The 56,201-nt window shown below is 66.4% G+C and carries 56 protein-coding genes and 3 tRNA genes (2 of these 59 only partly in view); 26 read left to right on the forward strand and 33 right to left on the reverse strand.

Annotated elements, in window-relative coordinates; all coding sequences use genetic code 11:
- Positions 1–372, reverse strand: partial view of an ABC transporter permease gene (locus ASC66_RS14880; protein ID WP_055841181.1) — the 5' end (the start) only. The gene continues 1,353 nt to the left of window position 1, outside the view; the window shows 372 of its 1,725 coding nt (coding positions 1–372); the start codon lies at positions 370–372; its stop codon lies beyond the left edge, outside the window.
- Positions 369–1,361, reverse strand: coding sequence for an ABC transporter ATP-binding protein (locus tag ASC66_RS14885; RefSeq protein ID WP_055841184.1), 993 nt, complete (start codon positions 1,359–1,361; stop codon positions 369–371). The genes ASC66_RS14880 and ASC66_RS14885 overlap by 4 nt, the downstream gene beginning before the upstream one ends.
- Before the next feature lie 326 nt (positions 1,362–1,687).
- On the opposite strand from ASC66_RS14885, the gene ASC66_RS14890 reads away from it, so the two are divergent.
- Entirely contained in the window at positions 1,688–3,025 is a 1,338-nt protein-coding gene (locus ASC66_RS14890; protein ID WP_082492370.1) for an MATE family efflux transporter, read from the forward strand.
- 9 nt (positions 3,026–3,034) lie between these two features.
- Here ASC66_RS14890 and ASC66_RS14895 read toward each other — a convergent pair whose 3' ends face one another.
- Positions 3,035–3,658 carry a superoxide dismutase gene (locus tag ASC66_RS14895; protein ID WP_055841200.1) on the reverse strand — a complete coding sequence of 208 codons (624 nt, stop codon included), beginning with the start codon at positions 3,656–3,658 and terminating at the stop codon, positions 3,035–3,037.
- 90 nt (positions 3,659–3,748) lie between these two features.
- Positions 3,749–4,258, reverse strand: coding sequence for a flavin reductase family protein (locus ASC66_RS14900; protein ID WP_055841203.1), 510 nt, complete (start codon positions 4,256–4,258; stop codon positions 3,749–3,751).
- Between the two features lie 91 nt (positions 4,259–4,349).
- Between ASC66_RS14900 and soxR the strand changes: the two genes are divergently transcribed.
- Positions 4,350–4,814, forward strand: a complete 465-nt coding sequence (gene soxR, locus ASC66_RS14905; RefSeq protein ID WP_055841206.1) for a redox-sensitive transcriptional activator SoxR — start codon at positions 4,350–4,352, stop codon at positions 4,812–4,814.
- Here the strand turns inward: soxR and ASC66_RS14910 are convergent.
- Both ASC66_RS14910 and ASC66_RS14915 read right to left on the reverse strand, forming a co-directional pair.
- The gene (locus ASC66_RS14910) at positions 4,811–6,064 is read right to left on the reverse strand and encodes an amidohydrolase (protein ID WP_055841207.1); all 1,254 of its coding nucleotides are present in this window, start codon (positions 6,062–6,064) and stop codon (positions 4,811–4,813) included. The genes soxR and ASC66_RS14910 overlap by 4 nt on opposite strands.
- Before the next feature lie 185 nt (positions 6,065–6,249).
- Positions 6,250–7,317 carry a LacI family DNA-binding transcriptional regulator gene (locus ASC66_RS14915; protein WP_055841212.1) on the reverse strand — a complete coding sequence of 356 codons (1,068 nt, stop codon included), beginning with the start codon at positions 7,315–7,317 and terminating at the stop codon, positions 6,250–6,252.
- A gap of 165 nt (positions 7,318–7,482) precedes the next feature.
- Here ASC66_RS14915 and ASC66_RS14920 point away from each other — a divergent pair, with 165 nt between their 5' ends.
- The 4 genes from ASC66_RS14920 (at position 7,483) to ASC66_RS14935 (ending at position 11,356) form a co-directional block, all read left to right on the forward strand.
- Complete coding sequence (locus tag ASC66_RS14920) at positions 7,483–8,751, forward strand: MFS transporter (RefSeq protein WP_055841215.1); 1,269 nt, start codon at positions 7,483–7,485, stop codon at positions 8,749–8,751.
- Between the two features lie 83 nt (positions 8,752–8,834).
- Positions 8,835–9,530, forward strand: coding sequence for an endonuclease NucS (gene nucS / locus ASC66_RS14925; RefSeq protein ID WP_055841218.1), 696 nt, complete (start codon positions 8,835–8,837; stop codon positions 9,528–9,530).
- Between the two features lie 77 nt (positions 9,531–9,607).
- Positions 9,608–10,285 carry an HAD hydrolase-like protein gene (locus ASC66_RS14930; RefSeq protein ID WP_055841219.1) on the forward strand — a complete coding sequence of 226 codons (678 nt, stop codon included), beginning with the start codon at positions 9,608–9,610 and terminating at the stop codon, positions 10,283–10,285.
- A gap of 33 nt (positions 10,286–10,318) precedes the next feature.
- Entirely contained in the window at positions 10,319–11,356 is a 1,038-nt protein-coding gene (locus tag ASC66_RS14935) for a DUF2804 domain-containing protein (RefSeq protein WP_055841222.1), read from the forward strand.
- A 68-nt stretch (positions 11,357–11,424) separates the two neighbouring features.
- On the opposite strand, the gene ASC66_RS14940 is transcribed toward ASC66_RS14935, so the two are convergent.
- A complete protein-coding gene (locus ASC66_RS14940) occupies positions 11,425–12,000 on the reverse strand; it encodes a TetR/AcrR family transcriptional regulator (RefSeq protein WP_055841765.1) in 576 nt (191 codons plus the stop codon).
- 134 nt (positions 12,001–12,134) lie between these two features.
- On the opposite strand from ASC66_RS14940, the gene ASC66_RS14945 reads away from it, so the two are divergent.
- Positions 12,135–12,521, forward strand: coding sequence for a DUF1304 domain-containing protein (locus ASC66_RS14945; RefSeq protein ID WP_055841225.1), 387 nt, complete (start codon positions 12,135–12,137; stop codon positions 12,519–12,521).
- 36 nt (positions 12,522–12,557) lie between these two features.
- Here ASC66_RS14945 and ASC66_RS14950 read toward each other — a convergent pair whose 3' ends face one another.
- The 3 genes from ASC66_RS14950 to ASC66_RS14960 form a co-directional block, all read right to left on the reverse strand.
- A complete protein-coding gene (locus ASC66_RS14950) occupies positions 12,558–13,427 on the reverse strand; it encodes a DUF2510 domain-containing protein (protein WP_055841228.1) in 870 nt (289 codons plus the stop codon).
- Entirely contained in the window at positions 13,424–14,323 is a 900-nt protein-coding gene (locus tag ASC66_RS14955; protein ID WP_055841231.1) for a hypothetical protein, read from the reverse strand. Before ASC66_RS14955 ends, ASC66_RS14950 begins: the two co-directional genes overlap by 4 nt.
- 63 nt (positions 14,324–14,386) lie before the next feature.
- Entirely contained in the window at positions 14,387–15,004 is a 618-nt protein-coding gene (locus ASC66_RS14960) for an NAD(P)H-dependent oxidoreductase (RefSeq protein WP_055841234.1), read from the reverse strand.
- 83 nt (positions 15,005–15,087) lie between these two features.
- Between ASC66_RS14960 and ASC66_RS14965 the strand changes: the two genes are divergently transcribed.
- Complete coding sequence (locus tag ASC66_RS14965; RefSeq protein WP_055841237.1) at positions 15,088–15,564, forward strand: MarR family winged helix-turn-helix transcriptional regulator; 477 nt, start codon at positions 15,088–15,090, stop codon at positions 15,562–15,564.
- The gene (locus ASC66_RS14970) at positions 15,564–16,271 is read left to right on the forward strand and encodes an esterase/lipase family protein (RefSeq protein ID WP_055841240.1); all 708 of its coding nucleotides are present in this window, start codon (positions 15,564–15,566) and stop codon (positions 16,269–16,271) included. Before ASC66_RS14965 ends, ASC66_RS14970 begins: the two co-directional genes overlap by 1 nt.
- Before the next feature lie 72 nt (positions 16,272–16,343).
- On the opposite strand, the gene ASC66_RS14975 is transcribed toward ASC66_RS14970, so the two are convergent.
- Positions 16,344–16,427 (reverse strand) — tRNA-Leu (locus tag ASC66_RS14975).
- 239 nt (positions 16,428–16,666) lie between these two features.
- On the opposite strand from ASC66_RS14975, the gene ASC66_RS14980 reads away from it, so the two are divergent.
- The 7 genes from ASC66_RS14980 (at position 16,667) to pknB (ending at position 25,671) form a co-directional block, all read left to right on the forward strand.
- Entirely contained in the window at positions 16,667–17,416 is a 750-nt protein-coding gene (locus tag ASC66_RS14980) for an FHA domain-containing protein (protein WP_055841242.1), read from the forward strand.
- Positions 17,406–18,050, forward strand: a complete 645-nt coding sequence (locus tag ASC66_RS14985; RefSeq protein WP_502691622.1) for an FHA domain-containing protein FhaB/FipA — start codon at positions 17,406–17,408, stop codon at positions 18,048–18,050. The genes ASC66_RS14980 and ASC66_RS14985 overlap by 11 nt, the downstream gene beginning before the upstream one ends.
- 4 nt (positions 18,051–18,054) lie before the next feature.
- Positions 18,055–19,290 (forward strand): PP2C family protein-serine/threonine phosphatase, encoded by a 1,236-nt coding sequence (locus tag ASC66_RS14990; RefSeq protein WP_055841247.1) that lies wholly within the window; start codon positions 18,055–18,057, stop codon positions 19,288–19,290.
- Positions 19,291–19,393: 103 nt separating this feature from the next.
- On the forward strand, positions 19,394–20,695 hold the full coding sequence (locus ASC66_RS14995; RefSeq protein ID WP_082492415.1) for an FtsW/RodA/SpoVE family cell cycle protein: 1,302 nt from the start codon (positions 19,394–19,396) through the stop codon (positions 20,693–20,695).
- Positions 20,692–22,146 (forward strand): peptidoglycan D,D-transpeptidase FtsI family protein, encoded by a 1,455-nt coding sequence (locus ASC66_RS15000; protein ID WP_055841252.1) that lies wholly within the window; start codon positions 20,692–20,694, stop codon positions 22,144–22,146. Before ASC66_RS14995 ends, ASC66_RS15000 begins: the two co-directional genes overlap by 4 nt.
- The gene (locus ASC66_RS15005; protein ID WP_055841255.1) at positions 22,143–23,909 is read left to right on the forward strand and encodes a protein kinase domain-containing protein; all 1,767 of its coding nucleotides are present in this window, start codon (positions 22,143–22,145) and stop codon (positions 23,907–23,909) included. Before ASC66_RS15000 ends, ASC66_RS15005 begins: the two co-directional genes overlap by 4 nt.
- Positions 23,910–23,973: 64 nt before the next feature.
- Positions 23,974–25,671: a Stk1 family PASTA domain-containing Ser/Thr kinase gene (pknB, locus tag ASC66_RS15010; RefSeq protein WP_055841258.1), complete on the forward strand. Its 1,698-nt coding sequence runs from the start codon at positions 23,974–23,976 to the stop codon at positions 25,669–25,671.
- A 64-nt stretch (positions 25,672–25,735) separates the two neighbouring features.
- Here the strand turns inward: pknB and ASC66_RS15015 are convergent, their stop codons facing one another.
- Genes ASC66_RS15015 through ASC66_RS15020 form a run of 3 tightly spaced genes read right to left on the reverse strand, consistent with a single transcriptional unit; the run spans position 25,736 to position 27,327 of the window.
- Positions 25,736–26,374, reverse strand: a complete 639-nt coding sequence (locus ASC66_RS15015; protein WP_055841261.1) for an anthranilate synthase component II — start codon at positions 26,372–26,374, stop codon at positions 25,736–25,738.
- The gene (locus ASC66_RS18355; protein WP_200944834.1) at positions 26,371–26,529 is read right to left on the reverse strand and encodes a hypothetical protein; all 159 of its coding nucleotides are present in this window, start codon (positions 26,527–26,529) and stop codon (positions 26,371–26,373) included. The genes ASC66_RS15015 and ASC66_RS18355 overlap by 4 nt, the downstream gene beginning before the upstream one ends.
- A 3-nt stretch (positions 26,530–26,532) precedes the next feature.
- Positions 26,533–27,327, reverse strand: a complete 795-nt coding sequence (locus tag ASC66_RS15020; protein ID WP_055841264.1) for a class E sortase — start codon at positions 27,325–27,327, stop codon at positions 26,533–26,535.
- 78 nt (positions 27,328–27,405) lie between these two features.
- On the opposite strand from ASC66_RS15020, the gene ASC66_RS15025 reads away from it, so the two are divergent.
- Positions 27,406–27,648, forward strand: coding sequence for a cell division protein CrgA (locus tag ASC66_RS15025; protein ID WP_055841269.1), 243 nt, complete (start codon positions 27,406–27,408; stop codon positions 27,646–27,648).
- A gap of 213 nt (positions 27,649–27,861) precedes the next feature.
- On the opposite strand, the gene ASC66_RS15030 is transcribed toward ASC66_RS15025, so the two are convergent.
- Positions 27,862–28,572 carry a rhomboid family intramembrane serine protease gene (locus ASC66_RS15030; RefSeq protein WP_235496948.1) on the reverse strand — a complete coding sequence of 237 codons (711 nt, stop codon included), beginning with the start codon at positions 28,570–28,572 and terminating at the stop codon, positions 27,862–27,864.
- A gap of 151 nt (positions 28,573–28,723) precedes the next feature.
- On the reverse strand, positions 28,724–29,263 hold the full coding sequence (locus ASC66_RS15035; RefSeq protein WP_055841276.1) for a peptidylprolyl isomerase: 540 nt from the start codon (positions 29,261–29,263) through the stop codon (positions 28,724–28,726).
- 134 nt (positions 29,264–29,397) lie between these two features.
- Between ASC66_RS15035 and ASC66_RS15040 the strand changes: the two genes are divergently transcribed.
- Complete coding sequence (locus tag ASC66_RS15040; protein ID WP_055841279.1) at positions 29,398–29,922, forward strand: hypothetical protein; 525 nt, start codon at positions 29,398–29,400, stop codon at positions 29,920–29,922.
- Between the two features lie 111 nt (positions 29,923–30,033).
- Here ASC66_RS15040 and ASC66_RS15045 read toward each other — a convergent pair whose 3' ends face one another.
- From ASC66_RS15045 to dnaA, 11 genes are all read right to left on the reverse strand, one after another.
- Positions 30,034–30,492 (reverse strand): NUDIX hydrolase, encoded by a 459-nt coding sequence (locus ASC66_RS15045; protein WP_055841282.1) that lies wholly within the window; start codon positions 30,490–30,492, stop codon positions 30,034–30,036.
- 91 nt (positions 30,493–30,583) lie between these two features.
- Positions 30,584–30,656 (reverse strand) — tRNA-Ala (locus ASC66_RS15050).
- 67 nt (positions 30,657–30,723) lie between these two features.
- Positions 30,724–30,797: transfer RNA gene (locus ASC66_RS15055), tRNA-Ile, on the reverse strand.
- Positions 30,798–30,867: 70 nt separating this feature from the next.
- Positions 30,868–31,272, reverse strand: coding sequence for a DUF3566 domain-containing protein (locus ASC66_RS15060; protein ID WP_055841285.1), 405 nt, complete (start codon positions 31,270–31,272; stop codon positions 30,868–30,870).
- Positions 31,265–33,847 (reverse strand): DNA gyrase subunit A, encoded by a 2,583-nt coding sequence (gyrA, locus tag ASC66_RS15065; protein WP_055841288.1) that lies wholly within the window; start codon positions 33,845–33,847, stop codon positions 31,265–31,267. Before gyrA ends, ASC66_RS15060 begins: the two co-directional genes overlap by 8 nt.
- 117 nt (positions 33,848–33,964) lie before the next feature.
- Positions 33,965–35,944, reverse strand: a complete 1,980-nt coding sequence (gene gyrB / locus ASC66_RS15070) for a DNA topoisomerase (ATP-hydrolyzing) subunit B (protein ID WP_055841291.1) — start codon at positions 35,942–35,944, stop codon at positions 33,965–33,967.
- A 121-nt stretch (positions 35,945–36,065) separates the two neighbouring features.
- Positions 36,066–36,659: a DciA family protein gene (locus tag ASC66_RS15075; protein WP_082492371.1), complete on the reverse strand. Its 594-nt coding sequence runs from the start codon at positions 36,657–36,659 to the stop codon at positions 36,066–36,068.
- Positions 36,652–37,833: a DNA replication/repair protein RecF gene (gene recF, locus ASC66_RS15080; RefSeq protein ID WP_055841294.1), complete on the reverse strand. Its 1,182-nt coding sequence runs from the start codon at positions 37,831–37,833 to the stop codon at positions 36,652–36,654. Before recF ends, ASC66_RS15075 begins: the two co-directional genes overlap by 8 nt.
- 44 nt (positions 37,834–37,877) lie before the next feature.
- Positions 37,878–38,768, reverse strand: coding sequence for a phosphogluconate dehydrogenase (NAD(+)-dependent, decarboxylating) (gnd, locus tag ASC66_RS15085; protein WP_055841297.1), 891 nt, complete (start codon positions 38,766–38,768; stop codon positions 37,878–37,880).
- A gap of 96 nt (positions 38,769–38,864) precedes the next feature.
- Positions 38,865–40,013, reverse strand: a complete 1,149-nt coding sequence (gene dnaN, locus ASC66_RS15090; RefSeq protein WP_055841300.1) for a DNA polymerase III subunit beta — start codon at positions 40,011–40,013, stop codon at positions 38,865–38,867.
- 437 nt (positions 40,014–40,450) lie between these two features.
- A complete protein-coding gene (dnaA, locus tag ASC66_RS15095) occupies positions 40,451–41,929 on the reverse strand; it encodes a chromosomal replication initiator protein DnaA (RefSeq protein ID WP_055841303.1) in 1,479 nt (492 codons plus the stop codon).
- A gap of 423 nt (positions 41,930–42,352) precedes the next feature.
- Here dnaA and rpmH point away from each other — a divergent pair, with 423 nt between their 5' ends.
- The 8 genes from rpmH (at position 42,353) to ASC66_RS15130 (ending at position 47,831) form a co-directional block, all read left to right on the forward strand.
- Positions 42,353–42,490, forward strand: coding sequence for a 50S ribosomal protein L34 (rpmH, locus tag ASC66_RS15100; RefSeq protein WP_047408363.1), 138 nt, complete (start codon positions 42,353–42,355; stop codon positions 42,488–42,490).
- Positions 42,491–42,516: 26 nt separating this feature from the next.
- Complete coding sequence (gene rnpA, locus ASC66_RS17895; protein ID WP_082492372.1) at positions 42,517–42,900, forward strand: ribonuclease P protein component; 384 nt, start codon at positions 42,517–42,519, stop codon at positions 42,898–42,900.
- Positions 42,897–43,205, forward strand: a complete 309-nt coding sequence (gene yidD, locus ASC66_RS15105) for a membrane protein insertion efficiency factor YidD (protein ID WP_055841305.1) — start codon at positions 42,897–42,899, stop codon at positions 43,203–43,205. The genes rnpA and yidD overlap by 4 nt, the downstream gene beginning before the upstream one ends.
- 8 nt (positions 43,206–43,213) lie before the next feature.
- Complete coding sequence (gene yidC / locus ASC66_RS15110) at positions 43,214–44,197, forward strand: membrane protein insertase YidC (RefSeq protein WP_055841307.1); 984 nt, start codon at positions 43,214–43,216, stop codon at positions 44,195–44,197.
- Positions 44,198–44,204: 7 nt separating this feature from the next.
- Entirely contained in the window at positions 44,205–44,792 is a 588-nt protein-coding gene (locus ASC66_RS15115) for a Jag family protein (protein ID WP_082492373.1), read from the forward strand.
- Between the two features lie 14 nt (positions 44,793–44,806).
- The gene (rsmG, locus tag ASC66_RS15120) at positions 44,807–45,436 is read left to right on the forward strand and encodes a 16S rRNA (guanine(527)-N(7))-methyltransferase RsmG (RefSeq protein WP_055841310.1); all 630 of its coding nucleotides are present in this window, start codon (positions 44,807–44,809) and stop codon (positions 45,434–45,436) included.
- A gap of 503 nt (positions 45,437–45,939) precedes the next feature.
- Positions 45,940–46,866, forward strand: a complete 927-nt coding sequence (locus ASC66_RS15125) for a ParA family protein (RefSeq protein WP_055841770.1) — start codon at positions 45,940–45,942, stop codon at positions 46,864–46,866.
- 2 nt (positions 46,867–46,868) lie between these two features.
- Complete coding sequence (locus tag ASC66_RS15130; RefSeq protein WP_055841313.1) at positions 46,869–47,831, forward strand: ParB/RepB/Spo0J family partition protein; 963 nt, start codon at positions 46,869–46,871, stop codon at positions 47,829–47,831.
- Positions 47,832–49,322: 1,491 nt separating this feature from the next.
- Here ASC66_RS15130 and ASC66_RS15135 read toward each other — a convergent pair.
- The 6 genes from ASC66_RS15135 to ASC66_RS15160 all read right to left on the reverse strand — a co-directional run.
- Positions 49,323–50,321 carry a D-alanine--D-alanine ligase family protein gene (locus ASC66_RS15135; RefSeq protein ID WP_055841316.1) on the reverse strand — a complete coding sequence of 333 codons (999 nt, stop codon included), beginning with the start codon at positions 50,319–50,321 and terminating at the stop codon, positions 49,323–49,325.
- Positions 50,322–50,394: 73 nt separating this feature from the next.
- A complete protein-coding gene (locus ASC66_RS15140) occupies positions 50,395–51,708 on the reverse strand; it encodes an aminotransferase-like domain-containing protein (RefSeq protein ID WP_055841323.1) in 1,314 nt (437 codons plus the stop codon).
- 116 nt (positions 51,709–51,824) lie between these two features.
- Positions 51,825–52,148 carry a thioredoxin gene (gene trxA / locus ASC66_RS15145; protein WP_047408337.1) on the reverse strand — a complete coding sequence of 108 codons (324 nt, stop codon included), beginning with the start codon at positions 52,146–52,148 and terminating at the stop codon, positions 51,825–51,827.
- A 70-nt stretch (positions 52,149–52,218) separates the two neighbouring features.
- Positions 52,219–53,196 carry a thioredoxin-disulfide reductase gene (gene trxB, locus ASC66_RS15150; protein ID WP_055841327.1) on the reverse strand — a complete coding sequence of 326 codons (978 nt, stop codon included), beginning with the start codon at positions 53,194–53,196 and terminating at the stop codon, positions 52,219–52,221.
- A gap of 155 nt (positions 53,197–53,351) precedes the next feature.
- The gene (gene murJ / locus ASC66_RS15155) at positions 53,352–54,974 is read right to left on the reverse strand and encodes a murein biosynthesis integral membrane protein MurJ (protein WP_235496949.1); all 1,623 of its coding nucleotides are present in this window, start codon (positions 54,972–54,974) and stop codon (positions 53,352–53,354) included.
- Positions 54,967–56,201, reverse strand: the 3' portion of a protein-coding gene (locus tag ASC66_RS15160; RefSeq protein ID WP_055841333.1) for a DUF6049 family protein. 1,030 nt of this gene lie beyond the right edge of the window; only the last 1,235 of its 2,265 coding nucleotides appear in the window; its start codon lies beyond the right edge, outside the window; the stop codon is at positions 54,967–54,969. The genes murJ and ASC66_RS15160 overlap by 8 nt, the downstream gene beginning before the upstream one ends.

The following is a 56,201-nucleotide window of genomic DNA, read 5'->3' on the forward strand; positions in this document are numbered from 1 at the left end:
GGACTCCTCCTCTGCGCGACTGTGCCGCACGGCGAGGAATGTCGACATGAGCCCGATCAGCACACCGAGGAAGGCGAAGAGGAGGAAGTACTGGAAGGCGTCGGCGGCCGGGCCCTGCGGGGTGCCGCGCAGCATCAACACGGCGGGGGTCTGCCCCGCGAGCCTGAGCACCTCGACGCGCTGCGACTCGGTTCCGTAGGTGCTCTCGATCGCGGAGTTGCCGACGACGGCGAGCAGGGCGAATCCGGCGATCCAGGCCAGCAGCTGCACGCGGTCGCGGCGGAAGCGCTGGTGGAGGAGCGGCAGCAGCGTGCGCGGGGTGTGCGCCTCGGCCGGTACGCGCACCGTCGTCGGCGCGAGCGTGGCGGTCATCGCCCGGCCTCCCCCCGCGATCCGCTCGTCGGGGCGTCGGCGAGTGGCTGCTGGGCGGGCGTCGCGGCATCCGACTGCCCACCGTAGTGGCGGAGGAACAGCTCCTCGAGCGACGGCGGGTTCACCGTGAGCCCGCTCACCCGCAGCGCGGAGAGCGCAGCGAGCACGGCGGGCATCTCGTCGCTGTCGACGGTGAAGCGCACGCGGGCGGCATCGCGCAGCAGATCGTGGGCGCCGGGGATCATCGCGAGCTGAGCATCGACGAACTCGCCGCCGCCCGGCGCCTCCGCCGCGAAGGACACCTCTGTGCGGGTGAGGTGGCGGAGGGCGGCGAGCGTTCCGCTCTCGACGGTTCTGCCCGCGCGGATGATGCTCACCCGGTCGCAGAGGTGCTCAACCTCGCTGAGGATGTGGCTGCTCAGCAGCACGCTCGTCCCCTCGTGGACCCGCTGCCCGATCTGCTCGCGGAACACCGCCTCCATCAGCGGGTCGAGGCCGGATGTCGGCTCGTCGAAGATGTACAGCTCCGCCGGTGTGGCCAGGGCTGCGATGAGGGCGACCTTCTGCCTGTTGCCCTTGGAGTAGGTGCGGGCCCTCTTGCTCGGGTCGAACTGGAACGCTTCGATCAGCGCGGCCCGCCTGCTCGCGTATGCGCGTTTGTCGGCGTCGCCGCCGCGCAGCCGGGTGAGCAGATCGATCGCCTCGCCGCCGGCGAGGTTCGGCCAGAGGCTCACATCGCCCGGAACGTAGGCAATGCGGGCATGGAGCGCCGCGGCATCCGCCCAGGGATCCCTGCCGAAGACGGATGCCGAGCCACCCGTCGCGCGCATCAGACCGAGCAGCACCCGGATGGTCGTGGACTTGCCCGCACCATTGGGGCCGAGGAAGCCGTGCACCTCGCCGCGGGCGACGCTGAGGTCGAGCCCGTCGAGCGCAACCACCCGGCCGAAGTGCTTCTGCAAGCCCCGTGTTTCAATCACCGTGCTCATGGTCGTGACGCTACGCCGATGCGGCGCCACGTGCGTGATTTCTCACGGTTTCCTAACGGCGCGTCGTTTCGGGTCGATTCAGGGCTTCGGGGGCTGCCTCGTTCCTCGGCTGCTCCCTCTAGCCAGCGCGGGACGCGGCGTGTGGAAGCACGCTGGCTCGAGCGAACGTGGGATGCACGAACACGCCGACGCCGGGACGCACGCCGGCGTGTGGATGCACGCAGACTCGAGCGAACGAGCCGACGAGGAACGAGGAGGCATGCTCGCGAAGCCCTGAGCGGATCCGCCGGGGCTGCTGCACCAACGGCCATCGCTAGGCTTGAGCCATCAACGTCTTCCGCCGCCGCCCCATCGATCGCGAGATCCTGCGCCTCGCGGTACCCGCGCTCGGTGCGTTGATCGCCGAACCGCTGTTCCTGCTGGCCGACTCCGCCATGATCGGTCACCTCGGCGCGATTCCGCTGGCCGGGCTCGGCATCGCCAGCGCCGTGCTGCAGACGATCATCGGCCTGATGGTCTTCCTCGCCTACAGCACCACCCCTGCCGTGGCGCGCCGACTCGGCGCCGGCGACGAACGCGGTGCCGTGGCATCCGGCATCGACGGCATCTGGTTGGCCACCGGCCTCGGCGTGCTGCTGGCCATCGGCGGCTGGTTCGCCGCGCCCTGGCTGGCCGGCTTGTTCGGCGCGGAGGCCGCCGTGACCGAGCAGGCCGTGATCTACCTCGGCATCTCGATGTTCGGCCTGCCGGCGATGCTGCTCGTCTTCGCCGCGACCGGCCTGCTGCGTGGGCTGCAGGACACCCGCACCCCGCTCTACGTGGCCGGGATCGGCTTCGCGGTGAATATCGCGCTCAACTACCTGTTCATCTACGTGCTCGGCCTCGGCATCGCCGGCTCCGCCATCGGAACCGTGCTCGCGCAGTGGGGCATGGTCGCCGTCTACCTCGTCGTCGTGGCCGGGCACGCCCGCCGCGTCGGGGCCGGCCTGTTGCCCCACCACGCCGGTGTGCTCGGCGGTGCGACGTCTGGCGGCTGGCTGTTCCTGCGCACGGTGAGCCTGCGCGCCGCGATGCTGCTCGCCGTCTTCGTGGCGACCGGGCTGGGTTCGGCACCGCTCGCGGCATTCCAGATCGCGATGACGCTGTTCGCCACGATCGCCTTCGCCCTCGACGCCCTCGCGATCGCCGCCCAGGCGCTCGTCGGCAAGGGCCTCGGCGGCGGCGACGTCGCGAGCGTGCGCGCCGTGCTCGCCCGTTGCCTGCAGTGGGGAATCGGCGGGGGTGCGCTGATCGGCCTGCTCGTGATGAGCGCCGCCGGCGTGCTCGGCTGGCTCTTCACGAGTGACCCGGATGTCGCCGCGCTGCTGCCGCCCGCGCTGCTCGTGCTCGGCCTCTCGGTTCCGCTCGGCGGACTCGTCTTCGTGCTCGACGGCGTGCTGATCGGCGCGGGCGACGCCCGCTACCTCGCGCTCACCGGCATCCTGAACTTCGCCGCCTTCGTGCCGCTCGCCCTCGCGGTCGGTGCGTGGGCCGCCCCGGACGCCGCAGGGCTCGCCTGGCTGATGGCGGCATTCGCGCTCGGCTACCTGGGGGCCAGGGCGATCACCCTCGGGCTGCGCGCCCGGGGTGATCGCTGGATGGTGGTCGGCACGACGCGTGCCTGACCGCGGCCGCTAGAGCGTGATCAGCCCGCTCGTGTTGTCTCGGGCACGCTCGAAGCGCGCGGCGACGTTCTGCCAGTCGACGATGCTCCAGAAGGCGTTCACGTAGCTCGCCCGCACGTTCTGGTAGTCGAGGTAGTACGCATGCTCCCAGACGTCGAGCATGAGCAGCGGGATGAGCCCGGCCGGCAGATTGCCCTGCTGGTCGTAGAGCTGCACGATGATGGGCTGCGCGCCGAGGATGTCCCAGGCGAGGATCGCCCAGCCGGAGCCCTGCACGCCGAGCGCGGTCGCCGTGAAGTGCGCCTGGAACTTCTCGAAGGATCCGAAGGCGTCATCGATGGCCGCTGCAAGTTCGCCCTCCGGCCGGTCGCCGCCACCCGGTGCGAGGTTGGTCCAGAAGATGGAGTGGTTGATGTGCCCGCCGAGGTTGAAGGCGAGATCCTTCTGCAGCTTGTTCACGGTGCCGAACTCGCCGGCGTCACGCGCCTCGGCCAGCTGGGCGAGCGCCGTGTTGGCGCCCGTGACGTAGGCCTGGTGGTGCTTGCTGTGGTGCAGCTCCATGATCCGGCCGCTGATGGCCGGCTCGAGTGCCGCGTAGTCGTAGCCGAGTTCCGGCAGTGTGTAGAGAGACATTGCTTCCTTTCGATGGGTGTTGCTCGCCCCGTGGGTGGGTCAACGCGCTCTGGCCGGCGCGGTCGAGTGCCAGCGATGGGCCACGGTGGATCAGTTCAGGATGCTGTGCTGCTGCAGCCCGTGGAACGCTCGGTCGTGGTAGACCAACGGGCTGCCGTCAACGCCCTCGTCGATCTCGAGCACCTCGGCGATCACGAGCGTCGAGGCACCGACCGCGACCGTGTCCGCGATCCGACAGCGCAGCATCATCGCCGCGTCCGGGAGCAGCGGCTCCCCCGTCGCCCTGGTGGTCCAGCCCTGTTCGCTGACGAAGCGCGGCGCACCGCTCTGTGCGAATGAGCGCGCGATGTCGACGTTCTCGGAGCGCAGCAGGTGCACGACGCACGTTGCCGCCGCCAACACCTGGCCGGCGGAGCCCGCCGTCGTCGTCACGGAGAACACGAGGACCGGCGGTTCGGCCGAGACGGAGGAGACGCTCGATGCGGTCAGACCGACCGGCCCGTTCGGACCCTCCGCGGTGATCACCGCGACACCGGCCGGATGCCGGCGGAACGCCGCCTTGAACTGATCGATCATCGCGGCGGCTGGGTCCTCTGACATTGTTCTCCTGTTCGCGCGCCGCGCAGCGTTTCGCCCGGCGCCTTCGCAACGCTAACATCTCAAGTGAACTTGAGATCAAGGAGCCCCTGCCGTGACGGACACCCCCACCTCAGCCGACCTCCTGCCCATCGGGCAGATCGCACGACGGGCCGGGGTTCCGGTGTCAACGGTGCGCTACTACGAGTCGATCGGACTCCTGCCCGCGGTGCGCTCGGCCGGCAACACACGCCAGTTCCCGCGGCACGTGCTGCGCCGCATCGCCTTCATCCAGGTGTCGGTGCGCTACGGGGTCACACTCGGCGAGGTCGCCGAACTCCTCGCGACGCTGCCGAGCGACCACCCGCCGACCCGGGCCGACTGGGCGCGCATCTCGGCTGCGTGGTCTGAGCACCTCGCCCGCCAGCAGGCGATTCTGGCGCGCATGCAGGAGGAGCTGACCGGCTGCATCGGATGCGGCTGCCTCTCGCAGACGCGCTGCGCCGTCGTCAATTCCCGCGACAGGCTCGGCGACGACGGCCCGGGGCCCCGGCGCGTGCTCGGCGGCGCCGAGGCCTAGGCCACCGGCCCTCCGCCGAACCACTCCAGTGCGGCAGCGGTCAGCGCGGTCACACCGGTGGAGAGCGTCGGTTCGATCACCGGCCCGAACAGCGGCGAGTGATTCGACGGCACGTCTTCCGGCATCCGCCCCGTACGCATGAAGTCGGCGAAGAGGGCCGGCTCGAATCCACCGAGGAACCAGTAGACGAGCGGCACCCCCGCCGCGCTCGCGAGCACGCCGACGTCTTCGCTGCCGGAGACCATGCCCGGGTCGATCACGCGATCCTCTCCGAGGGCGCGGCGGAGGGCGGCCGCGGTGCGCTCGGTCGCCTGCGCGTCGTTGACGGTCAACGGGAAGTGCTCCTCGAACAGGATCTCGGGCTCGCGGGTGGCGCCGGATGCCGCGGCTTCCGCCTTCGCCATCCTCTCGATCGCGGTGATCACCTTCCCGCGCACGGCGTCGTCGAAGGTGCGCACGCTGAGACCGAGGCTCGCCTCGGACGGGATGATGTTGTTCTTGGTTCCGGCGTGCAGCTGGCCGACGGTCAGCACGGCGGCATCGTTCGGTGCGATCTCGCGCGAGACCACGCTCTGCAGGCGCACGGTCAGCGACGCGGCCATGAGAACGGGGTCGATCGTGGTCTCCGGCCGGGAGCCGTGGCCGCCCTCGCCGTGCAGGCGCACGGTGATCGAGTCGGCCGCAGCCATCGCCACGCCGGCATGGACGCCGACCCAGCCGGCTGGGAACGGCGCGACGTGCTGGCCGAGCACCACGTCCGGGCGCGGGATGCGCTCGAACAGGGGGTCGTCGACCATGGCCTGGGCGCCGCCGCCCCACTCCTCTGCCGGCTGGAACACGGCCACGAGCGTTCCGCTCCACTCCGCGCGCCGGGCGACGAGCTGCTCGACCGCTCCGAGCAGACAGGTGACGTGGACGTCGTGCCCGCAGGCGTGCATGACCGGGACGTCGTTGCCGTCGGCATCCGTGCCGCGCGCCGTGCTGGCGTAGTCGAGGCCGGTCTGTTCGAGCACGGGCAGGCCATCCATGTCGGCCCGCACCAGCACGGTGCTGCCGACGCCGTTCTCGAGCACGCCGACGACGCCGGTCTGGCCGATGCCCGTGGTCACGGCGAGGCCGAGGGAGCCGAGGCGCTCGGCGACGATGCCTGCCGTGCGGTGCTCCTGGAAGGAGAGCTCGGGGTTCGCGTGCAGATCGCGGTAGATCGCGGCGAGGTCGAGGGGGCTGGCGGCTGCGGCGTCGGTGCTCATGCCCGTCAGCCTATTGGGCAGAGCTCACCCTCGTGCCACCGCCGATCGTGTGCCCGTCACGGCCCGGTCGCCGTGCGCTCGGCCGGAGTTTCGGGCGCCGCGCCGGTGCGGGCGGTCGCGTCGGCGGCGTGTCGACCGGATCTCCGGCCGACGGTACACAGCCCGGGCCGGGTCCCGGCCGGGTCTCAGTCGGAGTGAGGGGGCGCGGCGGTGGTGTTGCCCTGGTGGAACACGCTGCTGAAGCAGCGACCGTGCGGGTGCTCACCGGCCAGCATCTGCACCAGCGCCTCGCCGGCCGCGCGCCCCTTGGCCGCTGACGGCTGCACGAGGGTCGTCAGGTCGTATGGCGCGAGGCCGTCGACCTGCACGCCGTCGAAGCCGAGCACGCTGACGTCGCCGGGAACGCTGAGGCCGAGTTCCTCCGCCGCCCTGATCACTCCGGCCGCGAGTAGATCACTCTGGGCGATCACCGCGGTCGGCCGCGTCTCGGGGTCGGCCAGGAGGCTGAGCGCAGCCAGCCGCCCCGCCTCGACGTCGCTCGCGGTCGCAACCACTCCCCCGATTTCGGGGAAGACGGCTCGCGCACCAGCGATGCGCTCGCTCGTCGTGGCTGAGGTGCTCGCGGCCTCCCGCTCCGGGGTGAGGGGCCCGCCGAGACGGTCGGGGTCCAGGGGCAGCGTCACCAGCGCGACCCGGCTGTGGCCGAGGGCGCGCAGGTGCTCTGCGCCGCGGCGCGTTGCATCTTCGTTGTCGATCGAGATCTCGATGATGTCCTCGCCTGCGTGCCCCTCGATGGCGACCATCGGGATGCCGCGCTGGCGCAGTTGCGCGACGGAGTGGGCGAGCCGCGGGCTGCAACCGATCAGCGCGACCGCGTCGACGGGGGCGTTGCCGACGTTCACGGCACCGTCGCCGGTGTCGGTCAGCAGCAGCAGGCCGGCGCCGATCGACGCGATGCCGTCGGAGATGCCGTCGAGCATCTGGATCTTCACCGGGTCGAGGAAGGCCGCGCGCACCCGCTCCTCGAGCACGACGCCGACGATGCCGGAGCGGCCGCGGCGCAGCGACTGGGCGCGGGGATCCGGGCCGGCGTAGTTGAGTTGGCGTGCAGATTCCAGCACGCGTTCCCGTGTGGACTCCGACACCGGGCCGGAGCCGCTGAAGGCGAGCGATGCGGTCGACGGCGAGACGCCGGCGTGGGCCGCGACGTCGGCGAGGGTCGGCCGGGGATGGGGTGCCGCGGCATCCGTCATCTCGTCGCTCCTCCGCGCTCTGTGCCAACAAGACGTGGCCGCACCGGGCAAGACGCGCTTGACCGGCTTCCGCCCACCTCGGTAGTTTAGACGGATCGAATCGATTCGATACGATGGATCTCAGGCGCGAACGACACCGCCTCCACCACCGAGCATCGGGAACGCATGTCAGAGTCGACCTCACCATCCACCACGACACCGTCGGCGGTCGTGCCCGCGACTCAGCGCCGCGGCCTCGGGGCCTGGCGCAACGCCGTGTTCACGATCTTCTTCCTCAGCGGCCTCAGCGTCGCCAGCTGGGTCGCCCGCATCCCCGCCGTGCGCGACGATCTGGAGATCTCGCTCGACACCGTCGGTCTCGTGATCCTCGGCATGTCGGTCGGCTCGATCATCGGCCTCACCTGCTCCGCTGCCATCCTGGCCCGCTTCGGTGCGCGCATCGGCATGATCTTCAGCCTCTGCCTCGTCGCCGGTGGCCTCGTCTTCATCGGGCTCGGCAGCAGCGTGTTCGGTGTGCTGCCGGTGATCGTGATCGGCATGGCGATCTTCGGATTCGGCAACGGCGCCGTCGACGTGATGATGAACGTCGAGGGCGCGGCAGCCGAGCGTGAGATCGGCAAGACGCTGATGCCGCTCATGCACGCCTTCTTCAGCTTCGGAACCATGGCGGGCGCGGCGCTCGGCGCCGGCGCATCGGCCATGCACCTGCCGGTCGCGGCCCACCTTGCCGCCATCGCGCTGCTCATCGTCGTCGCGGTGTTCATCACCGTGCGCTTCATCCCGATCCGCGAGTCGGTCGGCGACGACCCGCACACGGCGGCGCCGCGCCAGCCATGGGTCGCCCGCCTCCGCGAGAACCTCGCCGTCTTCGCCGACACCCGTCTGCTCCTCATCGGCGTCATCGTGCTCGGCACCTCCTTCGCCGAGGGCTCAGCAAACGACTGGATCGCCCTCGCCGTCGTCGACGGCCACGGCTTCGACAACACGACGGGCGCCATCGTCTTCGGTGTGTTCGTGACCGCGATGACCGTCGCCCGCGTCGCCGGCGGCCCAATCCTCGACCGCTTCAGCCGGGTTCCCGTGTTGCGCGTCTGCGCCGCGCTCGGCATCGCCGGCCTCTCGCTGTTCATCTTCGGCGGCGGCAGCCTGCCCGTCGTCATCGTCGCCACCGTGTTGTGGGGGCTCGGCTGTGCGCTCGGCTTCCCCGTCGGCATGTCGGCGGCCGCGGATGACGAGAAGCACGCCGCGGCCCGCGTGAGCGCCGTCGCGATCATCGGCTACTGCGCGTTCCTGGCCGGCCCGCCGCTGCTCGGCTTCCTCGGCCAGCAGTTCGGCATCCTGAACGCCCTGATCGTGCTGCTCGGCCTGCTCGTGCTCGCCGGGCTCTGCGCTCCGGCGGCCCGCGAGACGTCGCGCCGCATTCCCGCCAACTAACGGCAACCCGAGCGGATCCCATGCAGCCAGTGCACGGTCGGCGCACAGCCGGGGCGGCATCCGCCAGCGTCTAAACTCGTACGGTGCGCCTTGTCATTGCTACCTGTTCCGTCGATTACGCCGGCCGCCTCGCCGCCCACCTGCCGCTGGCGAAGCGCCTGCTGATGGTCAAGGCCGACGGCAGCCTGCTCGTGCACTCCGACGGGGGCAGCTACAAGCCGCTCAACTGGATGAGCCCGCCGTGCACCCTCGCGGTCGGCGAGCCGAGCGCGGAGCAGGCCGAGGCCGGCATCACCGAGCTCTGGACCGTGACGCACACGAAGACGGCGGACAAGCTCGTCGTGAGTATCTATGAGGTCGAGCACGACAGTGCCCACCCACTCGGCATCGACCCCGGCCTGCAGAAGGACGGCGTCGAGGCCCACCTGCAGAAGCTCCTGGCCGAGCAGATCGAGTTGCTCGGCGACGGCCACACCCTCGTGCGGCGCGAGTACATGACGGCGATCGGGCCGGTCGACATCCTGGCGAAGGATGCCGCGGGCGGCTCCGTCGCCGTCGAGCTCAAGCGCCGCGGCGACATCGACGGCGTCGAACAGCTCACCCGCTACCTCGAGCTGATGAACCGCGACCCGCACCTCGCGCCGGTGCACGGGGTGTTCGCGGCGCAGGAGATCAAGCCGCAGGCACGCACCCTGGCCGAGGACCGCGGCATCCGCTGCCTGGTGCTCGACTACGACGCGATGCGCGGCCTCGACGACGGCCACCACCGCCTGTTCTGAGTGCACTCCGGGCGACACCCCGGCGCGAAACCCAAGCGAAAGCGGAGTTTCACAGGCGGGGAACCTAGGATGGCTCGGTGAGTACCCCGACTTTGACCACCGCGACCGCGCTGTGGTCCGCCATTCTCTTCGACCTTGACGGCACCATCACCGACTCGGCTCCCGGCATCACAGCATCCCTCGCGCGCACCTTTGAGACGCTCGGACGCCCCGTCCCAGATGCCGCAGAACTGCTGGCATACGTCGGCCCGCCCCTGCTCGACTCCTTCCGTGAGCGCGCCGGCATGAGCGAGGAGCAGGCCTGGGAGGCGATCAACGCCTACCGCGCCGACTACAACGGCTCCGCCATCGACACCGCGGTCTACCCCGGCGTCGCCGGCCTGCTCGAGCGCATCCACGCTGCCGGCGTTCCGTTGGCGCTGGCCACGAGCAAGCCGGAGTCCGTTGCCGTGCGCATCCTCGAGAACTTCGGCCTCGACCGCTACTTCACCGTGATCTGCGGCGCGACCGACGACGAGAGCCGCAGCGCGAAGGCCGACGTCGTCGCCGAGGCGATCCGTCGCCTCAGCGCGCAGGGTGTCGACGTCAGCCGCACCGTCATGATCGGCGACCGCAGTTACGACGCCGTCGGCGCCGCGGCCAACGGCATTCCCACGATCCTCGTCGAGTGGGGCTACGGCTCCCCCGCCGAGGCCGTCGACGCCATCGGTACCGTGTACTCGACCGACCAACTCGCGAAGAAGCTCCTCGGCTGACCACGCCCCACCCCGACGACGGAGTTCCCGACGATGCGAACCCAGACGACCCATGAGCGCGAGCTCACCGCGCCCGTCGCGCTCTGCCTGCCGAACGGCCGCCTGAACCCCGCGGCGGTCGGCTGGGCGCGGCATCCGCTGGTCGGCACCGACGGCATCGGCCACGGCGGCTTCGGCTGGGGGCGTAACAAGCGCTGGGAGTACTGGGCGGTCACCACGCCGACGCACATCGTCGGCATCACGGTGTCAAGCCTCGACTACGCGAGCCTGCACCAGCTCTGGGTCAAGGATCGCCGAAGCGGCGAGGAGATCGACCTCGTCGCGATCAGCCCGCTGAGCGGCAGCGCGACCCTGCCCGGCACCCTCGGCGCCGGCTCCGCCCGCACCCGCACGAAGAATCTGAACATCGACATCGACGAGCTCGGCGGGGCGGATGCCGGCTCCCCCGGCACCCGACTGCGCGCCGTCTCGCCCCGGGTCACCATCGACGTGCTCGCCGAGCGACCTCCCGGCCACGAGGCCATGGGCGTCGTCGTGCCGTGGAACGACCGCCTGTTCCAGTACACGGTCAAGGACGTCGCCCGGCCGGCCGGGGGCACGATCACGATCGACGGCGTGAGCCACCGACTGCCGCGTGGCCAATCCTGGGCGGTGCTCGATCACGGCCGAGGACGCTGGCCGTATTCGATGACGTGGAACTGGGGAGCGGCATCCGGCATCGTCGACGGACGCACGATCGGGCTGCAGCTCGGCGGCAAGTGGACGGCGGGAACGGGCTCGACCGAAAACGCGCTCTCGGTCGACGGGCGCATCACCAAGTACGGAGACGAGCTGGACTGGGAGTACGTGCAGGGCGACTTCCTCGCGCCGTGGCGGATCCGCGGCGAATGTCTCGACCTCGTCTTCACGCCGGAGTTCGACCGCTCCTCGCAGACGAACATGCTCGTGATCGGCTCGGAGACGCACCAGTGCTTCGGCACATACTCGGGCACCGCGATCGATGAGAACGGGACGACGCTGCGGATCGACGGCCTCTTCGGCTGGGCCGAGCACGTGCACAACCGCTGGTAGGCGCAACGGCCGCGTGATCGGTCGCGACGGTGTGCGTGCGCACCCACCGCGAGACGACCGCGGACCGCTCAGCCGACTGCGGCGGTCGCCGTCTCAATCAGCGCGGCGGCCTCGCGGGGGTTCACCCGGCTGAGCAGGAGTGAACTCGCGGTGATCGCGACGAAGAGCCGGGCGCGCCGCTCGACCTCGTGCGCGGGTGCGCCGGCATCCGCCCGCCCCAGCACCGTCTCGAACGTCTGCTGAAGCGCCGCCCGATAGTCGTCGACCACCGCGCGCTGCCGCTCGTCCCGCCCGGCGATCCCGCTGGCACTGTTCAGCAACAGACAGCCGCGGCGGGGCGAGCTCGCCGGGGTCGTCGTGATGAACGCCGACAGCGTCGCCCAGTAGTCACGCAGCGCGGCCACGGGGTCGTCAGCGCCACGCAGCCGGGCGAGCCGCGGGGCGATGACGGTGTCGAGATAGTCTGCGACCGCGGCGTCGTAGAGCCCGCGCTTGCTCTCGAAGGTGCGATAGAGGCTGGACCGGTTGAGCCCGGTCGCCTGCTCCAGGTCGGCCAGCGAGGCGGCCTCGAAGCCCTTGTCCCAGAAGACATCGCGTGCGGCGGCGACGGCCGTCGCGGTGTCAAAGGCCTGTGTGCGCCCCATGCGCCCTCCCGTGTTCACGATCGACAGTTGCGAACCGATCGTTTCCATTCTATAGTGAACCGATCGGTACACAATAATACCAGCCGACGCCCGGGCGGTGATCCCGCCCGCTTCCGTCAGAAAGCAGTTGAGCCATGCTCGCCCTGAGCCTCGTCTTCCTCGGCATCGCGGCCGTTATCCACGTCTACATCTTCGTTCTCGAATCCCTGCGCTGGACGGCGCCATCGACGCGCAAGACCTTCGGAACGAGTGAGGCGGATGCCGAGACGACCAAGCCCCTCGCCTTCAACCAGGGCTTCTACAACCTGTTCCTGGCGATCACCGTCGGCGTGGGCATCGCGATGGCCGGAAACGGCGCGCTCGCGCCCGGAGCCGCCCTCCTGTTCGCGGGAGCCGGATCGATGGTCGCAGCCGGACTCGTCTTGCTGATCTCGGATCGCCGCAAGGCGCGTGCGGCGATCGTGCAGCTGGCCGCCCCGGCCATCGGCCTGATCCTGTTGCTGATCACGCTGCTCGGCTGACGCGCACCAGCCGCCAAGGCTGCCCTGCTGCTGCCGCTAGGAGACGATGCCGGGCGTCGTCGAGACCACGGCCATGATCACGTTCATCATCTGCGCGAACCAGACGATCACCAGAACGAGCGAGAGCACGCTGACCGCGAGCGTCGCCCACATCGGGGCGAAACCCCTGCCGGCCTGGCGCTTGACGACAATGGAGCGCCCGATCACGTAGACCAGATTGCTCAGAATCGCCCACGCCCAGTGGAAGCGCCGCGGGTAGCCCTGCTGGCCGAGCCAGCGCCAGTCGAGCACGGCGAGCACGATCATCGCCGCCGCGATCACCCAGCTGCCGACGCTGAGCAGCAGGTAGCCGGGGTCGAGCAACATCGAGTTGGCTGCGAGCGGGTCGGTCACCGAGGCGATCATGAAGCCCTCGAAGTCCCAGGCGAAGAGCGTGAACACCGACAGCAGCGGAAGCAGCGTGTACGCCCAGATCAACCAGTTCGCCGTCGGCGTGCCCTCCGGCACCCGACCCTGCGTCATCGTCATGCCGTATGGCTGCGCCGCATACTGCTGCCCGGTGTACGACTGGGCAGCGTAGGGCTGGGCCGCGTAGGACGGCGCAGGCGTCTGTGCCGAGTAGGGCTCCGCGGATGACTGGCCCGTGTAGGACGGAGCGACGAACGGCTGGGCCGCGACCGGCTGCACGGCGGTTGACTGAACAGGGGCCGGCTGAACGGCTGGTGCCATCTCGCCGTACTTCGGCACCGTCGGCATCGCCGCGGCCACCGCGGGGACCGCCGGAGCGACCGGCTGCGGCACGGGAGTGGTGTGATCACTCCACCGGGCGCCATCCCACCAGCGCAACTGCGCGGCATCCTGCGGGTCGGCGTACCAGCCGGCGCTCGGCAAGCCATTCGTGGTCATCGCACGTCTCCGTCCTGCGTGGCTGTGCCGCGCACCATCTCGACCCAGCGGGCGAGGAACGCCGCTCCGGCTTCATCATGAATCAGCTCGCCGGCCGTGAGCACCGGGTATGGCTTCTCGGGCACGCCGTCGGCCGGGCGCACATCGACATGGGCAACAGTATGCCCCTGCTCGTGCAGCCAGTCGGCCATTGCGTAGTCGGTGCGCGAGTCGCCGACCGTGCGCCACTCCACGGGGAGGGCGCCGCCGGGCAGCAGCATCTCGATCGCGCGCATCGCCCCGAGATCCTTGCCGAGTTGAATCGACTCAATGTCCGTGGAGATGATCGTGGAGTCCACGCGGTATCCGACGGTTCCATCGGATGCCGCCGCGTTCACTCCGTTGTGCTCGATGCCGAGATCGTGCAGCCCCATCTCGGCGAACGCGGCCGCGTCGAACTCCTTCTGCTGCTGCAGGTAGTCGGCGCTCTGAACGTGCTTGTGCTGCTCGACCGAGACCATGGCCCGCTTGGTCTGGTCGAAGAACATGTAGTCGGCGAAACGCTCGGCGACGAGCTTCTCGATCGCCTCGCCGTATGCGGTCGGCACGGCGAGCTCGCCCGAGACCTCGATCTCACCGGCGCCGGCAGGCGTGATCGGGAACCACACGGCGCCCTTCTCGCAGACCGCGAAGACGCGGGCGTGCGCGGGAAGCCCCGCGGCGACGAGCGGCGCGACGACCTCCTCGCGCAGGAAGGCGTCGGAACGGCCCGTGTTGAACACGATCGGGATGCCGGCATCCGCCAGCGTCACGAGGTCGCGCGTCACGGACTCGATCGCGATCGAACGCGTGACGGGGCTGGCGATCGGGCCGTCAACGTCGAGGAGCAGGCCGAGCATCGGTACAGAATCACTCATACCTCGACGGTACCGGGCGCCGGGAGCCACCGCGGACAACGCATCCGGACACTGCCCATCCACTCAGAGTGCGGCGAATCGCCGCCGCACTGCGGCGAGGGCCCGCACACGACCGGCAGCGCCGCGCTGGGTCGAGCGTCCGATCGAGAGGTGCCGGAAGCGTCGGATGCCGATGAGCCGGAAGGTACCGCGGCCGAGTATCGCGGTGGCCGGTCGGCCGAACCACCAGCGGTAGAGGGCGTCATCCGTCGTCATCACCGAAACCACGCTCACCCCGCGCAGCCGCGTCAGTCTGCCGTGGAGCGCTCCGCCCAGCCGTGGCTCATCAAAGGCGAAGCCCTTGGAGAGCACGCGGTCGAGAAAGCCCTTGGTGCCCGCCGGCATGGCCATCCACCAGACAGGGAAGACGAAGACGAGGTGGTCTGCGGCGCTCAGCCGCTGCTGCAGGGCCGTCGCGTCCTGGCGCATCTCGCCGCCGGTGCGCCAGGCCCGCAGCTCCGCGGCGGTCATCACCGGGTCGAAGCCCTCTGCGGCAAGGTCGGCGACATCGACGCTGTGGCCGGCGTCGGCGAGCCCGGCGCGCACCTCGGCGAGGGCGGCCGCGGCGAGACTGCGCTGGTGCGGAACGTTGGCGTGCGCTTCCGCGCCGTAGGGGTGGTCGAAGACAACGAGAACGTGCATGATGGCCTTTCAATCGGGTGCGCTCGCGCATCAGTTTCATAAACAACAGTTGCACATGCAACCATACTCGCTAGAATGAGGTCATGGCAGACACACTCGGCAGGATCGGTGATCCGGCGGCGGAGCTCGAGGCCGAAGATCGCGTGATTGCGCTCTGGCTGCAGGCTCGGCACACCGCGGCCGCGATGGAGTCTGCCCTCGACGCCGAGCTGCAACGGGAGCTCGGCGTCCCCCTGACCCGTTACGCGCTGCTCTGCACCATCGATGACCCGGACTGCGCATTCAATCAGCAGGTGATCGCCACCCTGCTCGGCGTGAACAAGAGCAGCGTGAGCCGGCACGTCGACGCCGCGGCGCAGGCCGGGTTCCTCGTCGCCGAGGTGTCGGCGGGCTCGCGTCGCGACAAGAGCGTCCGCCTCACGGCATCCGGTCGGCGGCTCGTCGAGCGGGGGCGCGCCATCGTCGCCGCCCACGCACCGACGCTCTCTCAGCAACGGCTCGACGACGCCATTGCCACGCTCGCGCTCTTCGCCACACAGAGCGAGCACGCGAGGCCGTGATGAAGCGCCTGCTGCGGCCGTTCTGGTGGTGGCTGGACTACGTCTACGCGGGCTGGCAGCAGTGGCGCTCGCTCTTCCGCCGCCGACCGCCGCGCCAGTTCGGTGTTGGTGACCCCGAACTCCCGGCCGTCATCCTCCTGCCCGGCGTCTACGAGACCTGGCTCTTCCTCGAGCCGCTGGCCACCCGCCTGAACAAGCGTGGCCACCGCATCTTCGCCATTCCCGAGCTGTCATTCAACCGGATGCCGGTGCTGCGCTCTGCGGAGGTGGTCGCCGCCGCCATCGGACGGCTCTCCGCCGAGCACGGCATCACGGAGTTCGTGCTGCTTGCGCACAGTAAGGGAGGACTCATCGGCAAGAAACTGATGGTGTCTGAGCACCCCGGTCTCCTCGGCATGGTCGCGATCTCGACGCCGTTCAACGGCTCCAGCTACGCGCAATATCTGCCGACATCCACATTGCGCGCCTTCTCCCCGAACGACGAGGTGCTCAAGGAACTGCTCACCCAGCTGCATGCGAACACGAACATCGTCTCGATCTACGCCGAATTCGATCCGCACATTCCGGGCAAGAGCGCCATCGTAGGCGGGCAGAACATCGAGCTGCCGATCAACGGTCACTTCCTGCTGCTCGGCAACGGGCTGCTTGGCGACACCGTCGAGACCGCGATCGGCGCCATCCAAGGGACCGCCGCATCGAACCCGTAGAAAACACAGAAGGCCCCCGATTCCTCGGGGGCCTTCTGTGTCTGAGTCCTTTGGCAACGAACTCAATTCGCGTGCGCGAGGGGGGACTTGAACCCCCACGCCCTTTCGAGCACTGGCACCTGAAGCCAGCGCGTCTGCCAATTCCGCCACTCGCGCGAACTTGACGAGATTAGCATCTTCGCGACACGAGCACCATTTGAGTGATCCGATGGGAGTGTCGGAGAGCCTGAAAAGGTGCGATCGGCCGACAGACCTGTCATCCTCAAGGGCGAGTTTCGACCGGCTCTCGCCCGAGAACTAGCGGGCGAGTGCGCAGAAGTACGCGTACAAGGGCGGGTTCCCAGCGGGCCCGACTAACATTTGATAGTCATCAGAACCGGAAAGCGGGAGAGCTAGTGGGCTTACTGGACAACTTCGAGAAGGGTCTCGAGCGTGCCGTCAACGGCGCCTTTGCGAAGACGTTTCGCTCGGGGCTGCAGCCGGTTGAGATCACCTCCGCCCTGCGCAGGGAGCTCGACACGAAGGCTGCCGTCGTTTCGCGCGACCGCGTGCTCGTCCCCAACAAGTTCGTCGTGCGCATGAATGCCGACGACTACAGCCGCATGCGCGCGCTCGGCCCCGCCCTCACCGACGAGCTCGCCCAACTCGTGCAACGGCACGCGGCGAGCCAGGGCTTCCAGTTCGCCGGGGCACTCAGCATCGAGCTGCAGAGCGACCCGGCGCTCAGCCTCGGCATCGTGCAGGTCGATTCCAGCAACGTCAAGGGCGATGTCGCCTGGGCCCCCGTCGTCGACATCAACGGCAAGCGTTACCCATTGCTGCATGCGCGCACCGTCATCGGCCGCGGCAGCGATGCAGACATCACCGTCGAGGACACCGGCACGAGCCGACGCCACGTCGAGATCCTCTGGGACGGCAGGCGCGCGAAGGTGCGCGACCTCGGGTCCACGAACGGCTCGAAGCTCAACGGTTCGCCGGTCACGGAGGCCGTGCTCGAGCCGGAATCCGTCATCACCATCGGCCGCACCAACATCACCTTCCGGGTGCTCGCCCAGGCGGCGCCCAGCGCGCGGCAGCCGGAGAGCTTCGGCGATGCGACGCAGCGTCACGACATGGATGGATTCTGGGGGCCCCGTGACCAGTGAGCTCACCCTGCTGGTGTTGCGGCTCGGCTTCCTGCTGCTGCTCTGGCTCTTCGTCTTCGCCATCGTCTATGCGCTGCGCTCCGATCTGTTCGGCCAGCGGGTGCGCAAACTTCAGCCGACATCGGATGCCGCGAGCCCGGCGATCTCACCAGGCTCAACCGGGGGCAACTCCAGCGGCCGCGGCAACCCGAGCGCCGGCAACGGCCCCACCGGCGCCATGCCCTCCCCCGGTGCCGCTGCCGCGGCTCCCCTGTTCGCGGCCCACGCCCCGGTTTCGGCGGCCTCCGCAGCCGAGCCGAACGCACTTGCACCGAACTTCGGCCGCGAGACCGCCACGGCCCAGACCGCTCAGCGCCTCGTCATCACCTCCGGTGCCAAGGCCGGAGCCGAGTTCCCGCTCGGTCGCGACGAGATCACGATCGGCCGCTCGAGCGACTCGGCCATCGTCATCCGCGACGATTACACCTCCACCCACCACGCGCGCCTCATGCTGTGGAACGACCAGTGGATGCTGCAAGACCTCGACTCGACCAACGGCACCTTCCTCGACGGCGTCCGCGTCGCCGTGCCCACGCCGATTCCGTTGAACACCCCTGTCAAGATCGGTTCCACGAGCTTCGAGCTGCGACGGTAGGCGCATGGCGAGAGTCTCTGACAGCGCGGCGGTCTCACACGTCGGACGCATCCGTTCGAACAACCAGGACTCCGGCCTCGCCGGCATCGGGCTGTTCGTCGTCGCCGACGGCATGGGTGGCCACGCGGGCGGAGACGTCGCATCCGCGATCGCGATCACGCGCATGGCGGAGGCCGACCAGGTCTACTCGACTCCCCAAGAGGCCGAGTTCGCGCTGCAGGCTGCCCTCGTAGCCGCCAACGCCCTGCTGGCCGAGACCGTCTTCGAACACACCGAGCTGACCGGCATGGGCACGACGGTCAGCGCGCTGGCCGTGCTCGGCGACGAGGTGGCGATCGCCCACATCGGCGACTCCCGCATCTACCTCTACCGCGACGGCGACGTCTCGCAGATCACGATCGACCACACCTTCGTGCAGCGCCTCGTCGACAGCGGGCGCATCACAGAGGAAGAGGCGGCGGTGCATCCCCGCCGCAGCGTGCTCATGCGCGTGCTCGGCGACGTCGACTCGGCCCCGGAGATCGACACCTCCATCTTGGCCACGCGCCCGGGCGACCGCTGGCTGATCTGCTCCGACGGCCTGAGCGGGGTCGTCTCACTCGACCAGATCCGGGCCGAGTTCGCGATGGGCGGCCGCGCGCACGATCTGGCCCAGCGCCTGGTCAAGGACAGCCTGGATGCCGGCGCGCCGGACAACGTGACCGTTGTCATCGTCGACATCGGCGAGACCGCGCCGCTCCGCACGGACCCACTGATCGTCGGCTCCGCCGCGTCCCCCCTCAGCTTCGCTGCCCCAGAGCCGCAGCGTGTCCGCTCGATGCGCCTGCCGCCATTCCGCCTGCACCCCGTGCGCGAGAGCCACTTCGAGCCGGACTCCCAGGACTATCTCGACGAGCTCATCGAAGAGGACCGCCGCCGCGTCACCCGCCGCAGGGTCGTCTGGCTCGCGTCCATCATCGCGCTCGTCGTCGCCATCGTGCTCGCCTGCGTCGTGGCGTACCAGTGGACCCAGACCCGCTACTTCGTCGGAAGCGAGAGCGGCACCGTCGCCATCTACCGCGGCGTGCAGCAGACCCTCGGCCCGATAGCACTCAGCGAGGTCTACAAGAAGACCGACATCGCCCTCGCCGATCTCAAGCCCTATGACCAGAAGATCGTCGAAGCCACGATCAGCGCCGGTTCGCTGAGCGAGGCACGAGAGATCGTCACCCGACTGGAGGCCAGTCGTGTCCCGGAATAACGCACGCACGGCGGATGCCGCCGGGCGCCAGACGCGCAGCTCCACCAACACGGGAAGCGTCCGTCGCATCCGCATCCCGCAGAAGCTGCGCAACCTCGAGCTCATGCTGCTCATCTTCGCCTGCGCGATCAACGCCATCGCCATCGTGCTCGTGCAGCTCGGCGAACTCGGCACGCTCGACACGACCCTCGTCGTGCTCGGCGCCGGGCTCTCGTTGCTCGTCTTCGGCATGCACGTGGCGATGCGCTTCATCGCCCGCGACGCCGACCCGTTCATCCTGCCGATCGCCACCGTGCTCAATGGCCTCGGCATCGCGATGATCTACCGCGTCGACCTGCTCCTCGGCGACACCGGCTGGGACAGCGCGGCCGTGCGCCAGATCGTGTGGAGCGCGATGGCGATCATCGCCGCACTCGTGGTCATCCTCGTCATCCGCAACCACCGCGTGCTCTTCCGCTACACCTACGTCGCCGGCTTCGTGGCCGTCATCCTGTTGCTGCTCCCGCTCGTGCCCGGCCTCGGCCGCGAGGTCAACGGCGCCCGCGTCTGGATCGGCATCGGCGACTTCGCCACCTTCCAGCCCGGCGAGATCGCGAAGATCGCCCTGGCCGTGTTCTTCGCCGGGTACCTGGTGCGCAACCGCGACAGCCTCTCGATGGTCGGAACCAAGTTCCTCGGCATGCGGATGCCGCGCATGCGCGATCTCGGGCCACTGATCGTGGTCTGGGCCCTCTCGATGTCGGTCATCGTCTTCCAGCGCGATCTCGGCACCGCGTTGCTCTACTTCGGCCTGTTCCTCGTGATGCTCTACGTCGCCACCGCGCGACTCAGCTGGGTGCTGATCGGCCTCAGCCTGTTCCTCGGCGGCGCCCTGATCGCCAGCCAGACGCTCGACTACGTCAACGGCCGCTTCAACAACTGGCTCGACGCCTTCAACCCGGCCGTCTATGAGGCGGCCGGCGGCAGCTACCAGCTTGTGCAGGGTCTCTTCGGCCTCGCCAACGGCGGGCTACTCGGCACCGGGCTCGGGCAGGGGCGACCAGACCTCACACCCGTTCCGCAGAGTGACTACATCATCGCCAGCCTCGGCGAGGAGCTCGGTCTGGCCGGCATCTTCGCCATCCTCTCTCTGTACATGCTCTTCGTCGCTCGCGGATTCCGCATCGGATTCGCCGGACAGGACGACTTCGGCAAGCTGCTCGGCGTCGGCCTGGCCTTCGTGGTCGCCCTGCAGGTGTTCATCGTGATCGGCGGCGTCACCCGCGTCATCCCGCTCACCGGTCTGACGACCCCGTTCCTCGCCGCCGGTGGTTCATCGCTTGTGGCCAACTGGATCATCGCGGCGCTCCTGCTCAGACTCTCCGACACCGTGCGCAATCAACCGCGTCTGGTGGTGAACGAATGAACCGCGAACTCAAGCGCGTGAGCATCGTCGTCTTCGTCATGTTCATGGCCCTGTTCAGCTCGACGACGATCATCCAGGTGATCCAGTCCGACAACCTGCGCAATGACGCCCGGAACACGCGCACGCTCTACGACAGCTACGAGGTCGAGCGCGGCCCGATCCTTGCCGGCGGTGCTCCGATCGCCGAGTCCGTGCCGAGCGACGACAACTACAAGTTCCAGCGGGTCTATAGCAACGGAGTGCTCTACGCACCGATCACCGGCTTCTTCCCCGTCAACGGTGAGCCGACGGCCCTCGAGGGCAAGCTGAACAGCTACCTCAGCGGCACCGCGAACGCACAGTTCCTCGACTCCCTCGAACGACTCTTCACCGGGCAGGGACGCAAGGGTGCATCCGTCTCGGTCACCATCGACCCCGTCGCCCAGCAGGCGGCATGGGATGCCCTCGGCGACTACACCGGTTCCGTCGTCGTGACACAGCCCAAGACCGGCCGCGTCATCGCGATGGTCTCCAAGCCGAGCTTCGACCCCAATGCGCTCGCGGTGCACGACAGTGAGATCGTCGACCAGAACTACGAGGCGCTGCTGGCCGATCCCGGCGACCCGCTCATCAACCGAGCGATCGGCGGCGACATGAACCCTCCCGGTTCCGTCTTCAAACTCGTCGTCGTCGCGGCGGCGCTCGAATCCGGCGAGTACACGCCCGAGAGCGAGTTCCCCAACCCTCCGACGTTCCAGCTCCCAGGCACGGACACGATCATCCGCAACAGCGGCGGGGACGACTGCGGTGGCGGAGAGACCGTGACCATCGCGACGGCGCTGCGCCTCAGCTGCAACGTGCCGATGGCCGAGCTCGGTCTCGCCCTCGGCGATGCCGCAATCCGCGAGCAGGCAGAGAAGTTCGGTTTCAATTCCGAGTTCGAGATCCCCCTGGATGTCGAGGCCAGCGTCTACCCGCGCGTGCTCGACGATGCCCAGACCGCCATGACCGCGTACGGCCAGTACGAGGTCCGCGCGACCCCGCTGCAGATGGCCATGGTCTCCGCGGCGATCGCCAACGGCGGCATGGTCATGAATCCGAACATGGTCGAGGCGATCACGGCCCCGAACCTCAGCCCGCTCGAGAGCTTCGAGCCGAGCGAGTATCAGCGCGCCATCAGCCAAGAAACCGCCGCGACGATGACCGAAATGATGGTCAACGGAGTCGAAAACGGTGCCGCGAGTAATGCAAGAATAGACGGGGTCAGTGTTGCCGGTAAGACGGGTACGGCAGAGAACGACGGAGATGCTCCGTACACTCTCTGGTTTACCGGATTTGCCCCCGCAGACGACCCAGAATATGCAATCACCGTCCTCATTGAGGATGGCGGGGGAATGGGCCAAACGGGGTACGGCAATCTACTTGCCGCACCGGTCGCACAACAGGTACTAGAGGCGGTGCTGAATAAATGAGGCCAACTACAGGGCTCACCTTCGGGGGACGATACGAACTCCTTTCGCGAATCGCGATCGGCGGAATGGGCGAGGTGTGGCAAGCCACAGACCTCGTCATCGGTCGTCAGGTTGCCATCAAGATCCTGAAGGACGAGTACCTCGGTGACCCGGGCTTCCTTGAGCGTTTCCGCGCCGAGGCCCGTCACGCCGCGCTCGTCAACCACGAGGGCATCGCCAACGTCTTCGACTACGGCGAGGAGGAGGGCAGCGCCTACCTCGTGATGGAGCTCGTGCCCGGCGAGGCGCTCTCCACGATTCTCGAGCGCGATCACGTGCTCTCCAGCGACAAGGTGCTCGACATCGTCGCCCAGACGGCGTCTGCACTGCACGCCGCGCACGCCGCCGGCCTCGTCCACCGCGACATCAAGCCCGGCAACCTGCTGATCACACCGGACGGCCGCGTCAAGATCACCGACTTCGGCATCGCCCGCATCGCCGACCAGGTTCCGTTGACCGCCACCGGCCAGGTGATGGGCACCGTTCAGTACCTCTCGCCCGAGCAGGCCTCCGGCCACCCGGCGTCACCGACCACCGACATCTACTCGCTCGGCATCGTCGCCTACGAGGCCCTCGCCGGTCGCCGCCCCTTCACGGGCGAGTCCCAGGTGGCCATCGCGATGGCGCAGATCAACGAGGCGCCGCCAGAGCTGCCTGTCACGATCTCCGAGCCCGTGCGCAACCTGGTCTTCGCGTGCATCGCCAAGAACCCGGCGGACCGCCCGGCCTCTGCCGCACACCTCGCCCGGGCCGCCACGGCGCTCCGCCGCGGCGACGTGCAGGCTGCCGCGGCATCCGTGCCCGCCATTCTCGGCGGAGCGAGTGCGGACACCGCTGCGACGATGCTCTTCCCCGCCCAGGGTGCTCCGACGGTTGCGACGACGGTGCTGCCGGCGACCGAGGGCATCGCGGGCTCGATGACGCGCGCCGACACGGTCGCGGCCGAGAAGAAGAAGCGCAGCCCATGGACGTGGCCGCTGATCGCTCTCATCGCCCTGCTCGCGATCGTGTTGATCGGTGCCGTCTTCGCCCTGACGAACCAGGGCTCCCCGACACCGGAGAAGACCACGACGCCGCCGGCAACCTCGAGCACGCCGACGCCGAAGCCGACGGAGACCACGCCGCCGGCCCCGACGACGGCCGCGATCGTCGAGACCGACTTCATCGGCCTCACCGCGGATGAGGCCCGGGCCAAGCTCGGCGAGCTCGGCATGACCGCCGACGTCGCCGAAGGCAACGCCGCGACCAACAGCAGCGATGCCGGCAAGGTCTACGCCGTGAACCCGACCGGCAAGAATGTGGCGATCGGCACGACGATCACCGTCACCGTGTGGGCGGCCCCGGCAGAGCTGAGCGCTCCGAGCTCCGCTCCGTCACTGGCAGGCGGCAGCGAGCCGTTCGCCCCCGGCGACGACGTCAAGGTCACCTGGCCGGCACAGAGCTGCCCGGCCGGGCAGACCCTGAGCGGCTACAAGATCGCCGTCACCGGCGAGGGTGCGGCCATCAGCGTTGAGGACACCAGTGCGAACGGTTCGCGTTCGGCGGTCATCACCGCCGGAAGCGCACCATTCTCCGTGATCTTCCAGTACTTCTGCGGAGAGTTCGCCTCTCCGGCCTCGCCTGCCCTTGACGTTGACGTGCAAGAAGCCGAAGAGCCCGAACCTGGGCCAGAAGCCAATCCCTCGACGAATGCACCCGTTACAGAACGTGCTACCAAGGGGTAACGAGGCCCCGGAAATTCGCGGGTAAAATTATCCGCTGTGTGCCGAACCATGAGGGAGATTCGCTGTGTCTGAGGAAGGTCGCCTGATCGCTGGGCGCTACCAGGTTGGCGAACTCATCGGCCGCGGTGGCATGTCTGACGTGCACCGCGGAACGGATTCCCGCCTCGGCCGCACGGTGGCCATCAAGCTGCTGAAGCCCTCGCTGGCCAGCGACCCTGCGTTCCGTACCCGCTTCCGCCAGGAGGCGCAGGCCGCGGCGCGCATGGCCCACCCGACGATCGTGCGCGTGTTCGACGCCGGCGAGGAGACCGTCACCGACGCGAACGGCCACGAGTCGCAGCTGCCGTTCATCGTGATGGAGTACGTCGACGGCACGCTGCTGAAGGATCTGATCAAGCAGGGGCCGCTCTCCTCGACCGAGGCCGTGCGCATCCTCGACGGCGTTCTCACCGCACTCGAGTATTCGCACCGCGCCGGTGTCGTTCACCGCGACATCAAGCCGGGCAACATCATGATCACCCGCAACGGGCAGGTCAAGGTGATGGACTTCGGCATCGCCAGGGCCATCTCCGATTCCTCGACGACCGTTGCGCAGACCACCGCGATCCTCGGCACCGCCTCCTATTTCTCGCCGGAGCAGGCCAAGGGCGAGCTCGTGGACGCGCGCACCGATCTGTACTCAACCGGTGTCGTGCTGTTCGAGATGCTGACGTCACGCCCGCCATTCCGCGGGGACACACCCGTGGCGATCGCCTACCAGCACGTGTCGGAGATCGCACCCAAGCCCAGCAGCTTCAACCACCAGGTCTCGCCGGCGCTCGACGTCGTGGTGGCCAGGGCGATGACGAAGGACCGGGAGCAGCGCTACCAGAGCGCCGCGGAGTTCCGCGCTGACGTCGATCTGGCCGGCGCAGGCCAGGTTCCCATTCACCGGGCATCCGACGCGTCCGCGACGTCGCTCTTCAGCCAGGACCCGCACAGCATCTCGGGCTCCGAGCTCGCGCTCAAGCAACTCGCCGAAGACACCAACATGGTGCGCACGCAGCGCCGCCCTCCGGCACTCTGGATCTGGGCCGGTGTGCTCAGCGTCATCGTGATCGTGATCACCGTGATGTTCTGGGTGCTCAACCTGAATACGGAAACCGAGCTGCCGCCGACCTCACGCGAGGTTCCCGTGCTCACCGGGCTGACTTTTGCCGAGGCCCAGGAGACCCTTGCCGGGCTCGAACTGCAATCCGTCGAGGCGCGCGAGACCAGCACGACCGTTCCCGTCGACCAGGTGACCCGCACCATGCCTGCCGCTGGAGGCATTGTCAGCCCGGACACCATGATCACGGTCTACGTCTCATCGGGCAAGGTGGTGATCCCTGTTCCGGATCTCGCCAACCTCAGCATCGCGGATGCCGAGGCGAAGCTGGCCGAGGTCGGGTTCGTCCTCGGGCTCACGACGACGCAGAACTCGCCGACGATCGCGGCGGACATCGTGCTCGCGACGGACCCAGCGGCCGGCGCATCAGGCCATGAGGGTGACACCGTGAACCTCACCGTGTCGAGCGGTCTCGTGACGCTGCCGGATCTCACCAACCAGACGCTCAGCGCGGCGACGGCGATCCTCGCAGGGCCCGATCTGCAGCTCACCGCAGAGCCCGTCGCCGACCCGGCCTGTGCGGCACAGCCCGGCGATCTGATCACGCACCAGTCACTGGTCGGCGATGTTCCGCAGCACTCAACCGTGCAGCTCAGCTACTGCTCAGGCGACTGAGCCAGCCCAGCCCAGCCCAGCAGCCCAGGCACGATCAGCGCTGTCGCGATCAACTCAGACCTGATCAGCTCAGGCGCACCAGCGGGTTGAGGCCGAGGGCGCGCTCGGCGGCTCCGGCCAGGCCGGCGCTCTCGAGCCAGTTGCCGAGCATGCGGTAGCCGCCTTCGGTCAGAACCGACTCGGGGTGGAACTGCACGCCGTACAGCGGCGCGCTCTCGTGCCGGAGACCCATGATCACGCCACCCTGCGTCCGGGAGGTCACGACGAGCTCGCCGGGAACCGTGGACTCGACGACGGCGAGCGAGTGGTATCTGGTGGCCGTGAACGGCTGCGGAACACCGGCGTAGAAGGCGCTGTCGTCGTGACTGACGAGCGAGGTCTTGCCGTGCATGAGCTCCTCGGCGTTGGTGACGGTCGCCCCGAACGCCTCGGCGATGGCCTGGTGGCCGAGGCACACGCCGAGCAGCGGCTGCCCGGCGGCGAATGCGGCGCGCACGGTCGCGATCGAGACGCCGGCGTCTGCGGGCTTGCCGGGGCCGGGTGAGACCAGCACGGCGTCGAACTCCGCGGCCCGGGCCGCGGCATCCGCGGCCGAGTAATCGTCGTTGCGCACGACGACGGTCTCGGCGCCGAGCTCCTGCAGGTACCCGTTCAGGGTGTAGACAAAGCTGTCGTAGTTGTCGATGACGAGTATGCGAGTCATGTTCCGACCGTTGCTTCCTGGTTGTTGATGAGCGTCTCCACCCACGGGAAGACCCAGGTGGAGAGGGAGTAGAGGACCGCGACCGCGAGCAGCAGCACGAGAATGATGCGTACCCAGATCGGTCCGGGGAGAACCCGCCACAATGCACCGTACATCGGTCAGCCCTCCTGCGCCTGAGCGGCGACTTGTGCGGCAATCTCGGCCGGCGGCCCCGCGCTGAGCGGCTGCCAGCTCTCGAAGACGCCGTAGGCGATGATGCGCTCGTCGGTGGACAGCAACGGATTGCAGCTCGTCAGCGTGATGAGCCGCTCACCGGGAACGACGCCATCCTGGCGCGGAACCGGTGCGAGAACGTCGCCGGCGCTCGGCTGCACGTACTCGAGATTGCGGAACCGGTAGGTGTAGTAGCCGTCGGCCGTCTGCACGTAGATCCCGTCACCGAGCTGGAGCTCGTTGATCAGGTGCATGCCACCGCCCCAGGCGCTGCGGTGCGCGGCCAGCGCCATGTTGCCGACCTCGCCGGGCATCTGGGTGTTCTCGTAGCGGCCGACGCCGAGGTACATGCTGTTCAAGACATCCACGGTCGTGCCCACGGCGATGTTGCGCGCGTACTCCGGCCCGTAGCGCGGAATGTAGAGCACGCCGAGAATCTCGCCGTGCTCGGGAGGCGCGGCGACGGGGGGCTCCCCGTAGTCGACCGGCGTCGCCGGGTCCTCCGGTGCCTGCGGGGTGAGGGGCGCCTCGGCCTGGGCGATCCATTCCTGACTCTGGGATGCCGCAGAGCTCTTCTGTTGATTGGCCATCACCGCGTCATTCCACCACAGCTGCCAGGCGAGGAAGAGCAGCACGAGCACGCCGGCCGTGATGAGCAACTCGCCGAGGACACCGACGACGCTGACGCGCCGCCCGGCGCGACGCCGCGTCGGCGGGGTCGCAGCGTGGGCCTCGGTCATGGCCCAATCCTATTCGAGCCATGACCGGCGCCCCGCTGTGCTCAGCAACTCCGAGGGGATCAGGATAGAATCGCTCGCATGGCACGCACGAAATCATCGAAGCCCGCACCCGTGGTTGACAACCGTTCTGGTGAAGACGCCCCGAACGCGGTGTGGTTCAAGCCCGTGATGTTCGGCTTCATGCTGCTCGGGCTGGTGTGGATCATCGTCTTCTACGTGAGCCAGGGCGCTTGGCCCGTTGCCGCACTCGGTTCGTGGAACATCCTGGTTGGTTTCGGCATCGCCTTCATCGGCTTCCTCATGACAACTCGCTGGCGCTGACGCCACCGCTCATCGACAGTCTGGTCGCCGCCCGTTGGGCGGCGACCATTTTTGTGCCGGCAGCGGGCCGCGGGCGTCGGGGCATGTAACCCCATTAGAAAGTTATCCACAGCCGTTTACCCGTGTGGAAAGTTACATCCGTGTAATTATCCCCAGTGTTAATAACCCTGTGGATAGATTCTGTGGAGAACTCTGTGGAGAGATCGGCGCCCGTCAGAACAGCGGGAAGAAGAAATAGCGCAGGCTGAGGAGCATCAGAACGAGCGAGAACGCCACGAGGAGGACGATCTGCAGCTTCTGCTGATCGCGCTTGCGCGTCTCGACGAAGATCAGTCCGACGATGGCGCCACCGATGAGACCACCGAGGTGTGCCTGCCACGCGATGTTCATACCGGGGATGAACCCGATGACGAGGTTGATGCCGACGAGGACGAGCAACTGCTTGGCGTCGCCGCCGAGCCGACGCTGGATCACGAGGAACGCGCCCATCAGGCCGAAGATGGCACCGGACGCCCCGACGACAGGGGTCAGCGGATCACTCAGCAGCAGAACGCCGACCGATCCGGCGAATCCGCCGATCAGGTAGAGCGCAAGGAAGCGCCAGCGCCCGAGGAGCTGTTCGAGTAGCTGCCCGAAGATCCACAGCGTGTACATGTTCAGCAGCACGTGGAAGATGAAGCCGGTCGAGTGCACGAACATCGCCGTGATCATGCGCCACGGCTCAAACGATCCCGGGTGTGAGTACACGCCGGCGTACCAGAGCGCTCCGGTCACCTGCGCGCCGATGACGGGCAGGACCTGCAGCACGAAGATGAGCAGGGTGATGCCGATGAGGCTGTACGTCACAACGGGCGCGCCCTGCCCCGTCATCCGGGTCAACAGCGCCGACTTGGTGCGTGGCGCCGATGCGCGCTGCTCACTCATGCATTCGGGGCAGGTAACGCCAACTGCCCCGACTGTTTGACAGTCGGGGCAGATGGTACGGCCACAACGCTGACAGAGCACGAAGCTCTGACGCGAGGGGTGCCGGTAGCAATAGTTTGCCGCCGAGTCCGGCACCGAGCTCATGCGAGACCTAGAGCTGCTCGATGGTGATGCTCTCGATGACGACGTCGTCGAGCGGACGGTCGCGGCCGTCAGTCGGAAGCGAGCCGAGCTTGTCGACGATCGCGCGCGAGTCGGCGTCTTCGACGGCACCGAAGATGGAGTGCTTGCCCTGAAGCCAGGTGGTCGGAGCCGTGGTGATGAAGAACTGCGAACCGTTGGTTCCGCGACCACCCTGGATGCCCGCGTTGGCCATGGCCAGCATGTAGGGCTCGGTGAAGTCGAGGTCGGGGCTGATCTCATCGTCGAACTGGTAGCCCGGTCCGCCGATGCCCTGGCCGAGCGGGTCGCCGCCCTGGATCATGAATCCGGGGATGATGCGGTGGAAGACCACACCGTTGTACAGCGGTGCGTTGCTCTTCTCGCCCGTGCTCGGGTGGGTCCATTCCTGCTCACCGGTGGCGAGTCCGACGAAGTTGCGGACGGTCTTCGGGGCATGGTTGCCGAACAAGTTCACCTTGATCGGGCCGTAGTTGGTGTTGAGCGTTGCGACAGCGGTGTGCTTGGACATATCAACATTCTCTCACAGGCATCCAGACGCTCCCGCGATGTTCGCGCGCAACGAACTGCAAACTCTCGCCCCGTTCACAGCCCATTCGGTGGCAAGATGGTAGCTGTTCGCCAGAGACACGATGGAGGGTCCGAATGAGCCTGTCACGAAAGCGTCGCAAAGAACTCGACCACCTGCGCAGTAGCGCCGAAGAATTGTGGGAGCACCAGCAGGCCGTCCTCGACCACGCCAACGGCGTCGCCCGCGAGGCCAGCCGTCAGCTCGGTCACCTCACCCGCGAAGAGGTCGCACCGCGCGTGCGGGAGAGCTACGAGAACTACGTCCGTCCAGGAGTGGACACTGCCCGTGAGATCGCCAAGGGAACCGGCGCGACGATCGAGCGCACCGTCGTCCCCGCACTCGGCAACGCCCTCGGCGCCGTGATGAGCGTCGGCGACGTCGCTCGTGATGCACGGGTGCGCGCAGCCTTCAACCGCATCGCACCGGGGAAGGTCGTCGTTCCGGAGAAGAAGAGCTCCGGCATCGGCGGCACGATTGCCCTCGCGGCGGCCGTTCTGGTCGCAGCAGGCGTCGCCTACGCCGTGTGGCAGACCTTCCGAGCCGATGATGAGCTCTGGGTCGCGGACGACGAGTCCCCCTTCGACGGGTCGCGCGCCTAGTCGAAGACCAGTTGTTCGGCCGTCACCCACGCTGGGTGGCGGCCTTTCTGGTTCCCCGCGCCGAGACCGGCTGTGCTGGCCGCGTCAGTGGACGTCACCGGACGTCAGCGGTCATCTGCGCTCGTCAGAGCTCATCGGGATGCCGTTGGCTGGCTGGCGCTCATTGAGGGCCAGAGCGATGCGCACGAGCTCGACGGTCTTGAGCTCGTCGAGCTCATCGAGCGGAACCCACCGCGCCTCATCGCTGGAACCGTCGAGTTCGTGGGTGATCTCCCCAGAGATGACGTGCGCCCGGTAGAGCACGCGAATCGCATTCAGCGGGTGTGTGGCGCCGGCGAGGCGTGAGCGGGCCGCGATGACGTGGTTGTCGATGCCCAGCAGCACGTCGAGGCCCGCGTGGTAGCCGGTCTCCTCGAAGATCTCGCGCACGGCTGTCTGTGCGGGGTTCTCGCCGCCCTCGAGGCCGCCACCCGGAAGCGTCCACCCGCTCCGCCCATGCTCATTCCAGTGCGCGAGGAGAATGCACCCGTCTCGAATGATCACCCCGTAGGCAGCAACCCTGATGTCCATGCCGCAACACTAGTGCCGCGCACTCCGCGATCGAGGCGTTAATCAGAAGAAGGCCGACTCTCGTCGGCCTTCTTCTTTCAATCTGTAACTGTGGAGCCTGGGAGAATCGAACTCCCGACATCCTGCTTGCAAAGCAGGCGCTCTACCAACTGAGCTAAGGCCCCGCGGGGAAGATTCTGGGAATCTTCCCCGGTGGAATGGCTGTTGCAATTACTTGTTTCAGCCATTTCGTGGGGATACCAGGACTTGAACCTGGGACCTCTTCGTTATCAGCGAAGCGCTCTAACCGCCTGAGCTATATCCCCGAATGGGCAGATATGAGACTACCTGACCACTGCCCGAAAGGTGAAATCGGGCACGTATTCCCGCGCGCGTCTAGTTGTTTGTGAAGCCGACGAGCACGCCGCCGGTGACCTTCACGCTCAGGTTGTAGAGCACGGCCATGATGGCGCCGAGCGCCGTCACGACGACGAGGTCGAGCAGCGCGACGACGACGGTGAAGCCCATCACCTGAGGCAGCGAGAGGATCGCCGTGAGGCTCTGAGCCCCGCCGGTGATGTCCTTGAACAGCTTGTCTGCCTCGTCGAAGATGCCAGTCGAGTCGAGCACCGTGTAGATCAGGAAGGTGCCGACGATCGTGATGATCGCCAGGCAGATCGAGATCAGGAATGACAGCTTCACGGCCGACCAGAAGTCGACGTAGACCAGCTTCAGGCGCACCTGCTTGGTCGACGGGCGACGATTGGATTTCTTCGCCAGTTTGTCAGCGACACTACTCATTTACGGTTTCATCCTTCCCGGGTTCGCCCTCTGTCACGTCCGACTCCTCGTCGGCGTTCTCCAGATTGCGTTCGGTGTTCTTCGCGATGGCGATGATTCGATCATCATCGGCAAACTTGGCGAATACAACGCCCATTGTGTCGCGCCCCTTGGCAGGGACTTCAGCGACGTCAGAGCGTACCACCTTGCCGCTGGCAAGAACCACAAGAACCTCGTCCTGCTCCTCGACGATGATCGCGCCGGCCAGATCGCCCCTGTCCTCGCTCAGCTTGGCCACCTTGATGCCCAGGCCGTTGCGGTTCTGCAAGCGGTACTGGTCGACGGAGGTGCGCTTGGCGTATCCACCCTCTGTCACGACGAACACGTAGCCCTCGTCGCTGACGACGGATGCGTCCAACAGCTCGTCGTCACCGCGGAAGTGCATTCCGCCGACGCCGGAGGTGCTGCGACCCATGGGGCGCAGTGCCTCGTCGCTGGCCTTGAAGCGGATCGACATGCCCTTGCGGGAGACGAGGAGCACGTCGTCGTCCTCGTTCAGCAGCATCGCCGAGACGAGGGCATCGCCCTCGCGCAGCTTGATGGCGATGATGCCGCGAGAACGGTTGGTGTCGTACTCGGAGAGCGCCGTCTTCTTGATCAGGCCGTCACGGGTGGCGAGCACCAGGTACGTCGCAACCGAGTAGTCGCGGATGTCGAGGATCTGTGTGATCTCCTCGTCCGGCTGCATCTCGAGCAGGTTCGCGACGTGCTGGCCCTTCGCATCGCGGCCGGCCTCCTGGATCTCGTAGGCCTTGGCACGGTAGACGCGGCCGGCGTTCGTGAAGAACAGCAGCCAGTGGTGCGTCGTGGTGACGAAGAAGTGCTCGACGACGTCATCCGCACGCAGCTGGGCGCCCTTGACGCCCTTGCCGCCGCGGTGCTGGCTGCGGTAGTTGTCACTGCGCGTGCGCTTGACGTAGCCGCCGCGGGTGACCGTGACCACCATCTCCTCTTCGGGGATGAGGTCCTCGATGCTCATGTCGCCGTCATAGCCGTACATGATCTCGGTGCGGCGCTCGTCGCCGAACTTGGCGGTGACCTCGGCCAGCTCGTCGATGATGATCTGGCGCTGGCGGGTCTCCGAGGCGAGGATCGCGTGGAACTCGGCGATCGCCAACTCGAGCTCGTTCAAGCGGTCGATGATCTTCTGACGCTCGAGCGCGGCCAGTCGACGCAGCTGCATAGCCAGGATCGCGTCTGCCTGCAGCTGGTCCACGCCGAGCAGGTCCATCAGACCGAGGCGAGCTTTCTCGACATCCGGGGAGCGGCGGATGAGGGCGATGACCTCATCGAGGGCGTCGAGCGCCTTCACGTAGCCACGCTGGATGTGTGCCTCGGCTTCGGCCTTCTTCAGGCGGAACTGGGTGCGGCGAACGATGACCTCGACCTGGTGCATGACCCAGGCGTGGATGAAGCCGTCGATCGAGAGCGTGCGCGGGATGCCATCGACGATGGCGAGCATGTTGGCGCCGAAGTTCTCCTGCAGCTGGGTGTGCTTGTAGAGGTTGTTCAGCACGACCTTGGCCACGGCGTCGCGCTTGAGCACGATCACGAGGCGCTGGCCGGTGCGGCCGGAGGTCTCGTCGCGGATGTCCGCGATGCCGGTGATCTTGCCGTCCTTGACCAGATCGGCGATCTTGATGGCGAGGTTGTCCGGGTTGACCTGGTACGGCAGCTCGGTCACGACCAGGCAGGTGCGGTTCTGGATCTCCTCGACGTTGACCACGGCGCGCATCGTGATGGAGCCGCGGCCGGTGCGCTGGGCGTCGTGGATGCCCTTGACTCCGAGGATCTGGGCGCCGGTCGGGAAGTCCGGTCCCTTGATGCGCTGCATGAGAGCTTCTTGCAGCTCCTCGCGCGTCGCGTCGGGGTTCTCGAGGTACCACTGGGCACCGGATGCCACCTCGCGCAGGTTGTGCGGCGGGATGTTCGTGGCCATACCGACCGCGATGCCGACCGAGCCGTTGACGAGCAGGTTCGGGAAGCGGGCCGGCAGGACCGACGGCTCCTGCGTGCGGCCGTCGTAGTTGTCCTGGAAGTCGACCGTGTCCTCGTCGATGTCACGGACCATCTCGAGGGCGAGCGGGGCCATCTTGGTCTCGGTGTATCGCGGGGCGGCAGCGCCGTCGTTGCCGGGAGAGCCGAAGTTGCCCTGGCCGAGCGCCAGCGGGTAACGCAGGCTCCAGGGCTGGACGAGGCGCACCAGCGCGTCGTAGATGGAGCTGTCACCGTGCGGGTGGAACTGACCCATCACGTCGCCGACGACGCGCGAGCACTTGGAGAAAGCCTTGTCCGGGCGGTAGCCGCCATCGAACATCGCATAGATGACGCGGCGGTGCACCGGCTTGAGACCGTCACGCACATCGGGCAGCGCGCGCCCGACGATGACGCTCATGGCGTAGTCGAGGTAGGACCGCTGCATTTCCAGCTGCAGATCAACCTGGTCGATCTTGCCGTGCGCCTTGAACGTGTCTGCGGCCAGCTGCTCGTCGGCGCTCAACTGTTCGCCACCGGTGATGTTGTCTTCGTCTGCCATTTGTCTTCTCGTCTACTTACTCAAGTTCGTACGGGTGCTCTCAGAGGCTTCGCCAACCGGCCGGAAGGGCCGATTGGCTCGAGCCCTGATCGGATCGCCGCTGCGCGGCTCTCGCGATCAGATATCCAGGAAGCGCACGTCTTTCGCGTTCTGCTGAATGAAGTTGCGGCGGCTCTCGACGTCCTCGCCCATCAGGGTGGAGAAGATCTCGTCGGCCGCGGCCGCGTCGTCGAGGGTGACCTGCAGCAGTGTGCGGGTCTCCGGGTTCATCGTGGTCTCCCAGAGTTCCTGGTAGTCCATCTCGCCGAGACCCTTGTAGCGCTGGATGCCGTTGTCCTTCGGGATGCGCTTGCCTGCCGCAGCCCCCTCGACGAGGAGCGCGTCGCGCTCCCTGTCCGAGTAGACGTACTCGTGAGCCGAGTTCGACCACTTGAGACGGTACAGCGGCGGCTGCGCCAGGTAGACGTAGCCGAGGTCGATCAGCGGCCGCATGTAGCGGAACAGGAGCGTCAGCAGCAGCGTCGTGATGTGCTGGCCGTCGACGTCGGCATCCGCCATCAAAACGATCTTGTGGTAGCGGACCTTCTCGGTGTTGAAGTCCTCGCCGATGCCGGCGCCGAATGCCGTGATCATGGCCTGGACCTCGTTGTTGCCGAGGGCGCGGTCGAGGCGGGCCTTCTCCACATTCAGGATCTTGCCGCGCAGCGGCAGGATGGCCTGCGTCTCCGGGTTTCGCCCCTGCACGGCGCTGCCGCCGGCCGAGTCACCCTCGACGATGAACACCTCGGAGATCGAGGGATCCTTCGACTGGCAGTCCTTGAGCTTGCCCGGCATTCCGCCGGACTCGAGCAGGCCCTTGCGGCGGGCGCCCTCGCGGGCCTTGCGGGCGGCGAGGCGAGCCGTTGCGGCCTGCAGCGACTTCCGGATGATGTCCTTGGCCTGGTTCGGGTTGCGGTCGAACCAGTCAGCGAGCTCGACGCCGACGACGCGCTGCACGAATGCCTTCGCCTCGGTGTTGCCGAGCTTGGTCTTGGTCTGGCCCTCGAACTGCGGCTCACCGAGCTTGATCGAGATGACCGCGGTGAGACCCTCGCGCACGTCGTCGCCGGAGAGGTTCTCGTCCTTCTCCTTGAGGATGCCCTTCTCACGCGCGTACTTGTTCACGAGGGTGGTGAGTGCGGCGCGGAAGCCCTCTTCGTGGGTTCCACCCTCGTGCGTGTTGATGGTGTTGGCGTAGGTGTGCACGCTCTCGGTGTACGCCATCGTCCACTGCATCGCGACCTCGAGGGCGATCTTGCGCTCGGTGTCCTCCGTCTCGAAGGAGATGATCTCGTCGTGGACGACCTCGGCCTTCTTGGCGGTGTTCAGGTACTCGACGTAGTCGCGGAGGCCCTGCTCGTAGAGGTAGGAGTTGTGGCGCGGCTTGCCCTCGTCGTCGCGGCTCGACTCGCGCTCGTCCGTGAGGTTGATGCGCAGTCCCTTGTTCAGGAACGTCATCTGCTGGAAGCGGGCCCGCAGCGTCTCGTACTCGAAATCGATCGTCTCGAAGGTGTCGGCGCTCGGCCAGAAGGTGATCTGGGTACCGGTCTCATCCGAGGCCTCGCCCTTTTCTAGAGGAGCGTCGGGCACACCGTGCTTGTAGCTCTGGCGCCACACGTGTCCCTGGCGCTTCACCTCGACCTCGAGGCGGCTGGAGAGCGCATTCACGACGGAGGAACCGACGCCGTGCAGACCACCGGAAACCGCGTAGCCACCGCCGCCGAACTTGCCGCCAGCGTGCAGAACGGTGAGGACAACCTCGACCGTCGACTTGCCGAGACCCTTGTTCAGGTCAACGGGGATGCCGCGGCCGTTGTCGATCACGCGCACCGCGCCGTCGGCGAGGATCGTCACGTCGATGACGTCGCAGTAGCCGGCGAGGGCCTCATCGACGGAGTTGTCGACGATTTCGTAGACAAGGTGGTGCAAGCCGCGGGGACCGGTCGAACCGATGTACATTCCCGGACGCTTGCGCACCGCCTCAAGTCCTTCGAGAACCTGGATGTCGTCTGCTCCGTATTCGGGCACTGCATCGCTCGTATTCGGTTCCGATGTCATATGAAATTAGGCTCCTGACCGTCGTTTAGGCGACTCCCCATGCTACCAAGAAGGGCACCATCCCCGGGGAGATTTCGCGATCTGAGGGCCTTGATTTCGGTAGTTGACCGAATTTGTTTGCCTACCCGTAGGTATCGCGCGGGCCACGCCCTGGAATCGATCTGGGGCCCTTTTTCCAGGAAGGGGCGTTCGGCCCCTGAAAGCGGATCGAGACGACACCCGCTTCGGTGAACTCCGTGACGATGCGCGTCATGATCTCAACACGCATGAGGCGCAACTGCGTCGCCCACGCTGTCGACTCGCATTGCACCGTGAGCACACCATCATCGATCCCGAGCGGCGTCGAGTGTTTAGCGGTCTCGGCTCCGGCGATCGCCGCCCAGGAGTTCAGCAGATCGGCCTGGGTGAGGGGGGCCCGCCAGCCCAACTGCTTCGTGAGCAGCTCGAGGGAGTCGCCGAGCCCCTTCGGATCGCGGCCGATGCCGAAGGCCTGGCTCTCCGCCGGGTCGTGGAGCTTCTTGCGCTTGAGGCGCGCCCCCCGCGGGAACCCACCGAACACTTCTTTGAGGTGCAGGTAGACCCGGCTTGCCTCGGTCTCGTCCGGCAGCGACGATCGGTGTTGAACGGTTGGGTTTGCCGTGGTCGCCGCGATATCGGGGCTCGCCGACGTCCCCGACCGGCCTGGCGAACGGGGCGGCTGTGGCAGATCAGGCATCGACGATCTCCCCCGCGCGGATGTGGATGGTGTGCGCGGCGAGGGCCGCCGGAACGTCGTCGAGCACGGCGGCGGTGATGAGCACCTGCTCGTAGCCGGTGACAGCCTCGGCCAGCCGGCTCCGGCGCTGCTGGTCGAGTTCGGCGAAGACGTCATCGAGGATCAACACCGGGTCGCCGGCAGCGGCCTCGCGGCGGAGGATCTCGGCCGCAGCCAGCTTGAGGGCGAGGGCGAACGACCACGACTCACCGTGACTCGCGTAGCCCTTGGCGGGAAGGGCGTTCAACATGAAGACGAGGTCATCGCGGTGCGGCCCGACCAGGGTGATCGCGCGGTCGAGCTCCTTGCCGCGCACAGCCGCGAGAGCCGAACGGAAACGCTCCGCCGTGCCGCTTCCTTCACTGCCGCTGCCGTTGGTTGAGCTCGGCGGCGTGACCTCCACCGCGCTGAAGCCATCGTCACCGTCGATGTCCGCGCCGAGAATGCTCAACTGCGGGCGGAGATCGGGCCCATGATCGTCGCCGGCGACGGCGTGGTAGGCGCGGCGCAGCGGTTCGCGCAGAGCGCGGACCAGCTCCAGCCGTTCATCGATGATCTCCGAGCCCAGTGCGACCAGGCGCTCATCCCAGATGTCGAGAGTCGACAGCGCGTCGCCGCGCACGCCGCGCGCCCTGGCCGATTTCAGCAGGCTGTTGCGCTGTTTCAGCACACGGTCGTAGTCGGCGAGCACTCCGGAGAGTCGCGGGGAGCGCAGGATCAACAGCTGGTCGAGGAAACGCCGTCTGCCCGATGGTTCGCCGCGCACGAGCGCGAGATCCTCCGGCGCGAACAGCACGCTGGAGAAGTAGCGCGGCAGCTCGCGGGGCTTGATCGCTGATCGGTTGATCTGCGCCCGATTCGCGCCGACCCGGTTGAGCTGGACCTCTGCGAGTATCGACCGCTGCCCGTTTTCGAGCCTGGCCCGGATGATCGCGGCATCCCGGCCCGCGCGAATCATCGCGTGATCGGTCGACACCCGATGCGAGCCGAGGGTACTGAGATAGCCGAGTGCCTCAACGAGGTTGGTCTTGCCCTGCCCGTTCCGCCCGACGATGAGGTTCGCGCCGGGGCGCAACTCAACCTCGGCAACCGCATAATTGCGGAAGTCGCTGAGACTCAGATGCGAAACGAACACGGCCCCAACTTTATCGGGCTCCCTCTGACAGCCCGCCGGTCACGCTAGCCTTCGGACTTCTTGACCTCATGGCCACCGAACTGGTTGCGCAGGGCGGCAACGGCCTTCATCGCCGGCGAATCGTCCTGTCGCGAGACGAAACGGGCAAAGATCGACGCGCTGATCGTCGGAACGGGGACGGCGTTGGCGATGGCCTCCTCGACGGTCCATCGGCCTTCGCCGGAGTCGTCGACGTAGCCCTCGATGTCGCTCAGATCGGCGTCCTCGTCCAGCGCGCGCACGAGCAGCTCGAGCAGCCAGGAGCGCACGACGGTGCCGCGCTGCCAGGCCTTGAACGTTCCGGGCACGTCCTTGATCAGGTCGCTCCGTGCATCGAGGAGCTCATAGCCCTCCGCGTAGGCCTGCATCAATGCGTATTCGATGCCGTTGTGCACCATCTTGGCGTAGTGGCCGGCGCCGACCTCGCCGACGTGAACGAAGCCTTCCTCGCGCGGGCCCTCCGGGCGCAGCGCGTCGAAGACGGGCATGACACGCTCGACCTGGGCCGCGCTTCCACCGACCATCAGGCCGTAGCCGTTCTCACGGCCCCAGACCCCACCGGAGACACCGGCATCGATGTAGTCGATGCCCTTGGCGCCGAGCAGTTCCGCGTGCTTGAAGTCCTCGGTGAAGCGGGAGTTGCCACCGTCGATCACGAGATCGCCCGGCTCGAGCAGCTCGTTCAGCTCGTCGATCACAGCATCGGTGATCGCGCCGGCGGGTACCATCACCCAGACGGTGCGGGGTGCGGGCAGAGCGGCGACCATCTCGGCGACGGTCGCGACATCCGTGACCTCGGGGTTGCGATCGAAGCCCGTGACGTCGATGCCCTGTGCGCGCAGGCGGCTACGCATGTTGCCGCCCATTTTTCCGAGACCGATGAGACCGATGTGCATTGTGTTTCCTTGGCTTGAGGTGCAGCAACGACGGATGTCGCGGCTATCGTGCGAGTGGCGCGACGTTGCGTCAAGTTCGGGGTTGGTTGATGTGGCCTAGCGCAGCAGCAGGTTGGGCTGCAGCAGGTACTTGTAGCTGTCGGCGCTCGGTTCTTCCTTCGAGCTCTGGCTCGTGATCAGCACAGGGCCGGGCTTGTTCGGGTTCTCGGTGCGGGTGAACGAGATGCGCACGAACTCGGAGTGAACCGCCCCCAGGCCGTCGAGCAGGAACTGGGGCTTGAGCGAGACCACGATCTCGTCACCGGTGAGCACGGCGTCGATGGTCTCAGAGGCCTGCGCCTGTTCCGAGCCGATGGCCTCGAGTGTGAGGCCGTCAGCCGAGAAGCTGTACCGCAGGGCCGCCTCGCGCTCCAGGACGAGGGCGACGCGCCTCGTCGCCTCGATGAGCTCCGCGGTGTTCATCACGGCGTGGTTCGGCGTGGTGTCAGGGAACAGACGACGAACGGGCGGGAAGTTGCCCTTGATCAACAGGCTGGTGACGGTCTTCTTGTTCGCGGTGAACGCGATCAGTTCCCGGTCGTCGTTGTTGGTGATGGCGACCGAGATCGTGCCGGCATTGCCGAACGTCTTGCCCACTTCCTGCAGGGTGCGGGCCGGAACCAGTGCGGTGATGGTCTCACCGCTGGCGTTGTTGCCGCCATCCCAGTTGATTTCTCGCACGGCGACGCGGTAGCGGTCGGTGGCGACCAGCCCCAGGCTGTTCTCGCTGACCTCGAGCTGCACGCCAGTGATCACGGGGGTGACGTCGTCACGCGACGCCGCGACCGCGACCTGAGCAACGGCGGCAGCGAATTCCTCGGCGGGAACGAGTCCGGACTCGGAGCTGATCTGCGGGATGCTCGGGTATTCCTCGACGGGCATGGACAGGAGCGTGAAGCTCGCAGATCCGCTGCTGACGATGATCCGGCTCTCCTCGGTGCTGAATCGCACGGGGGCGTTGGGAAGTCTGTTGGCGATCTCGGCCAGGAGGCGACCCGAGACGAGTACGGTGCCTGTCTCCTCGACATCGGCCGCGATCTCGGTCTGCGCAGAGACCTCGTAGTCAAACGACGACAGGATCAGCCCGGTCTCCGTGGCCTGGATGAGCACACCGCTCAGAATCGGCAGCGTTGTGCGCTGCGGGAGGAGCTTGACGGCGAAGGAAACCGCTTCGCTGAAGACATCCCGGTTGGCCTGAAACTTCACGAAGGCGCTCCTGTTCGCTGCTTGTCGATTGCGCCTGACAGCGGGGCTGACGGGCTGGGCTCCATGCTAACCCCTGCCATTACGGCGTGGGTTTCTTGTCATTCGTTTCGGGCTCTGGGCGGCTCGGCCGTCCACAAGGTTGTCGCATGGGAGATCTCTTTAAGAATTCTTTAACGGTCTTAACCGCTGTGGAAACTGTGGATAACTATGTTAATTCGTTGTATACACAGAGAACTACGCGGCTGTCACTTGTTGAAGTTGTGTGAGCGTTAACGCCCTCATGCATGGGGAGCGGGTCGCGCCGAGAGGCTCAAACCCACAAGAACACGGCATTCTTCAACAGCTTCAAGCGAGTTGCTCATTAACTATCCACAAGTTATCCACAACATGTGAGTAGTGGAATATTCTGGCGGCCCGGGCGCGTCGAGCACAAGCCCCTACTTGTAGCGGTGGTTCTGCTTTATGCGGTTCGTGAGCTCGGTCACCTGGTTGTAGATCGAGCGACGCTCCTTCATGAGCTCGCTGATCTTCTTGTTGGCATACATCACCGTGGTGTGGTCGCGATTGCCGAACAGCTGCCCGATCTTGGGGAGCGAGAGGTTCGTGAGCTCGCGGCAGAGGTACATGGCGATCTGTCTGGCCGTGGCGACCGCCTGCGAGCGGCTGGACCCGTAGAGGTCGTCGACGGTGAGTTTGAAGTAGTCAGCAGTGTTCGTGATGATGTCTGCCGGCGCGATCACGTTGTCCTCGTCGAGGGTGATGAGATCCTTCAGCACCGTCTGCACCAGGTTCATGTCAACCGGTGTGCGGTTGAGGCTGGCGAAGGCGGTGACGCGGATGAGCGTCCCCTCGAGCTCCCGGATGTTGGAGGACACCTTGGTTGCGATGAATTCGAGGATGTCGTCTGGCGCCTGCATGCGCTCTGATTGCGCCTTCTTGCGCAGAATGGCGATGCGGGTCTCGAGGTCGGGCACCTGCACATCGGTGATGAGGCCCCACTCGAAGCGGCTCCGCATGCGGTCCTCGAAGCCGGTGAGCGCCTTCGGCGGCAGGTCGCTCGTGATGACCACCTGCTTGTTGTGATCGTGAAGCGTATTGAAGGTGTGGAAGAAGGCTTCCTGCGTCTCGGCCTTGCCCTGCAGGAACTGGATGTCATCGATCAGGAGGATGTCGATGTTCCGGTAGCGGGACTGGAAGACCGCTCCCCTGTTATTGGCAATCGAGTTGATGAAGTCGTTGGTGAACTCTTCCGAACTCACGTATCGCACGCGCACGCCCGGGTAGAGGCTCATGGCGTAGTGACCGATGGCGTGCAGGAGGTGGGTCTTGCCGAGCCCGGAGTCGCCATAGATGAAGAGGGGGTTGTACGCCTTGGCCGGGGCCTCGGCGACGGCGACGGCCGCAGCGTGAGCGAATCGGTTCGACTGACCGATGACGAAGTTGTCGAAGCTGTACTTCGGGTTCAGCCTGGTGTCATTGGACTGTTCCGGCGAACTGTGCTCGAAGACGGACTGCGGGGTCGCGGGGGTCTCCACGACGTTGGGCGGGGTGACCGGGACCGCGGGCTGGTGCTGTGGCGGCATCGTCTGGGGCACACCCAAGGACTCCGGGGACTCGAATGCCTGCTGCGTTGCTGCGTCGTTCTCCAGCTCCGGATTGACGACGACATAGAAGTTGGTGATGGCGGGCGTTCCGATGGCACTCATCGCCGCCAACAGCGACGTTCGCATGCGCTGGTTCAACATGCTCGCGGTGAAGTCGTTCGGGACTTCCAGATAGAAGGTGCCCGCTGCGATCCCCTTCGGCTCGACCAGGTTGAGGAAGCCGTAAAGCATCGGGGTGATCGTGCTGTCCGACGTGAGTCCCGCGAGCACATCGCTCCAGGTGTTCTCGATCGGCTGTTCGACGTCGGCCATTGTTCTCCACACTTCTTGTGTCGCTGCGATGCTCGTGCCCGACTCGGTACCGCGGGCAGTGATGCTGCGTGCGGATGGTGGTGCCATGGATCCGAGAAAGTTGAAAAGTACTCACAGAGTTATCCACCGCTGTGGGTAACTCCCACAAAACTAGCGGAACTATGGGTATCTTGCTGGGGATAACTTCGTGGGCAATGCTCAGAACCGACCCGCATTCCTGCAGAATAGGAGGCGGGCGGCCCGCGTGTCGCTGCTGCACAAGCTGTGAAGATCATGGAGAATCCACTGCCGATCAGGCATCCGGTTTGACCGGAGCCGGCTCAGGCCGTAGTTTTAATAGGTTGACCCCAGCCTTCTGGCTGCCCAAATTTCTTTCCCGGCCACATCGAGGCTCGTGGAGATCCAAGACGTGGAGTACACACAATGAGCAAGAGAACGTTCCAGCCGAACAACCGTCGTCGCGCGAAGGTGCACGGTTTCCGTCTGCGCATGCGTACGCGTGCCGGCCGCGCGATCCTCGGCGCTCGTCGCCGCAAGGGTCGCGTCGAGCTTTCCGCTTAAGCACCCAGGCTCGATCTCAAGCACCAGTGCTTGCCAAGGCGAACCGCATCACGACGGGCGACGACTACAAGGGAGTCGTACGTCGGGGGCGGAGATTCGTCACGCCTCACTTCGTGACGTATGTGCGTTCTGATCCCGAAGCAACTGCTTCGCGCGGTCAGGGCGCTCGTTTTGGCTTTATCGTCGCAAAGACGGTCGGCAACGCGACGCAACGCAATCGCGTGCGCAGACGACTCAAGGCGGCCAGCTATCTGATGCTTGACCGGGTGCAACCGGGCGTCGACGTGGTCATCCGCGCGCTGCCCGATTGCTCCACAGCTTCGTGGGAAACCCTGCGGAGTGAGCTCGCGGAGTCTCTGACTCGTTCTGCGAACTCAAGCACATCTCGTCGCCGGGAGAGTTCCTCGTGAACAGACTTGTCGCAACAGCACTCCTTGTGCCGCGCAACATCGTCGTTCTGCTCTTGCGCGTCTATCGCGCGGTGATCTCACCGCTCTACGGCGATGTGTGCCGTTATTACCCATCGTGCTCCCAGTACGCGCTCACCGCTGTGCAAGATCGCGGCGTCGTCGTCGGTGGGGCGCTGGCGGCCCGCCGCATCGTGCGGTGCCACCCCTGGGCCGAGGGCGGAATCGACGACGTTCCCCTCAAACGTGTGCGGCGCTATCGCGTGACGGCATCCGGCTTCGTCGTCGCAGGCCAAGGAAAGGGCTGACCCCAACAATGGACTTGATCTCGATCGTTCTGTGGCCACTGAAGTGGGCTGTTGAGCTACTCCTCGTCGGCTGGCACTGGCTGTTCAGCGCGGCGGGCATGGACCCTGCCGCCGGCATCACCTGGGTGCTGGCCATTGTCGGCCTCGTCGTTGTGGTGCGTGCCGCCCTGATCCCCGTCTTCGTCAAGCAGATCAAGAACCAGCGCCGCATGCTGGAGGTTGCTCCGCAGCTGAAGAAGATCCAAGAGAAGTACAAGGGCAAGAAGGATCAGTTCTCTCGCGATGCGATGTCGCGCGAGACGATGGAGCTGTACAAGAAGACCGGCACCAACCCGCTGAGCTCCTGCCTGCCTCTGCTGTTGCAGATGCCGATCTTCTTCGCGCTGTTCTCGGTGCTGAATGACGCCCAGCACGGCAAGACCGGCGTCGGCCCGCTCAATGCCGAGTTGGCCAAGCAGTTCGGCGATGCCGAGCTCTTCGGCGTCGCGCCGCTGCACAGCTCCTTCGCCTCCCAGTGGACGTTGATGCTCGAGGGCGAGCCGTTCAGCGCAGCCGTCATGATCATCGCCGCCGTCATGGTCGTGCTGATGACCGCCTCACAGTTCATCACGCAGCTGCAGATCGTCTCGAAGAACATGTCGCCGGAGACCAAGGCGAGCCCGATGTTCAAGCAGCAGCGCATCATGCTCTACCTACTCCCCCTCGTCTTCGCCTTCTCCGGTGTCGCCTTCCCGCTCGGTGTCATGTTCTACTGGCTCACCTCGAACATCTGGACCATGGTTCAGCAGTTCGTCGTCATCCGGAACATGCCCACGCCCGGCAGCGAGGCAGCCAAGGCCCGCGAAGAGCGCCTGGCCCGCAAGGGCAAGCTCGTCGCCACCGACGGCACCGTGATCGTCGTCGACGAAGAGGCGGCCAAGAAGACCCAGCGGCAGCAGCCGATCAGCAAGAACCGGGCAAAGAAGCAAGCCAAGCCCGGCGACCAGAAGTAGGACGCAGATGACCGACGTTCAGAACACCCCCATCGTTGACGACTCCGCCCTCGACCTCGAGGCATCGGAGCAGGGCATCGCTGCCACCTTCGAGGCCGCAGTGGAGGGTACGGATCGCACCGCCACGCCCTCCCAGGCGCAGCTCGAGCAAGAGGGCGATATCGCCGCGGACTACATTGAAGAGTTCCTCGACATCTGCGATCTCGACGGTGACATTGACATCGACGCCCGCAACGGCCGTGCCTACCTCTCGGTGAACGCCGGCGCCGGAGCCAACATCTCCGTGCTGTCCAAGCCGGAGACGGTCAACGCCCTTCAGGAGCTCACGCGACTCGCCGTCCAGAGCAAGACGGGCGGCTTCTCCCGGCTCATCCTCGACATCGGTGGCTCTCGGGACGCCCGTGAGGCCGAGCTGACCGCCCTCGTGACGCGTGCCATCGAGCGCATTGAGGGCGGTGCGGCCTCGGCTGCGCTCCCCGCCATGTCCTCCTACGAGCGCAAGCTCGTGCATGACATCGTCGGTGAGCGTGGATACACCTCGGAGTCCAACGGTGAGGGTCGCGATCGTCACACCGTGATCAGCCGTCGCGCATAGTTTCACGTGAAACCATGACTGACACCCTTGAGTCGGAACCGCTTGTAGCCGCGGACGTCTTCGGCGAGCAGCTCGCCACGGCGCGTGCGTTCACCACGAATCTCGCGACGCACGGCGAGGAGCTCGGCCTCATCGGGCCTCTTGAGCTTCCGCGACTGTGGACGAGGCACATTCTGAACTGCGCGATCGTTGCGCCGTTGCTGCGCCCCGGTCTCGTCGGTGACGTTGGAAGCGGTGCGGGACTCCCGGGCCTCGTGCTCGCCATCGCTCGACCAGACGTGAATTTCGTCCTGATCGAGCCGATGGAGCGTCGTGTCGCGTGGTTGAACGACCAGGTCGCCGAACTCGGTTTGGCCAACGTCGAGGTTCTGCGCGCCCGCGCGGAGGAGACCAAGCGCGAGGGCACATTCGATCAGGTGACGGCCAGAGCCGTCAGTGCGCTGCGCACGCTGATCCCGCTCACCGCTCCCCTGCTCCGCTCCGGTGGTGAACTCGTGCTGATGAAGGGCGCTGGGGCCCCCGGCGAGATCACGGCGGCCGAGAAGGCGATCCGCAAGTACAAATTGCGTGATGTTGAGGTTCTTGTCCTTGGCGAAGGCATTCTGAGCGAAGAAACCCGCGTCATCCGGGCTACAGTGGGTTAGTCGACTCTCGTCGCCGGTTGCTGCGCACGACGCATGCTGTGCTCGTTCGTTCGGTTCCAGCGCCGCGGTGTCGGCGCTCTCGTGAGACGACCGACACAGGGAATGGATAGCAGATGGCGAATGCCGCGAGCCGTGGATGGTTCCACAAGAAGGGGCGCGACGAGTCCGCCCCGCCCGCCGCAGATGCAGTTGACACCATCACATCGCCCGACGGCCACTCCCCCGTCGTCTCCCTGGCCGCGTTTGACGCAATTGTCGGCGCCCGGCTCGACGCCGAGTCGCCGGAGAATGGCTCCCACAGCACTGAAATTGACGCGAATGACCTCGTCGAGACGCAGGCCGGCACGACCGACGGCACGACCGAACTGATTGACGACGAGAAAGAAGCAGTGTTTCACGTGAAACAAACCGCCGACGACACTTCGGCCCCCACGCCCGTTTCGAGTACGGAGGGCGATCCAACCACCGGCTCGATTGACTGGGATGCCGCAACGCACGCGGCGTTGACGGAAGATGCGGCCTCGACTCCGCCGGCGACGCACGCTCCCCTGGCGGAAGAAGTGGCGACTCTGACCCGCCGCCGCCAGGCGATTGCGGAGTTGACGCTGCCGCTCCCCGAGAAGACGCGCGTGCTCACCATCTCCAACCAGAAGGGCGGCGTCGGAAAGACGACGACCGCCGTGAATCTGGCGGCTGCGCTTGCCCGCCTCGGTGCCAAGGTGCTGGTCATCGACCTTGATCCGCAGGGCAACGCCTCGACCGCGCTCGGTGTCGAGCATCGCGCCGATGTACCCAGCATCTACAACGTGATCATCGAGGACCTCCCCCTCTCGTCGGTCGTCCAGAAGAGCCCCGAAGAGGGCAAACTGTACTGCGTCCCCGCAAATATTCACCTGGCTGGAGCAGAAATCGAGTTGGTTTCGCTCGTCGCGAGGGAGCAGCGCCTGCGTCGCGCCCTGGATCTCCACATCGCGGAGATGACTGCGCCGTACGACTACGTTTTCATCGACTGCCCGCCATCTCTCGGCCTCCTCACCATCAACGCATTTGTCGCGGCGAGCGAGGTGCTGATCCCGATTCAGTGCGAGTACTACGCGCTCGAGGGGCTCAGCCAGCTTCTGAAGAACATCGAGATGATCGAGAAGCACCTGAACCCCGAGCTTCGTGTCTCGACGATCCTCCTCACGATGTATGACTCGCGCACGAATCTGGCCAATCAGGTCGCGCAGGACGTCCGCGACCACTTTCCGCAGCAGGTGCTCGGTACGATCATCCCCCGCTCCGTGCGTGTATCTGAGGCACCCAGCTACGGTCAGAGCGTCATCAGCTACGACACGAACTCGACCGGCTCGCTCTCCTATCAGGAGGCGGCCGCAGAGATGGCACGTCGAGGCGCACCGGTAGTCACCCCCCGTACAGGAAGCAGGTAGTCATGGCGAAGCGAACTGGACTCGGGCGCGGGATCGGCGCACTGATCCCCACGATCGACGAGACCCGTGGTCGTCCCGTGGACGTCTTCTTCCCGGATACGGTCGGCGCCGCGCAGGCTCTGGCCGCCGCGAACGACCGTGAGGAACTGCTCGTCGTTCCCGGTGCCCGGCTGGCGCACCTGAACCCGGCCGACATCGTTCCCAATGCCGTGCAGCCGCGCACTGTCTTCAACGAGCAGGATCTCGCCGAACTCGTGCACAGCGTGCGTGAGATCGGCGTGCTGCAGCCCATCGTTGTCCGCCCGCACCCCGAGCTGGCGGGTAAATACGAGCTCGTCATGGGCGAGCGGCGCCTTCGAGCGACGAAAGAGGTCGGGCTCGACACCATTCCCGCCGTCATCCGTGACACCGCCGATGATGACATGCTCCGGGACGCACTGCTGGAGAATCTGCACCGCTCCCAGCTGAACCCGCTGGAAGAGGCCTCCGCCTACCAGCAGCTGCTCAGCGATTTCGGCATCACGCAGGAAGAGCTCGGCAACCGACTCGGTCGTTCACGCCCGCAGATCACGAACACGCTACGCCTGCTCAAGCTCCCCTCCCCCGTGCAGCTGCGCGTTGCGGCCGGCGTGCTGTCGGCCGGTCACGCCCGTGCCATCCTCTCGGTCGTAGAGCCCGAAGCCATGCAGAACCTCGCCGACAAAATCGTCAACGAGGACCTGTCCGTGCGTGCGGCAGAGGCGGCGGCGAGCAAGACCCCGAAGCCCGCTCCCAAGGTGAAGCCACACGCAGGAACGCGCCAGGGCCACCTTGACGAGATCGCCGAGCGTCTGGGCGACCGGCTGAACACTCGTGTGAAGATGCACCTCGGCGCGCGCAAGGGTCAGATCACAATTGACTTCGCCACCGTCGCCGATCTCAACCGCATCCTCGGCGAGATCGGCGAGCCCGGCTTCACGAAGTAGCTCCACACCGCGACTTTCTGCCCCATGTTTCACGTGAAACCTGGGGCAGAAGTGCGTGTGGGGAGTGGGTGGACCGCGCGATCCTCACGAGCCAGCCGTTGGGGCTCGGCGACGGCCCGTGTTTCACGTGAAACATGGCGGAGCCGCTCGCTCGGCTCTGCTCGCCCGCCCCAGCCCGGACGAAGCAACTCGACACGCTCGATCCTCGGCACTCCACCGGCGCGAGACCGGTTCCGCGCACTCGGCCGACTCCCCTCCCCCGCTGAGCTACCCGGATCTCCTGCATACAGCCACCCGGATCTCCCGCTGCTTGAGCCACCCCGCTTCCTCGCTGCTTGAGCCACCCCGCTCCCTAGCTGATTGAGCCACCCCGCTCCCTAGCTGATTGAGCTTGTCGAAATCACTGGGCTGGCTGCGCTGAGGGTCTCCCGCTGATCGGATTCCGTCTCTCCATAGTGCTGGCTAGGTCTCGATTCGCCCGCTCTTCGCTTTCGACCGCGGTGTAGGACAATGCGCAGGCAGCCACTCCCCCGTCTGGTGCGTCCCTGCTGGTCGAGGGGGCCGTCGCGGCCGTAATGAGACCAGCGGGTAAGCCGAATTCCCCCTGCTTCAGAGTCCGCTGATCGAGAGTACGGAGCGAGCTAAACAGAACCCAGTTTGCGGAGAGCTGCTGATCGCATCCCGCTGTACACCTGTCGTCACGCAGAACTCCCCGAACACCGCCCATCCGATTGAGCTTGTCGAAATCAATGGGGTTTCGACAGGCTCAACGAGCGAACGCGTCACCAGCGAGCCGGCTAGCGCAGCGTTGGCTGCAGCCGCCAGTCCAGGCCTCTATACGCTCGTTCCTCGCTACTCGACCGCGTGTGGGAGCGCGTTGCAGCTCGAGCACTTCGGCCCGCACCGGCACCGCGGCGCCGGCCGAGTTGTCGCCGTTGATTGAGCTTGCCGAAATCGATGGGGTTTCGGCAAGCTCAACCAACGAACGGGTCATCAGCGATCGACCGAGCACCACCGTGGGCGGCCACCGCCCGCTCAGGGGCTCGACACGCTCGCCGCTCGCTACTCGACCAGCAAGTGGAAGCGCAGCCTCGGCCGAACTTCGGTCGCTGATTGCGCTTGTTGAAATCCTCCGGACGAGTGGTCTGAATCAGACCGTACGCGGGTGCGCATCCGCCAGGGATGTTTCACGTGAAACACCTCGGGTCTCCGACGACTCGTTCGGTTCGGCTGATGCGGTTTCGACAAGCTCAACCAGCGGAGCGGCGACCGAGCGCTTCCGGGCCGGCGTGCTCGACCAGAGGCTGTCACGGTTCCAGGGGCCGTCAACCAGTGGTAACGAGCGGAGCGGCCCATCGCGGCCTGCCATCTCCACACTTTTCCCCCGAAGGGGCGCTCCACGCACGCAAGTTGGGCGATGTTTCACGTGAAACGAGGGGAAAATGCAGAAGGAGGGCACCCGGCGGGCGCCCTCCTTCTGCACTGAGTGCTCTAGACGCGCGCAGCGGCCGCCAGCGCCCCGTAGACGACCCCGAGCTCCTGGCCTGAGGCCTCGATCGCCTGAGGCAGCAACGACGTCTCTGTGAGGCCGGGGAGCACATTGGCCTCGAGGAACCATGGGGTTCCGGCTGCGTCCAGGATGAAGTCGATCCGCGAGACGTGGCGGAGCCCGAGGAGCTCGTGCACAGCAACCGCGGTCTCGGCCACGAGTGCCGCGGCGTCCGGAGTGATACGCGCCGGCGTGAAGAAGGTGGTCTCCCCCGCGTTGTAGCGCGCGTCAAAGCTGTAGACGCCGCTGCTGGCCTGAATCTCGACCGCGGGAAGTGCCTGAGGGCCGTCCCCGGTGTCGATCACGCCGACCGCAAGCTCGACCCCCTGAATGCGCTTTTCGATGAGCGCGACATCGGAGTAGGTGTACGCCTCAACGACGGCGCGAGGCAGCTCAGCGGCCTCGGCGACAATCGAGACACCCTGCGCCGAGCCGCCCACCGATGGCTTCACAACGAGGTCCGTGCCGAGCCGGTCGATCACGCGGCTGAGCACATTGGCGGCGCCGAGATCGCGGAAGGTTTCCTTGGCCAGCGTGATGGACTCCGGGGTGGCAATGCCGGCGCGCGCGACAAGCGTCTTAGCCGTGGGCTTCGACCAGGCCAAAGCCGCGTCGTCGCCACGCGATCCGACGAACGCAACCCCGGCGGCCTCGAGCAAGCTGAGCAGTGCGCCGTCCTCGCCACTGGCGCCGTGCAAAGCGGGCCAGACGACATCCGGATTGCGTGAGGCGATGGCATCAAGCAGCGTCGCGTCGGGGTCGAGCACGGTGACTCGATGGCCGGCGCCGCTCAGAGCATCGGCCACCCGGCGGCCCGAGCGCAGCGAGACATCGCGTTCGTGCGAGATTCCGCCGGCGAGTACGACGATGTCGAGAGTTGCGGGTGTTCCGGCGCTTTCCGGTGAATCGTGCTGAGTCTCTGCGGCGATGTTTTCAGTCATAATCAGGACTTTCTTCGATTTCAGTTGTGCAGAAGGCATTCTCTGACCGGTGTCGGTTCAGAGTGGCTGGACACTAGGAAACATTCGGCGGCGGCGAGGTGAATTGGGCCGATCCGGAGCTTGTGCCGAGCTTGCCCGTTCCGGCGAAGGTCTCGAGCAGGTCGAGCTCGCCGCCGATGACAGTCGCCAGTCGACGGATGCCGAGGCGAATCTGCTCTGGAGTCGGATAGCAGAATGAGAGCCGGATGTTCTGGTGCCCATTGCCGTCGCCATAGAACGCGGTGCCCGGGGTGTACGCGACGAGCTCCTTGACCGCGCGTGGCAGCATCGCCTTCGAGTCCAGCGGCTCCGGAAGAGTGACCCACACATAGAACCCACCGTTGGGGTTCGTCCACTCGAGCTGAGGCAGGTGCTCCCCCAGTGCCGAGAGCATCGCCTCCTTGCGCTCTCGGTAGACGCCGCGGAAGGTGTTGATCTGTTCCTTCCAATCGGCGGTGGCCAGATACTCCGAGATCACCAGCTGGCTGAACGAGCTCGGCGACAGCACTGCCGCCTCATTCGCGAGCACCAGCTTCTCGCGAATCGCGTGCGGTGCAAGTGCCCAGCCGGTGCGGAAGCCGGGAGCCAAGGTCTTCGAGAAGGTGCCGAGGTAGATCACCCCATCCTCCTCGACCGAACGCATCGCGTCTGGTGCCGGCTTGTCGAAGTAGAGCAGACCGTATGGGTTGTCTTCGAGCACGAGGATGTCGTGTTCCTTGGCGATGGCCAGGATCTCAAGTCGGCGCTCCCAGCTGAGCGTGACGCCGGCCGGGTTGTGGAAGCTGGGGATCGTGTAGAGCAGCTTGATCGTGCGCCCGGCGGCCTTCAGGCGTGTGATGTGTTCGCGCAGGGCCTCCGGAATCATGCCGTGCTCATCCATCGGCACATGGTCGACGTCGGCCTGGTAGGAGCGGAAGATGACCATGGCCGTGACGTAGCTCGGCCCCTCGGAGATGACAACGTCACCAGGGTCGAGGAAGAGCTTGCTGACCAGCTCGAGCGCGTGCTGCGAGCCAGTGGTGACGACGATATCGTCGGCATTGGCCTGGATGCCCTCGAGCGCCATGACCTCGAGAATCTGCTCACGAAGTGCGGGAACTCCCTGACCAGAGCCATATTGCAGCGCGGTTGCGCCCTGCTTGATCATGACCTGATCCATGGCGTTGATGACGAGATCCTGAGGCAGCGCCGAAACGAACGGCATGCCGCCGGCGAGGCTGACCACCTCGGGCCTGGATGCCACGGCGAACAGCGCACGCACCTCGGAGGCGCGGAGGCCCGCGGCTCGGTCGGCGTAGTGGGAGTACCACGGGTCGAGGTTGTTGCCGGGCTGGTGCTGTTCAGTCACTGGTCATCCATTCTCGTGCTGTTCAATGCTAGTACGCGGAAAAGGCGGGGATTTTCGGGGGCTTTAAGCACAAAACCCCCGGCCGTGAGGCCGAGGGTTCAGTGAGGACCGGTCGGCTACGCGAGGTAGGCGGCCAGGTCTGCTTCGAGCGCAGGCTTGGGCTTGGCGCCGATGACGGTCTTGACGACCTCGCCGCCCTGGTACACCTTCATTGCCGGGATGCTGGTGATCTGGTACTTCATCGCCAGCTGCGGGTTCTCGTCGACGTTCACCTTGACGATGTCGAGCTTCTCGGAGTGCTCGGTCGCGATCTGGTCGAGAATCGGGCTGACGGCACGGCAGGGGCCACACCATTCGGCCCAGAAGTCGACCAGAACGGTCTTCTCGTTGTTCAGAACCTCGGCTTCAAAGGTGGCTTCGGTCACGGCACGTGCGGTCATTGCGTTCTCCTTCGGTGAATGCGGTCAGTTGATCGTGCGGATGCCGGCGGCGCCGGTATCCGGAGCTGGTTCAGGCCTGCGCTGCAGCCGCGGCGGGCGTCGCCACCGCCGCGATGGCGAGGTCGGCCGGCAGCGATGCCAGGTAGTGCTCGGCGTCGAGTGCGGCGACACAGCCGGAGCCGGCCGCGGTGACCGCCTGGCGGTAGCTCGGGTCGATGACGTCGCCGGCGGCGAAGACGCCGCTCTGGGAGGTCTTGGACGAGCGACCTGCCACGGCGATGGTGCCCTCTGGGGTGAGGTCGAGCTGGCCGTGGATCAGGTGGGTGCGCGGGTCGTTGCCGATCGCGATGAACAGGCCGTCGAGGGCGAGCTCTGACACCTCACCGGTCACGGTGTCGCGCAGCGCGACACCGCTGAGAGCCGTGTCGCCCTGGATCGCGGTGACCTCGGAGTTCCAGATGAACTCGATCTTCGGGTCGTTGAATGCCCGCTCCTGCATGATCTTGGAGGCGCGCAGCGAGTCCTTGCGGTGGATGATGTAAACCTTCGAGGCGAAACGCGTGAGGAAGGTGGCCTCCTCCATCGCGGAGTCGCCACCGCCGACGACGGCGATCGTCTTCTCGCGGAAGAAGAATCCGTCGCAGGTTGCGCACCACGAGACGCCGTGGCCGGAGAGCTTCTCCTCGCCGTCGACGCCGAGCTTGCGGTAGGCAGAACCGGTGGCAAAGATCACCGAGAGGGCCTCGTGGGTCTCGCCGGAGCCGACGGTGACGGTCTTGATGTCGCCGCTGAGATCGAGGCTCGTGACGTCGTCGTAGACGACCTCTGTGCCGAAGCGCTCGGCCTGCTGCTGCATCTGCGTCATCAGTTCCGGGCCCTGGATGCCCTCGGGGAAGCCGGGGAAGTTCTCGACATCCGTCGTGTTCATCAGTTCGCCACCGGCTTCGACGGAGCTGGCGATCAGCAGCGGCTGGAGGTTGGCGCGAGCGGCGTAAATGGCCGCGGTGTACCCGGATGGGCCGGAGCCGATGATGATGACCTGACGCACGAATACTCCCTGAATGGTGTTGCGGTGACGATGCCTGGCGATTTTGCCGCTTACGGCCTGCCCAGTGTGAAACACAGTCTAGGTGAGGAGTATTCCGGAGCGCTGAGTGGATCGGATTGGCTAACCATCCAGCGTGGTTACGAGTCGCGGGCCGGCTAGCTGCGACGGATGCGGGCGAGCACGGGGTCGAGCACGACCCTGAGCTCCGGCGTGCGCATGAGAATGAGCATCCCGAAATATGCGGCAGACATGGCGAGGCCGATGATCACCATTGAGAGCATTGCGGTGACGGCGCCAGAGACAGCGAAACCGCCCTCGTGCGTCCCACCCAAGGCAACCAGCAGAACGATGCCGATCACGACGGAGGGGATTGCCGCCACCAGGTACTTGCCCAGGCTTATGGCGATGCGTTTGCCGTCGATGCCGCCCAGCTTCTTTCGAAGGAGAAAAGCCGCCAGAACCGCTTGTGCGATGCCGCCGATGGTCACGACGAGTGCGATGCCGGCTGCGATCCACTCGACGGGCAGCAGCAGGCAGGCCCACACGCCGATGACGACGATCGTGACCTGGAACAGCGTGAAGAAGAACGGTGTGCGGGTGTCGCTCAAGGCGTAGAAGGTGCGCTGGAGCACAAACAGCACGCAGAACGCGATGAGGCCGAGCATGTAGGCGATGATGACGTTTCCGGTCGCCGCCACCTGATCGAAGGACCTGTAGACGAAGACGGCCGCGAACGGGTAGGCGCACACCGTGATCACGGCGGACGCGAGGGTGATGATCAAGGTTGTGCCGCGAATCGCCGACGATGCATCGGTCCTGACGAGGTCGAGCTTTCCGATCGAGGCATGTTCACTCATTCGAGTGAAGTAGGCGGTCGCGATCGAAACGGTGATCACCGAGTGCGGCAGCATGAAGATGAGCCAGGCGGTGTTCAGGACTTGAACAGAAGCATCATTGCCACCGGATGCGGATGAAGCAACCTGTGTCTCGACGATGCCCGCGAGGGTCGTGAGAAGGAGCATGCCGAATGTCCAGCTCGCCATGCGGCCGGCTGCGCCCAGGCCGACGCCCCTCCACCGGAAATCGGGGCGATACTTCAGCCCGATGCGGCGCCAGAAAGCGAACAGCACAACAGCCTGGACGACAACGCCGAGCGTGGCGCTGCCGGCGAGCACGGCAATCATGGCGGGAGTGAAATCGCCCGCCTGGCGTTCGAGGCCCGTCGGGTCGAATCCAAAGAGGACGGCGAAGACGACGAGCCCGGCGATGGCTACGACATTGTTGAGCACGGGTACCCACGTCGACGGCCCGAAGACCTTGCGTGCGTTGAGTACTTCACTGAGCACTGTGTAGAGGCCGTAGAAGAAGATCTGCGGCAAGCACCAATAAGCGAATGCGATGGCCAGCGAGAGCGCCTCTGGCGGAAGCTTCCCGCCCCAGATGGGCGTGAGCACCGGTGCAAGGATCGTGGCGGCGGCAGTGGTGGCAAAGAGGATGACGAGCGCCAAGGTGAGGAGCTTGTTGATGTACGCGGAGCCGCCGTCATCGTGGAGGGCCGAGCGCACGATCTGTGGCACGAGAACGGCCGTGAGCACGCCGCCGGCGATGATCACATAAACCGTGTTCGGCAGTTGGTTGGCAACCGCGAAGGCATCGGTGCTTTGGCCGATGAGGCCAATCACCTGCGCGAGGACCCAGAGCTTCACGAAGCCGAGAATGCGCGACACGATGGTGCCGGATGCCAGCAGCGCGCTGGCCCGCCCGATGCCGCTAGCCACGCGGTGATTCTGATTCGTCGGCATCCGTGGAGTCCTCGACCTCTGTAACCGCCTGAGCCGGTGTCGCCTGTGTGCTCTCGATGTCCTGGGCCTCGGCGGCTGCCCGCTCGCGTCGCCGCCTGCGTATGTTGCGGAAGATGCCGAAACCGAAGAACAGCAGGATCGCGGCGCCGAGCAGGGCGGCGCCGAGACCCTCCCAGTCCGCCTGCACGTTCACCGGGATCGTCACGGGCGAACCCAGCTGCACGCCGGCGGATGTCGTGAGGGTGATCTGAACGTCGACGGCGCCGTTGCCGACGTGGGCGTTCACGGGAACCAGAACGGTGCTGCTGGATGCCGCGTCGATCGTGACCTCCACCGATTCATCGACGACGAGACGGCCATTGGAGGGCAACAGGCTCACGGTGAGCGTGACGGGCTGGGTGTAGGAGTTCTGCACGGTCACGGGGAACTGGGCGCTGCCGCCCACGACCAAGACACTGGTGCTCTGAATGACGCTCACCGAATCGAGGATCTCGCGGGTGCGGGCGAGGTCGTCGCCCACCACCGTGCGCCACTCCTCATCGTCAGGAATCCAGGCGATGTCGAGCAGTGCGAGCAGGCTTGCCCGCTCCGGCCCCGTGACGGTTGTGGGGTCGGCGACCGCCGTGCTGAAACCAGTCAATGCGGTTTCGCGCTCGAGGAGGTTCGCGACGGCGGCGAGCCGTTCCGGGGACTCCCCCGTCTCGCCGACGGTGAGCTCGGGTGCCGGGGCATCACTGAGCGCACTCAAGCCGACCGGTGAGACGAAAGGGAGTTGTTCCAGAGCGCTGAGTGTCGCGTTCAGATAGCTCGAGTTGCCTGGCCATTCGTGGGGAATCGTGGCCAGCAGGGCGCGGGGAGTCGATTCGTCGGCCGCGACCGCCGCAGCGGCTGTTGCGCGTGCGATCGCCTCTTGCCAGTCGCTCTCCCGGCCGGCCGTGATGGCGTCGCTCACAGCGTCGTTCAACTCGGTGTCGGCGACGAGCAGCGCCATCTCGCCTGCCCGGGCGGACGCCGGCGGCTGAACCGAATCGGCCAGAGCGATGTCCGAGCCTGAGACGATCGTCGTGCCGAATCCGTTGGCCGTGAATGCCGGGAGCACCGGGGCGCTGACGAGGCCGGGCGCCGGCCAGGCGATGCCGCTGAGCGAATACGGCCACGCCAACAGCTCGTCCAGGGTCGGCACGCCGGTGTCTGGTGTCGGCT

This window comes from Leifsonia sp. Root4, assembly GCF_001425085.1.
Classification (GTDB): Bacteria; Actinomycetota; Actinomycetes; order Actinomycetales; family Microbacteriaceae; genus Microterricola.

Excerpts from the sequence above, each read along its gene's own strand:
- ASC66_RS14885 (WP_055841184.1), bottom strand. The coding sequence starts at position 1,361 with ATGAGCACGGTGATTGAAACACGGGGCTTGCAGAAGCACTTCGGCCGG.
- ASC66_RS14895 (WP_055841200.1), bottom strand. The coding sequence starts at position 3,658 with ATGTCTCTCTACACACTGCCGGAACTCGGCTACGACTACGCGGCACTC.
- ASC66_RS14900 (WP_055841203.1), bottom strand. The coding sequence starts at position 4,258 with ATGTCAGAGGACCCAGCCGCCGCGATGATCGATCAGTTCAAGGCGGCG.
- ASC66_RS14910 (WP_055841207.1), bottom strand. The coding sequence starts at position 6,064 with ATGAGCACCGACGCCGCAGCCGCCAGCCCCCTCGACCTCGCCGCGATC.
- ASC66_RS14915 (WP_055841212.1), bottom strand. The coding sequence starts at position 7,317 with ATGACGGATGCCGCGGCACCCCATCCCCGGCCGACCCTCGCCGACGTC.
- ASC66_RS14920 (WP_055841215.1), top strand. The coding sequence starts at position 7,483 with ATGTCAGAGTCGACCTCACCATCCACCACGACACCGTCGGCGGTCGTG.
- ASC66_RS14935 (WP_055841222.1), top strand. The coding sequence starts at position 10,319 with ATGCGAACCCAGACGACCCATGAGCGCGAGCTCACCGCGCCCGTCGCG.
- ASC66_RS14940 (WP_055841765.1), bottom strand. The coding sequence starts at position 12,000 with ATGGGGCGCACACAGGCCTTTGACACCGCGACGGCCGTCGCCGCCGCA.
- ASC66_RS14945 (WP_055841225.1), top strand. The coding sequence starts at position 12,135 with ATGCTCGCCCTGAGCCTCGTCTTCCTCGGCATCGCGGCCGTTATCCAC.
- ASC66_RS14950 (WP_055841228.1), bottom strand. The coding sequence starts at position 13,427 with ATGACCACGAATGGCTTGCCGAGCGCCGGCTGGTACGCCGACCCGCAG.
- ASC66_RS14955 (WP_055841231.1), bottom strand. The coding sequence starts at position 14,323 with ATGAGTGATTCTGTACCGATGCTCGGCCTGCTCCTCGACGTTGACGGC.
- ASC66_RS14960 (WP_055841234.1), bottom strand. The coding sequence starts at position 15,004 with ATGCACGTTCTCGTTGTCTTCGACCACCCCTACGGCGCGGAAGCGCAC.
- ASC66_RS14965 (WP_055841237.1), top strand. The coding sequence starts at position 15,088 with ATGGCAGACACACTCGGCAGGATCGGTGATCCGGCGGCGGAGCTCGAG.
- ASC66_RS14970 (WP_055841240.1), top strand. The coding sequence starts at position 15,564 with ATGAAGCGCCTGCTGCGGCCGTTCTGGTGGTGGCTGGACTACGTCTAC.
- ASC66_RS14990 (WP_055841247.1), top strand. The coding sequence starts at position 18,055 with ATGGCGAGAGTCTCTGACAGCGCGGCGGTCTCACACGTCGGACGCATC.
- ASC66_RS14995 (WP_082492415.1), top strand. The coding sequence starts at position 19,394 with ATGCTGCTCATCTTCGCCTGCGCGATCAACGCCATCGCCATCGTGCTC.
- ASC66_RS15000 (WP_055841252.1), top strand. The coding sequence starts at position 20,692 with ATGAACCGCGAACTCAAGCGCGTGAGCATCGTCGTCTTCGTCATGTTC.
- ASC66_RS15005 (WP_055841255.1), top strand. The coding sequence starts at position 22,143 with ATGAGGCCAACTACAGGGCTCACCTTCGGGGGACGATACGAACTCCTT.
- ASC66_RS15015 (WP_055841261.1), bottom strand. The coding sequence starts at position 26,374 with ATGACTCGCATACTCGTCATCGACAACTACGACAGCTTTGTCTACACC.
- ASC66_RS18355 (WP_200944834.1), bottom strand. The coding sequence starts at position 26,529 with ATGTACGGTGCATTGTGGCGGGTTCTCCCCGGACCGATCTGGGTACGC.
- ASC66_RS15020 (WP_055841264.1), bottom strand. The coding sequence starts at position 27,327 with ATGACCGAGGCCCACGCTGCGACCCCGCCGACGCGGCGTCGCGCCGGG.
- ASC66_RS15025 (WP_055841269.1), top strand. The coding sequence starts at position 27,406 with ATGGCACGCACGAAATCATCGAAGCCCGCACCCGTGGTTGACAACCGT.
- ASC66_RS15030 (WP_235496948.1), bottom strand. The coding sequence starts at position 28,572 with ATGAGTGAGCAGCGCGCATCGGCGCCACGCACCAAGTCGGCGCTGTTG.
- ASC66_RS15035 (WP_055841276.1), bottom strand. The coding sequence starts at position 29,263 with ATGTCCAAGCACACCGCTGTCGCAACGCTCAACACCAACTACGGCCCG.
- ASC66_RS15040 (WP_055841279.1), top strand. The coding sequence starts at position 29,398 with ATGAGCCTGTCACGAAAGCGTCGCAAAGAACTCGACCACCTGCGCAGT.
- ASC66_RS15045 (WP_055841282.1), bottom strand. The coding sequence starts at position 30,492 with ATGGACATCAGGGTTGCTGCCTACGGGGTGATCATTCGAGACGGGTGC.
- ASC66_RS15060 (WP_055841285.1), bottom strand. The coding sequence starts at position 31,272 with ATGAGTAGTGTCGCTGACAAACTGGCGAAGAAATCCAATCGTCGCCCG.
- gyrA (WP_055841288.1), bottom strand. The coding sequence starts at position 33,847 with ATGGCAGACGAAGACAACATCACCGGTGGCGAACAGTTGAGCGCCGAC.
- gyrB (WP_055841291.1), bottom strand. The coding sequence starts at position 35,944 with ATGACATCGGAACCGAATACGAGCGATGCAGTGCCCGAATACGGAGCA.
- ASC66_RS15075 (WP_082492371.1), bottom strand. The coding sequence starts at position 36,659 with ATGCCTGATCTGCCACAGCCGCCCCGTTCGCCAGGCCGGTCGGGGACG.
- gnd (WP_055841297.1), bottom strand. The coding sequence starts at position 38,768 with ATGCACATCGGTCTCATCGGTCTCGGAAAAATGGGCGGCAACATGCGT.
- dnaA (WP_055841303.1), bottom strand. The coding sequence starts at position 41,929 with ATGGCCGACGTCGAACAGCCGATCGAGAACACCTGGAGCGATGTGCTC.
- rpmH (WP_047408363.1), top strand. The coding sequence starts at position 42,353 with ATGAGCAAGAGAACGTTCCAGCCGAACAACCGTCGTCGCGCGAAGGTG.
- yidC (WP_055841307.1), top strand. The coding sequence starts at position 43,214 with ATGGACTTGATCTCGATCGTTCTGTGGCCACTGAAGTGGGCTGTTGAG.
- ASC66_RS15115 (WP_082492373.1), top strand. The coding sequence starts at position 44,205 with ATGACCGACGTTCAGAACACCCCCATCGTTGACGACTCCGCCCTCGAC.
- rsmG (WP_055841310.1), top strand. The coding sequence starts at position 44,807 with ATGACTGACACCCTTGAGTCGGAACCGCTTGTAGCCGCGGACGTCTTC.
- ASC66_RS15130 (WP_055841313.1), top strand. The coding sequence starts at position 46,869 with ATGGCGAAGCGAACTGGACTCGGGCGCGGGATCGGCGCACTGATCCCC.
- ASC66_RS15135 (WP_055841316.1), bottom strand. The coding sequence starts at position 50,321 with ATGACTGAAAACATCGCCGCAGAGACTCAGCACGATTCACCGGAAAGC.
- trxA (WP_047408337.1), bottom strand. The coding sequence starts at position 52,148 with ATGACCGCACGTGCCGTGACCGAAGCCACCTTTGAAGCCGAGGTTCTG.